The organism is Pseudonocardia kongjuensis (genome assembly GCF_039526905.1).
Lineage (GTDB): Bacteria > Actinomycetota > Actinomycetes > Mycobacteriales > Pseudonocardiaceae > Pseudonocardia > Pseudonocardia kongjuensis.
In genome coordinates, this window is record NZ_BAAAJK010000001.1 from 56,769 (window position 1) to 113,925 (window position 57,157).

The 57,157-nt window shown below is 74.5% G+C and carries 55 protein-coding genes (2 of these 55 only partly in view); 34 read left to right on the top strand and 21 right to left on the bottom strand.

Annotated elements, in window-relative coordinates; all coding sequences use genetic code 11:
• Positions 1-98 carry the 3' end of an acyl-CoA dehydrogenase family protein gene (locus ABD160_RS00255; RefSeq protein WP_344017437.1) on the top strand. The gene continues 913 nt to the left of window position 1, outside the view, so the window shows 98 of its 1,011 coding nt (coding positions 914-1,011); the start codon falls outside the window, past its left edge; it ends in the stop codon at positions 96-98.
• A 6-nt stretch (positions 99-104) separates the two neighbouring features.
• Here the strand turns inward: ABD160_RS00255 and ABD160_RS00260 are convergent, their stop codons facing one another.
• On the bottom strand, positions 105-572 hold the full coding sequence (locus ABD160_RS00260) for a pyridoxamine 5'-phosphate oxidase family protein (RefSeq protein ID WP_344017438.1): 468 nt from the start codon (positions 570-572) through the stop codon (positions 105-107).
• Positions 573-605: 33 nt separating this feature from the next.
• Here ABD160_RS00260 and ABD160_RS00265 point away from each other — a divergent pair, with 33 nt between their 5' ends.
• From ABD160_RS00265 to ABD160_RS00320, 12 genes are all read left to right on the top strand, one after another.
• The gene (locus tag ABD160_RS00265) at positions 606-1,757 is read left to right on the top strand and encodes a type III PLP-dependent enzyme domain-containing protein (RefSeq protein WP_344017439.1); all 1,152 of its coding nucleotides are present in this window, start codon (positions 606-608) and stop codon (positions 1,755-1,757) included.
• A 64-nt stretch (positions 1,758-1,821) separates the two neighbouring features.
• On the top strand, positions 1,822-3,141 hold the full coding sequence (gene speD, locus ABD160_RS00270) for an adenosylmethionine decarboxylase (RefSeq protein WP_344017440.1): 1,320 nt from the start codon (positions 1,822-1,824) through the stop codon (positions 3,139-3,141).
• A gap of 190 nt (positions 3,142-3,331) precedes the next feature.
• The gene (locus tag ABD160_RS00275) at positions 3,332-4,285 is read left to right on the top strand and encodes an SGNH/GDSL hydrolase family protein (protein ID WP_344017441.1); all 954 of its coding nucleotides are present in this window, start codon (positions 3,332-3,334) and stop codon (positions 4,283-4,285) included.
• Between the two features lie 49 nt (positions 4,286-4,334).
• Positions 4,335-6,779, top strand: coding sequence for an FUSC family protein (locus ABD160_RS00280; protein ID WP_344017442.1), 2,445 nt, complete (start codon positions 4,335-4,337; stop codon positions 6,777-6,779).
• Positions 6,776-7,516, top strand: a complete 741-nt coding sequence (locus ABD160_RS00285) for an enoyl-CoA hydratase (RefSeq protein WP_344017445.1) — start codon at positions 6,776-6,778, stop codon at positions 7,514-7,516. The genes ABD160_RS00280 and ABD160_RS00285 overlap by 4 nt, the downstream gene beginning before the upstream one ends.
• Positions 7,517-7,713: 197 nt before the next feature.
• Positions 7,714-8,220, top strand: a complete 507-nt coding sequence (locus ABD160_RS00290) for a L,D-transpeptidase (protein WP_344017446.1) — start codon at positions 7,714-7,716, stop codon at positions 8,218-8,220.
• A gap of 195 nt (positions 8,221-8,415) precedes the next feature.
• Entirely contained in the window at positions 8,416-8,757 is a 342-nt protein-coding gene (locus ABD160_RS00295; RefSeq protein ID WP_085912347.1) for a BlaI/MecI/CopY family transcriptional regulator, read from the top strand.
• A 77-nt stretch (positions 8,758-8,834) separates the two neighbouring features.
• On the top strand, positions 8,835-9,740 hold the full coding sequence (locus ABD160_RS00300) for a M56 family metallopeptidase (protein ID WP_344017449.1): 906 nt from the start codon (positions 8,835-8,837) through the stop codon (positions 9,738-9,740).
• Between the two features lie 32 nt (positions 9,741-9,772).
• Positions 9,773-11,173, top strand: a complete 1,401-nt coding sequence (locus tag ABD160_RS00305; protein ID WP_344017451.1) for a type I glutamate--ammonia ligase — start codon at positions 9,773-9,775, stop codon at positions 11,171-11,173.
• Positions 11,174-11,181: 8 nt separating this feature from the next.
• The gene (locus tag ABD160_RS00310) at positions 11,182-12,000 is read left to right on the top strand and encodes a DUF6885 family protein (RefSeq protein WP_344017452.1); all 819 of its coding nucleotides are present in this window, start codon (positions 11,182-11,184) and stop codon (positions 11,998-12,000) included.
• Positions 12,001-12,102: 102 nt separating this feature from the next.
• The gene (locus tag ABD160_RS00315) at positions 12,103-13,500 is read left to right on the top strand and encodes an ATP-binding protein (protein ID WP_344017453.1); all 1,398 of its coding nucleotides are present in this window, start codon (positions 12,103-12,105) and stop codon (positions 13,498-13,500) included.
• Positions 13,493-15,451 carry a vWA domain-containing protein gene (locus ABD160_RS00320; RefSeq protein WP_344017454.1) on the top strand — a complete coding sequence of 653 codons (1,959 nt, stop codon included), beginning with the start codon at positions 13,493-13,495 and terminating at the stop codon, positions 15,449-15,451. Before ABD160_RS00315 ends, ABD160_RS00320 begins: the two co-directional genes overlap by 8 nt.
• A 140-nt stretch (positions 15,452-15,591) precedes the next feature.
• Here ABD160_RS00320 and ABD160_RS00325 read toward each other — a convergent pair whose 3' ends face one another.
• Positions 15,592-16,458, bottom strand: a complete 867-nt coding sequence (locus tag ABD160_RS00325; RefSeq protein WP_344017455.1) for an NAD(P)H-binding protein — start codon at positions 16,456-16,458, stop codon at positions 15,592-15,594.
• Between the two features lie 217 nt (positions 16,459-16,675).
• Positions 16,676-17,536 (bottom strand): LysR family transcriptional regulator, encoded by an 861-nt coding sequence (locus tag ABD160_RS00330; protein WP_344017456.1) that lies wholly within the window; start codon positions 17,534-17,536, stop codon positions 16,676-16,678.
• Positions 17,537-17,631: 95 nt separating this feature from the next.
• On the opposite strand from ABD160_RS00330, the gene ABD160_RS00335 reads away from it, so the two are divergent.
• The 3 genes from ABD160_RS00335 to mshC all read left to right on the top strand — a co-directional run bounded on the left by ABD160_RS00335 (position 17,632) and on the right by mshC (position 20,153).
• Positions 17,632-18,624, top strand: a complete 993-nt coding sequence (locus ABD160_RS00335) for a bile acid:sodium symporter family protein (protein WP_344017457.1) — start codon at positions 17,632-17,634, stop codon at positions 18,622-18,624.
• On the top strand, positions 18,621-18,806 hold the full coding sequence (locus tag ABD160_RS00340) for an SH3 domain-containing protein (protein WP_344017458.1): 186 nt from the start codon (positions 18,621-18,623) through the stop codon (positions 18,804-18,806). The genes ABD160_RS00335 and ABD160_RS00340 overlap by 4 nt, the downstream gene beginning before the upstream one ends.
• Positions 18,807-18,911: 105 nt before the next feature.
• Entirely contained in the window at positions 18,912-20,153 is a 1,242-nt protein-coding gene (gene mshC, locus ABD160_RS00345) for a cysteine--1-D-myo-inosityl 2-amino-2-deoxy-alpha-D-glucopyranoside ligase (protein ID WP_344017460.1), read from the top strand.
• Positions 20,154-20,174: 21 nt separating this feature from the next.
• Here the strand turns inward: mshC and ABD160_RS00350 are convergent, their stop codons facing one another.
• From ABD160_RS00350 to ABD160_RS00375, 6 genes are all read right to left on the bottom strand, one after another.
• Entirely contained in the window at positions 20,175-20,876 is a 702-nt protein-coding gene (locus ABD160_RS00350; RefSeq protein ID WP_344017461.1) for a zinc-binding dehydrogenase, read from the bottom strand.
• Positions 20,877-20,952: 76 nt separating this feature from the next.
• The gene (locus tag ABD160_RS00355) at positions 20,953-21,594 is read right to left on the bottom strand and encodes a response regulator (RefSeq protein WP_344017462.1); all 642 of its coding nucleotides are present in this window, start codon (positions 21,592-21,594) and stop codon (positions 20,953-20,955) included.
• A complete protein-coding gene (locus ABD160_RS00360) occupies positions 21,563-23,635 on the bottom strand; it encodes a sensor histidine kinase (protein ID WP_344017463.1) in 2,073 nt (690 codons plus the stop codon). Before ABD160_RS00360 ends, ABD160_RS00355 begins: the two co-directional genes overlap by 32 nt.
• Positions 23,636-23,639: 4 nt before the next feature.
• Entirely contained in the window at positions 23,640-24,338 is a 699-nt protein-coding gene (locus ABD160_RS00365; protein WP_344017464.1) for a hypothetical protein, read from the bottom strand.
• A 121-nt stretch (positions 24,339-24,459) separates the two neighbouring features.
• Positions 24,460-25,581, bottom strand: coding sequence for an MFS transporter (locus ABD160_RS00370; protein WP_344017989.1), 1,122 nt, complete (start codon positions 25,579-25,581; stop codon positions 24,460-24,462).
• Complete coding sequence (locus ABD160_RS00375; RefSeq protein WP_344017465.1) at positions 25,578-26,468, bottom strand: PAC2 family protein; 891 nt, start codon at positions 26,466-26,468, stop codon at positions 25,578-25,580. The genes ABD160_RS00370 and ABD160_RS00375 overlap by 4 nt, the downstream gene beginning before the upstream one ends.
• A gap of 162 nt (positions 26,469-26,630) precedes the next feature.
• Between ABD160_RS00375 and metH the strand changes: the two genes are divergently transcribed.
• The 4 genes from metH to hisG all read left to right on the top strand — a co-directional run bounded on the left by metH (position 26,631) and on the right by hisG (position 32,427).
• Entirely contained in the window at positions 26,631-30,266 is a 3,636-nt protein-coding gene (gene metH, locus ABD160_RS00380) for a methionine synthase (RefSeq protein ID WP_344017466.1), read from the top strand.
• 4 nt (positions 30,267-30,270) lie between these two features.
• Positions 30,271-30,960 (top strand): HAD family hydrolase, encoded by a 690-nt coding sequence (locus ABD160_RS00385; RefSeq protein ID WP_344017467.1) that lies wholly within the window; start codon positions 30,271-30,273, stop codon positions 30,958-30,960.
• Positions 30,961-31,210: 250 nt separating this feature from the next.
• Entirely contained in the window at positions 31,211-31,474 is a 264-nt protein-coding gene (locus ABD160_RS00390) for a phosphoribosyl-ATP diphosphatase (protein ID WP_179956599.1), read from the top strand.
• Positions 31,475-31,533: 59 nt separating this feature from the next.
• Positions 31,534-32,427, top strand: coding sequence for an ATP phosphoribosyltransferase (gene hisG / locus ABD160_RS00395; protein ID WP_344017468.1), 894 nt, complete (start codon positions 31,534-31,536; stop codon positions 32,425-32,427).
• 47 nt (positions 32,428-32,474) lie between these two features.
• Here the strand turns inward: hisG and ABD160_RS00400 are convergent, their stop codons facing one another.
• A complete protein-coding gene (locus ABD160_RS00400; protein WP_344017469.1) occupies positions 32,475-33,314 on the bottom strand; it encodes a thioesterase family protein in 840 nt (279 codons plus the stop codon).
• Positions 33,311-34,291 (bottom strand): RecB family exonuclease, encoded by a 981-nt coding sequence (locus ABD160_RS00405; RefSeq protein WP_344017471.1) that lies wholly within the window; start codon positions 34,289-34,291, stop codon positions 33,311-33,313. The genes ABD160_RS00400 and ABD160_RS00405 overlap by 4 nt, the downstream gene beginning before the upstream one ends.
• 94 nt (positions 34,292-34,385) lie before the next feature.
• On the opposite strand from ABD160_RS00405, the gene ABD160_RS00410 reads away from it, so the two are divergent.
• Both ABD160_RS00410 and arc read left to right on the top strand, forming a co-directional pair.
• Positions 34,386-35,288: a tRNA (adenine-N1)-methyltransferase gene (locus ABD160_RS00410; RefSeq protein ID WP_344017472.1), complete on the top strand. Its 903-nt coding sequence runs from the start codon at positions 34,386-34,388 to the stop codon at positions 35,286-35,288.
• Positions 35,289-35,526: 238 nt separating this feature from the next.
• Complete coding sequence (arc, locus tag ABD160_RS00415; RefSeq protein ID WP_344017473.1) at positions 35,527-37,347, top strand: proteasome ATPase; 1,821 nt, start codon at positions 35,527-35,529, stop codon at positions 37,345-37,347.
• Between the two features lie 56 nt (positions 37,348-37,403).
• Here the strand turns inward: arc and ABD160_RS00420 are convergent, their stop codons facing one another.
• The 3 genes from ABD160_RS00420 to ABD160_RS00430 are packed head-to-tail and all read right to left on the bottom strand — an operon-like array spanning position 37,404 to position 40,328.
• Entirely contained in the window at positions 37,404-37,706 is a 303-nt protein-coding gene (locus tag ABD160_RS00420; RefSeq protein WP_344017474.1) for an AtuA-related protein, read from the bottom strand.
• Positions 37,693-38,991 (bottom strand): acyclic terpene utilization AtuA family protein, encoded by a 1,299-nt coding sequence (locus ABD160_RS00425; RefSeq protein WP_344017475.1) that lies wholly within the window; start codon positions 38,989-38,991, stop codon positions 37,693-37,695. The genes ABD160_RS00420 and ABD160_RS00425 overlap by 14 nt, the downstream gene beginning before the upstream one ends.
• A gap of 20 nt (positions 38,992-39,011) precedes the next feature.
• Entirely contained in the window at positions 39,012-40,328 is a 1,317-nt protein-coding gene (locus ABD160_RS00430; protein ID WP_344017476.1) for a CitMHS family transporter, read from the bottom strand.
• Between the two features lie 107 nt (positions 40,329-40,435).
• Between ABD160_RS00430 and ABD160_RS00435 the strand changes: the two genes are divergently transcribed.
• On the top strand, positions 40,436-41,404 hold the full coding sequence (locus ABD160_RS00435) for a LysR family transcriptional regulator (protein ID WP_344017477.1): 969 nt from the start codon (positions 40,436-40,438) through the stop codon (positions 41,402-41,404).
• 29 nt (positions 41,405-41,433) lie between these two features.
• On the opposite strand, the gene ABD160_RS00440 is transcribed toward ABD160_RS00435, so the two are convergent.
• Both ABD160_RS00440 and ABD160_RS00445 read right to left on the bottom strand, forming a co-directional pair.
• Entirely contained in the window at positions 41,434-43,245 is a 1,812-nt protein-coding gene (locus ABD160_RS00440) for an SLC13 family permease (RefSeq protein WP_344017478.1), read from the bottom strand.
• Between the two features lie 398 nt (positions 43,246-43,643).
• Complete coding sequence (locus ABD160_RS00445) at positions 43,644-44,192, bottom strand: YceI family protein (RefSeq protein ID WP_344017480.1); 549 nt, start codon at positions 44,190-44,192, stop codon at positions 43,644-43,646.
• A gap of 108 nt (positions 44,193-44,300) precedes the next feature.
• On the opposite strand from ABD160_RS00445, the gene ABD160_RS00450 reads away from it, so the two are divergent.
• On the top strand, positions 44,301-44,819 hold the full coding sequence (locus tag ABD160_RS00450; protein ID WP_344017481.1) for a MarR family winged helix-turn-helix transcriptional regulator: 519 nt from the start codon (positions 44,301-44,303) through the stop codon (positions 44,817-44,819).
• 9 nt (positions 44,820-44,828) lie between these two features.
• On the top strand, positions 44,829-46,232 hold the full coding sequence (gene lpdA, locus ABD160_RS00455) for a dihydrolipoyl dehydrogenase (protein ID WP_344017482.1): 1,404 nt from the start codon (positions 44,829-44,831) through the stop codon (positions 46,230-46,232).
• An 81-nt stretch (positions 46,233-46,313) separates the two neighbouring features.
• Here lpdA and ABD160_RS00460 read toward each other — a convergent pair whose 3' ends face one another.
• Both ABD160_RS00460 and ABD160_RS00465 read right to left on the bottom strand, forming a co-directional pair.
• Complete coding sequence (locus tag ABD160_RS00460; protein ID WP_344017483.1) at positions 46,314-46,511, bottom strand: hypothetical protein; 198 nt, start codon at positions 46,509-46,511, stop codon at positions 46,314-46,316.
• 173 nt (positions 46,512-46,684) lie between these two features.
• A complete protein-coding gene (locus ABD160_RS00465; RefSeq protein WP_344017484.1) occupies positions 46,685-47,242 on the bottom strand; it encodes an NUDIX hydrolase in 558 nt (185 codons plus the stop codon).
• A gap of 122 nt (positions 47,243-47,364) precedes the next feature.
• Here ABD160_RS00465 and dop point away from each other — a divergent pair, with 122 nt between their 5' ends.
• From dop to ABD160_RS00490, 5 genes are all read left to right on the top strand, one after another.
• Positions 47,365-48,873 carry a depupylase/deamidase Dop gene (gene dop / locus ABD160_RS00470; RefSeq protein WP_344017992.1) on the top strand — a complete coding sequence of 503 codons (1,509 nt, stop codon included), beginning with the start codon at positions 47,365-47,367 and terminating at the stop codon, positions 48,871-48,873.
• Positions 48,874-49,058: 185 nt separating this feature from the next.
• The gene (locus tag ABD160_RS00475; RefSeq protein WP_085912278.1) at positions 49,059-49,256 is read left to right on the top strand and encodes a ubiquitin-like protein Pup; all 198 of its coding nucleotides are present in this window, start codon (positions 49,059-49,061) and stop codon (positions 49,254-49,256) included.
• A gap of 165 nt (positions 49,257-49,421) precedes the next feature.
• Positions 49,422-50,312: a proteasome subunit beta gene (gene prcB, locus ABD160_RS00480; RefSeq protein WP_344017486.1), complete on the top strand. Its 891-nt coding sequence runs from the start codon at positions 49,422-49,424 to the stop codon at positions 50,310-50,312.
• 58 nt (positions 50,313-50,370) lie between these two features.
• Entirely contained in the window at positions 50,371-51,186 is an 816-nt protein-coding gene (gene prcA, locus ABD160_RS00485; RefSeq protein ID WP_344017487.1) for a proteasome subunit alpha, read from the top strand.
• A 50-nt stretch (positions 51,187-51,236) separates the two neighbouring features.
• Positions 51,237-51,686 (top strand): SRPBCC family protein, encoded by a 450-nt coding sequence (locus tag ABD160_RS00490; RefSeq protein ID WP_425563559.1) that lies wholly within the window; start codon positions 51,237-51,239, stop codon positions 51,684-51,686.
• 10 nt (positions 51,687-51,696) lie between these two features.
• Here ABD160_RS00490 and ABD160_RS00495 read toward each other — a convergent pair whose 3' ends face one another.
• A complete protein-coding gene (locus tag ABD160_RS00495) occupies positions 51,697-52,368 on the bottom strand; it encodes an SgcJ/EcaC family oxidoreductase (RefSeq protein ID WP_344017488.1) in 672 nt (223 codons plus the stop codon).
• Positions 52,369-52,451: 83 nt separating this feature from the next.
• Between ABD160_RS00495 and ABD160_RS00500 the strand changes: the two genes are divergently transcribed.
• Positions 52,452-52,901: a MarR family winged helix-turn-helix transcriptional regulator gene (locus ABD160_RS00500; protein WP_344017489.1), complete on the top strand. Its 450-nt coding sequence runs from the start codon at positions 52,452-52,454 to the stop codon at positions 52,899-52,901.
• Between the two features lie 29 nt (positions 52,902-52,930).
• Positions 52,931-53,956: an LLM class flavin-dependent oxidoreductase gene (locus ABD160_RS00505; protein WP_344017490.1), complete on the top strand. Its 1,026-nt coding sequence runs from the start codon at positions 52,931-52,933 to the stop codon at positions 53,954-53,956.
• Here ABD160_RS00505 and ABD160_RS00510 read toward each other — a convergent pair.
• Complete coding sequence (locus tag ABD160_RS00510) at positions 53,925-54,911, bottom strand: LysR family transcriptional regulator (RefSeq protein WP_344017491.1); 987 nt, start codon at positions 54,909-54,911, stop codon at positions 53,925-53,927. The genes ABD160_RS00505 and ABD160_RS00510 overlap by 32 nt on opposite strands.
• A 73-nt stretch (positions 54,912-54,984) precedes the next feature.
• Here ABD160_RS00510 and ABD160_RS00515 point away from each other — a divergent pair, with 73 nt between their 5' ends.
• The gene (locus ABD160_RS00515; RefSeq protein WP_344017492.1) at positions 54,985-56,007 is read left to right on the top strand and encodes a DMT family transporter; all 1,023 of its coding nucleotides are present in this window, start codon (positions 54,985-54,987) and stop codon (positions 56,005-56,007) included.
• Between the two features lie 9 nt (positions 56,008-56,016).
• Here the strand turns inward: ABD160_RS00515 and fdhD are convergent, their stop codons facing one another.
• Entirely contained in the window at positions 56,017-56,844 is an 828-nt protein-coding gene (gene fdhD / locus ABD160_RS00520) for a formate dehydrogenase accessory sulfurtransferase FdhD (RefSeq protein WP_344017493.1), read from the bottom strand.
• 89 nt (positions 56,845-56,933) lie between these two features.
• Between fdhD and mobA the strand changes: the two genes are divergently transcribed.
• Positions 56,934-57,157, top strand: the 5' end (the start) of a protein-coding gene (gene mobA, locus ABD160_RS00525) for a molybdenum cofactor guanylyltransferase (RefSeq protein WP_344017494.1). It continues 577 nt past the right edge of the window; only the first 224 of its 801 coding nucleotides appear in the window; its start codon is at positions 56,934-56,936; the stop codon falls past the right edge of the window.

Genomic DNA, 57,157 nt, shown 5'->3' on the forward strand with positions numbered 1-57,157 from the left:
AGGACGGCAACGAGTCCCGGTGGAACGACCGGGTCGGCGAGCTGGCCCTGCAGGCGGGCGCCGACGGCCTGTGGCCGCTGGTGACCGGGCGGCCCTGACCCGGGTCAGGCCGTCCCGAGCTTGCGGAAGTCCCAGCTGGTGATCTTCTCCGGGCGGAGCCGGAGCCAGGCGTGCCGGCCGTCGACCACGACGTGGCCGCCGGTGTAGCGGTCGGCGAACGCCTGCTCCACCCGCTCCAGCTCCGGATGCGGCTCGCCGGTGCGCGGCACCTCGCCGACCACCTCGACCGAGCCGCGCAGCTCCACGCCGCGCAGCTCGCCGTAGTCGTGCCCGGCGTCGACGACGGCCGCGATCCGCGGATCGGCCATCAGGTCGGTCCAGCGCTGGGACCTCGACAGCGACGTCAGCCACAGCGCATCGCCGTCCCACAGGTACCAGAGCGGGGTGGCGTGCGGCCCGTTCGTGCCGTTCGTCGCCACCCGGCAGGTCCGCTGCTCCTGCAGGAACGCGGTGACCTCCTCCGGGGACATCGCGATCTTCCGGGCGCGGCGCTGCTGCTTCGGTGCGGTCACGGGTCCCAACCTACGGTGGGGCAGCATCACGGCGTGCTCTCACCCGGACTGCAGACGGTGCTCGCCGGGCACCATCCGACGCCGTACCTCGCGCTGGATCCCGCCGTCGCGCGGGACCGCCTCCGCACGCTGCGCGCCGCGTTCGGCGACGCCGCGATCCTCTACGCGGTCAAGGCGTGCCCGGAGCCCGCCGTGCTGCGCGCGCTGGTCGCCGAGGGAGCCGGCTTCGACGTCGCCTCCCAGCAGGAGATCGAGCTGTGCCTGGCCGCCGGCGCCGATCCGGCGGTCCTGCAGCACGGCAACCCGGTCCGCGGCCCCGGCGCGGCGGCCCGCGCCGCCGCCGCCGGGATCCGCCGGTTCGTCACCGACAGCGCCGAGGACGTCGACGCGCTCGCCGCCGAGGTGCCCGGCGCCCGGGTGCAGGTCCGGCTGATCGTCGACGACAGCGGATCGGCGACGCCGTTCCACGGCAAGTTCGGGGCGCTCCCCGGCGAGGCCGTCGCGCTGCTGCACCGGATCCGCGAGCGGGGGCTGGTGGCCGCCGGGGTCACCTTCCACGCCGGGTCCCAGCAGACCCGGCCGCAGACCTACGCGCACGCGATCGGGACGGCGCTGACCGTCGCCGGGCGGGCCGGGCTGCGCCGTCCCGAGCTGGACCTGGGCGGCGGCTGGCCGGTCGCCTACCGGTCCGCGGTCCCCGGCCCGGAGGTGTTCGCCGCGGCGGTCCGCGCCGCGGTGGCCGCCGCGGTCGCCGCGGGCCGGGTCGACGACGTCACCCTGCTGCTGGAGCCCGGCCGGGCGCTGGCGGCACCGGCCGGGGTGCTGCGGACGACCGTGCTGCGGGTGTCCCGGCGGCCGGGCGTCGACCACCGCCGCTGGGTCTATCTCGACGTCGGCCGCTACCAGGGGCTCGCCGAGACCGAGGGGGAGGCGCTCGCCTACCCGGTCCGGGCGCCGGACCGCTCCGGGCCGCCGGGACCGGCCGTGCTGGCCGGGCCGACCTGCGACGGCGACGACGTGATCTACCGGCGGACCCCGGTCGCGCTGCCGATGGACCTGGCCGCGGGCGACGTGCTGGACCTGCTCGGCACCGGGGCGTACACCTCCAGCTACGCCTCCGTCGGGTTCAACGGGTTCGGCCCGCTCCGGGTGGTCGTGGCCGGCCGGGAGCCCGGCACGCCATGAGGCACGCCACCACCCGGCGCGCGGAGGGGGCATCGGCCGGGCATGGCGGTTAGCGTGTCCGGACGTGTCACTCTCCACCTCGCTGACCCCGCCCGCGCCGTCCGTCCCGGCCGGGGAGCTCCATCCGAGCGCCGTCCTCGACGGCTCCGGCGATCCCGCGCTGCCGAGCACGGCCTCCCCGGTGGGCAGGCACGTGCTGGCCGAGCTGGGCGGGATCGACCCGTCCGTGCTCGACGACGTCGATCGGCTCCGCACCGACCTGGCCGCCGCGCTGACCGAGTCCGGCGCCCAGGTCCGGCAGATCGTCACCGAGCGGTTCGAGCCGCAGGGCGCGACCGTGGTCGCGGTGCTGGCCGAGTCGCACGCCTCCATCCACACCTGGCCGGAGCACGGCGGCATGCACGTCGACGTGTTCACCTGCGGGGAGAGCGCCGATCCGGTCGCGGCCGTGCAGCGGCTGGCCGAGCGGGTCGGCGCCCGGGACACCGCGCTGCAGGTCGTCGACCGGGGCGGGGCGCCGCGCACCGTCACCGAGCCGATCGCCGAGGGCCTGACCCGGCGCTGGGAGCTCGGCCGGGTGCACCACGTCGCGCACACCGGGTTCCAGAAGGTCGTGGTCGCCCAGACGGCGCAGGGCGTCACCCTGTTCTGCGACGACGAGCGGCAGTCCACCGAGCACACCCAGCTCACCTACCACGAGGCGCTGTTCTGGCCGGGTGCGCTGCTCGCCCGGAAGCTGGAGCGGGTGCTGGTCGTCGGCTCCTCGGAGGGGGTCGCGTCCGAGCTCGCGGTCGCCGCAGGCGCGACCCGGGTCGATCACGTCGACATCGACACCGAGGCGGTCCGGATCTGCGCCGAGCACCTGCCCTACGGCTACACCCCGGAGAGCCTGGCCGCGGCCGAGCGCGGGGACGGCCCGGTGCACCTGACCTACGGTGACGGCCGCCGGTTCGTCCTCGACTCCACCGAGCAGTGGGACCTGATCCTGGTCGACCTGCCCGACGAGCGGCCCGACGAGCCGGACGCGCAGATCAACCGGCTCTACGAGGAGTCGTTCGTGCAGGCCTGCGCGGACCGGCTCACCGAGGGCGGCGTGCTGGTGTTCCAGGCGGGCAGCCCGGCGGTGTGGCGGGACGCGACCCTGCGGTCGGCCTGGCAGCGCTTCCACGCGGTGTTCGGGGCGACCGGCGGCCGCGGCGTCTACATCGGCTGCGAGGAGCACGAGTGGGCGTTCCTGGCCGGGGTCCGGGAGCCGATGGCCGATCCGGGCGGGACCGCCGCGGCCCGGCTGGCGCAGCTGCCGGCCCGTCCCGAGCTGTGGGACGAGGTGTCGCTGCGGCACCGGCTGGTCGCACCGCTCGCGTTGCGCCGGGCCACCGGCTGAAACCCCGGTGACGGTGCGTGACGGTGCCGGGTCGCACCGCCCGTCACGCACCGCCGATCGGGTCGTAACCGCCGGTGGCCGGGGTCGTTGGTCGGGTCAGGACCGGTGATCGTCGCCGGTCGCCGCCCGACCGGAGGTCCCAGAGCCCGTGCGCCGTCCCCGTCCCGCCCGGTGGCTCGCCGTCGCGAGCATGACCCTGCTGACCACGGCGGGCATGAGCGCCCTCGCGCCGGCCCAGGCCGACGCGCCGACGACGTTCGCCGAGACGACGCTGTCCGCGCGCAACCTCGACAGCGCGCCGATCGGCCGCTACGTCGCGCTGGGCGACTCCTACGCGGCGGGGCCGCTGGTGCCGGTGCAGTCCGGGCAGCCGGCCGGCTGCCTGCGCTCCAGCCGGAACTACCCGGCGGTGCTGGCCCGTTCGGCGGGCTTCACGAACTTCACCGACGTCTCCTGCAGCGGTGCGACGACCGAGGACATGACCGGCCCGCAGGCCGTCCGGCCCGGCCCGAACCCGCCGCAGCTCGACGCGCTGGACGGCACCGAGTCGCTGGTCACGCTGACCATCGGCGGCAACGACATCGGCTTCGCCTCGATCATCACCGAGTGCACGACCCGGTCGTCGGCGAACCTGCTCGGCGCCGCCTGCAAGGACTTCTTCACCGCGGGCGGCGAGGACGAGCTGGCGGAGCGGATCGACGACGCCGCGGGCAAGGTGGAGGACGTCCTCGCCGAGATCCGGGAGCGGTCGCCCGCGGCGCGGGTCGCGCTGGTCGGGTACCCGTCGATCCTGCCGGACACCGGTCCCGGCTGCTATCCGGTCGCGCCGTTCAGCGCGGGCGACACCGCGTACCTGCGGGACACCCAGAAGGCGCTGAACGCGATGCTGGCCGAGCAGGCCGCGGACGCCGGCGTCGACTACGTCGACACCTACACGCCGACCATCGGGCACGACATCTGCCAGCTGCCGGGTGTGAAGTGGGTGGAGGGCCTGGTCCCGACCTCGCCGGCCGCGCCGGTGCACCCGAACTCGCAGGGCATGCGGGCGATGGCCGCGGCGACCGGCGCCGTGATCGGCGTTCCGGTGGCCGAGCCGGTGGCCGAGCCGGTGCCTGCGGAGGCCGCGGCGACCACGAACGGGTGATCGTTTCACCCCGGCGCCGTGCCGTCGGGGTGCGTGCCAGACTCGCCGCGTGAGGACGTGGTGGGGTGAGCTGAGGTCGTGGGCGGCCGCCGTCGATCCGGGGCGGACCCGGTTGCACATGGCGGCGGTCGCGACCGCCGCGATGATCGTCGCCGCGCTGGCCGCGGAGGTGCTGCGGGCGTTCACCGGCCGCCCGGTGACGACCCTGCTGTTCGCCGTCGTGCTGGCGATGGTCAGCAACCTGGCGGTGAACGAGCCGACCCTGGCCCGGCGCCGGGTCACCACCGCCCTGATGGCCCTGCCGGCCGCCGGATCGGCGACGCTGGCGGTGCTGCTCAGCCCGTTGCCGGTGGTCGGCGACGTGGTGTTCGTGCTGGTGATGGTCGTCGCCGTGGCGGTGCGCCGGTACGGGCCGCGCGGCACCGCGCTCGGCATGGCCGCGTTCATGCCGTACTTCTTCGTGCTGTTCCTGCAGGCGGTCCCGGCCGACCTGCCGTTCCTGCTCTCCGGTGTGGTGATCGGGATCGGCAGCACGTTCCTGCTGCGCTGCGTGCTGTTCACCCGGCGGGTGGAGAACGTGATCGACGCGCTGGTGCGCGCCTTCGAGGCCCGGCTGCACGCCCTGCTGCTCGCCGCGGCGGAGGTGCTCCGGGCGGCGCCCGCCGAGGCCGACCTGCGGCCGCTGCTGCGTGCCCAGGCCCGGCTCAACGAGACCGCGCTGCTGGTCGCGGACCGGCTCGACGAGGCCGACGACGACCCGATGGCGCACCCGCCGGGACGGCTGCCCGGCGGCGCCCGCCCCGGTGGCCCGGAGGGCGCCGAGACCGAGCTGGCCGCGCTGCGCCAGTGGATCGTGGACTCGGAGCTGGCCGCCGAGCGGGTCGCGATGTCGGTGCGGCGCTCCGTCGAGCACCACGACCCGATCCCGGAGGACGACCGGGAGGCGCTGGTCACCGGCGTCCGCGGGCTGGCCGCGGCGACCGCCGTCGGGACGCCGCGGCCGATGGTGGCGAGCCTGTACCGCGCCGCGCGGGACGCGGTCGCCGCGATCGCGCAGCGCCCGGCCGGGACCGGTGGGGCCGCCCGCGAGCAGCGGATCGCCTTCGCGGTGGGCCGGCTGGCGGACGCGATGCAGACCACCGTCGAGCAGACGCAGCGCCGGATCGCCGAGCGCCGGGGGGACGGGGACCGGGCCGGCGCGGCGGCACCGGACGACCAGGAGGTTCCGGACGTTCAGGATGTTCCGGACGGGGCGGATGCGCGGGATGACGTGGCCGGGCCGGACGGTGCGGCCCGGGGCGGCGGGCCCGGGCTCTACACCCGGCAGGCACTGCAGGTCGGCGTGGCGACCAGCCTGGCGATCGTCGTCGGCGAGGCGATCTCGCCGGACCGCTGGTACTGGGCGGTGATCGCGGCGTTCATCGTGTTCGTCGGCGCGGTCAGCCGCGGCGACGTGCTCAGCCGGGGCTGGGCCCGCGCGGTCGGGACCACCGGCGGCGTGGTCGCCGGGATGCTGCTCGCGCTGCTGGTCGGCGGGAACGTGGTCGTCAGCCTGGTCCTGCTGTTCGTCTGCGTGTTCCTCGCGCTGTACCTGGTGCGGGTGTCCCAGGTGATGATGGCGTTCTGGATCACCGCGGTGCTCGCCCTGCTCTACGGCCTGATCGGCCAGTTCAGCGTGCAGACGATGGTGCTGCGGGTCGAGGAGACCGTCGTCGGCGGCGCGCTCGGGATGCTCGCCGCCTACCTGGTGCTGCCGACCCGGTCCCGGACGGCGTTCGCCGAGGCCCTGGACGCCGCGCTGACCGCGGTGGCGGAGTCGCTGCGGGTCTCGGTGGACCGGGCGCTGGGCCGGCCCGGCGCCGGGGACCCGCTGGAGAAGGCCCGCGCGGTGGACACCGCGGTGGCCGACGTCCGCGAGCGGGCCCGGCCGCTGGAGCACCCGATCTCCCGCCGGCCGCTGCGCCGCGGGGTGCACCACACGGTGCGGGTGATCGGCGCGCTGGACCACTACACCCGGCTGCTCGCCGCGCAGGCCGCCACCGCACACGTGCCGGGCTGGGCGGCCACCCTGGAGCCGGCGACCGCGCGGGTGCTGGACAACCTGGACGGGCTGCGCCGGATCCTGAACGACGGCTGGGGCCCGCCGGACCGCCGCGAGCTCGGCCCGGGCGCCGGGCCCGACGACTACGGCGTGCACTCGGCGGAGGACCTGATCGACGCCGCCGAGGCCGACGCGGCGTCGAGCGCTGCTTCCGGCCCCGGTGCCGCCGCGGTACCCGCGCCCGCCGGCGGCTCGGCGCTGCCCGGGCTCGCCGGCCCCGCGGACACCGCGGGCTGGGACACCGACGGCGCCTCGCCGGGGGACCGGCGCCGCCGGCTCGCCGCGGCCCGGCTGCTCCGCCGGATCGACCAGCTCGCCGTCGGGCTGGCCCGGGAGCTGTGCGGCGGTGAGTGGTCCGAGCCCGCCCCGGCCCGGGTTAGGCTCCGGCCGTGATCACCGTGAACACCGCCGACGGCGTCGGACTGATCGAGCTGCACCGTCCCGACCGCCGCAACGCCCTCGACATCGCGACCTGCCGGCAGCTGGTGGAGGCGACCGAGCGGGTCCGGGCGGACGGCGCCCGCGCGGTCGTCGTCGCGGGGGAGGGGCCCGCATTCTGCTCCGGCGCCGACTTCGGCGAGGTCTACGGCGAGGAGTTCCTGGAGGCGCTCTACGGCGCGCTGCACGCCGTCGCCGATCTCCCGGTGCCGGTGGTCGCCGCCGTGACCGGTCCGGCGATCGGTGCCGGCCTGCAGCTCGCGCTCGCCTGCGACCTGCGGGTGGCGGCGCCCGGCGCGGTGTTCGCGCTGCCCACGGCGCGGCTCGGGCTGGCCGTCGATCCGTGGACGATCGAGCGGCTGGTGCAGATCGCCGGCGGCGGCACCGCGCGCAGCCTGCTGCTGGCCTGCGCGACCGTGGACGCGGCAACGGCGCACGCCCGCGGGCTCGCCGACACCCTCGGCGACCGGGACGCCGCGCTCGCGCTGGCCGCCGACATCGCGACGATGGCCCCGCTGACGCTGGCGTACAACAAGCGCACCGCGAACGCCTTCGGCCGGGGCGGCCAGACCTCCGGCGACGTCGTCGCCGATCTGCAGGCCGAGTTCGACGCCTGCTGGTCGGCCGCCGACATCGCCGAGGGCCGGGCGGCGCGGCTGGAGAAGCGCGCCCCGGTGTTCCAGGGACGCTGATCCGGCCGCCCGGTGCCGGATGACTGCCGCTCGGCCGAATGTTGCCGAGTGAACGACCGTCCGTCGCCCTCCCGGTACCGCCGAACGGACCAGGCGGACCCGGCCCAGCCACTCCAAGATCAGCTTCGACTACTCTCCGGGGTCAGTTGACTGCGCTGGGCGGCGGGTCCGGCGGTCCCGACAGGAGGATCCGAGGAATGCAGCGAGGCACCCGGCGTATCCGGTGGACCGGAGCGCCCGCCGCCGTGCTCGCGCTGCTCGCGCTGGTCGGCGCGGTGACCACCGGCGTCGCCGTCGCCGAGCCGGACCCGCAGGCGGAGGCCAGGGCGCAGACCGCGACCGGCCCGCTGGTCGCCGGGACCCCGTGCACGTCGTCCGCACGGGCCTGCGTGCAGCTCTCCACCCGGCAGACCTGGCTGATCGAGAACGGCCGGATCGCCTTCGGGCCGGTCCCGATGCGCCCGGGCGACGCCCGGGACCCCACCCCCCGCGGCACCTTCGGCGTGCAGTGGAAGGCCGAGAAGTGGACCAGCCGCGAGCACCTCACGCAGATGCCGTACTCGGTGTTCTTCGCCGAGGGCGGGGTGGCGTTCCACCAGGGCGCGATGGACACGCCGTCGGCGGGCTGCGTCAAGCTCGACGAGGCGAACGCCCGGCACTACTTCGACACCCTGCAGGTCGGAGACCAGGTGCAGGTGCACTGACGGCTGCTCACCGGGACGCGGGTGCGGGCGCGCCTACTTCGCGCTCGTCCGCCTGCTGCATCCGACCGTCGTGCGGGCGATGCTGGGCCGGGCCGCCTACCGCCTCGCGCTGGGTGAGCGCCATGTGACCGGGATGTGACGATCATCGCGGAGCCGTTCTACGCACGGTAGAACGGCTCGCGTACGATGGTCGTCGTGACGAGTCTGGGGGAGCTGGAGCGGGCGGTCATGAACGTCCTGTGGGCGGCGGACAGGGACATGACGGCACGTGAGGTGCAGGATCAGCTCGCGGATCGCGACCTGGCGACGACCACGGTGCTGACCGTGCTGGGGCGGCTGGAGCGCAAGCAGCTCGTGCACCGCATCCGGGACGGCCGGGCGCACCACTACCGCCCCGTCGCCAGCCGCGAGGACCACGTGGCCGAGCTGATGAGCGACGCGCTGGACGACGCCTCCGACCGCGGGGCGGCCCTCGCCCGCTTCCTCGGTTCGATGTCCGAGGAGGAGCGGTCCCGGCTCAGGGACCTGCTGGACTGACCCGGTCAGGGGCTGTGACCTCGTGAAACGGGGGGTCGTTCAGCGAGATCGCGCCCCCTCGGCCACGATGTGACGCGATGGAGCTGACCGCGCTGGGACTCGGCCTGCTCGGCCTGGCACTCGCCGAGCCGGCCAGCCGCATGCTCGCGTGCGCCCGCTGGCCCGCCCGCGACCCGGTCGGGGCGCTGCTGCTGTGGCAGGCGGTCGGCCTCGGCGGCGGCATCTCGCTGTTCGGCGCCGGACTGGCCTACGGCCTCGCCCCGCTCGGCGACAGCCTGCCCGCCGCGGTCTCGGTGCTGGCCGGCGATCTCGCCGCCGGCGACTTCCCGGCGGCGCTCGATCCGCTGCACGTCGGTGCCCTGCTGATCGCGCTCGGCGTGCTCGCCCGGCTGCTGTCGGTCCTGGTGATCACCACCGTGCGCACCCTGCGGGCCCGCCGCAGGCACCGCGACCTGCTCGACGTGCTCGCCACGCCGTGGCCGTTCGCGTCCGGTACCCGGGTGCTCGACCATCCCGTCCCGGTGGCGTACTGCCTGCCGGGCCGCAGCTCCCGGCTGGTCGTGTCGGCGGGCGTGCTGGACGCCCTGGACACCGCCGGGGTGGTCGCCGTCCTCGCCCACGAGCGGGCCCACCTGCGGGAACGGCACGACCTGGTGGTCCTCCCGTTCGTCGCCTGGGGTGCCACGGCGCCGTTCGTCCGGGGGATGGTCGCCGCGCAGCTGGCCGTCGCCCGGCTGATCGAGATGCGGGCCGACGACGTCGCCCGCCGGCTGTGCGACCCGACCGAGCTGGCCACCGCGCTGAAGGCGGTCGGCGGATCGGCCCCGGCCGCCGCGCTGTCGTCGTTCACCGACGCGCTGGAGGCGCGGATCGAGCGGATCACCGCGCCACCCGCGCCGCTGCCCGCCGCCGTGCACTGGCTGGTCCGCGTGGTCGCCGTCGCGCTCGTGGCGCTGCCCCTCTGGGCCCTGCTCGTCCCCTGACGGCGGTGCGTTCCGGCCGTACGCTGACCGCCATGAGCACCGGGGACACTTCGGACACCGCGGGGCCGGACACGGCCGGGTTCGAGGCCCGCGCCCGCGCGCTGGCCGATCTGGGCGTGGTCGGCGTGACCATCGGCTGGCCGGACAACAACGGCGTGCTGCGCTCCCGGACGGTGCCGGTCGAGGCACTGCCCGACGCGGCCACCCGCGGGATCGGGGTCACCACCCTGTTCGCGGTGTTCGACACCCGCGACGGCATCGTGTTCGGCCCGCCCGGCCTGGAGACCCCCGCCGGTGACGTGCGGCTGGTCCCGGCCGCGGGCCCCGAGGGCGTCGTCCCGCTGGCCGGGCGGCCCGGCCTGGCCTGGAGCCCCGGCCGCGTCGTCACCGCCGACGGCGGTCCCTGGCCGTACGACCAGCGCGGCGTCCTGGAACGGCAGGTCGCCGCGGCCGGCGAGGCCGGCCTGTCGGTACTCGCCGGGTACGAGATCGAGTTCGCCCTCTACCGCGACGACGACCACGAGCCGCCGGTCCCGGCCGTCACCGGTCCGGCCTACGGGCCGGACGTGCTGATCGGGCTGGACGGTTTCGTCACCCGGCTGCTCGCCGACCTGCGCGACAACGGCGTCCCGGTCGGCCAGCTGCACGCCGAGTACGGTCCCGCCCAGCTGGAGCTGAGCATCGCCGCCGCCGATCCGCTGACCGCAGCCGACCGGCAGCTGCTGGCCCGCCAGACCATCCACGCCGCCGCGCTCGCGCACGGCTACCGGGCGAGCTTCGCGCCGCTGCCCTCCACCGGATCCGCCGGCAACGGCTGGCACCTGCACACCTCGGTCGCCCGCGACGGCGTCAACCTGCTCTCCGGCGGCGACGGGCCTGCCGGATCGACCGCGGACGGCGCGGCCTGGCTGGCCGGGCTGCTGCGCGACATCGACGCGGTGGCCGCGGTGACCGCGCCGGGCGTCCCGTCGGTGCTGCGGCGCAGGCCCGGGCACTTCGCGGCCGCCTACGGGTTCTGGGGCATCGAGAACCGGGAGGCGGCGCTGCGCATGGTGCCGGCCACCGGCCTGCTCGGGGCCGGGCACGCGAACGTCGAGCTGAAGGCGTCCGACGCCGCCGCCAACCCCTACCTGGCGCTGGCCGTGGTGATCGGCGCCGGACTGGCGGGGATCGCGGACCGCCCGGAGCTGCCGGACCCGATCCAGGAGGATCCGGGCACCTGGACCGCCGAGCAGCGCGCCGCGCGCGGCGTGACCGCGCTGCCCACCACCCCGGCCGCGCAGGCCGAGGCGCTGCGCGCGAACCCGCGGATCTCCGCGGTGCTGGGCGAGCACGTGGGCGCCGCGTTCCGGGCGGTGCGGGCCTCGGACGCCGCGTTCGCCGACGGCAGGTCCGTCGAGGACGTGCTGGCCGCCTTCCGGTACCGGTACTGACGGCGACGATGGCGTTCGTCCCCTTCACCGGCGTCGACGCGCTGCTCGCCGAGCACGCCGCCGCCCTGCCCCAGCCCGACCAGCTGTGCGGGCCGTTCGCGGCCCGGCTCGCCGTCGTCGCGCTCACCGGCCGGTCCCGCACCGCGGCGCCGGTCCCGGCCGTCACGGAGTTCGCGCGCGTCGCCGGATCGGCGATCTGGCCGCACGAGGTGCCCGGCGCGCGGCCGCCGGGGGCGCCGCCGCGCACGGACCTGTGGTCCGGGCTCGACCGGGCCGCCGACGAGCGGTCCGCGGGCACCTCGGCGGCCGGCGTCGGCAAGGCCGTCGAGGAGCTGTCCGGCGGCGTGCTCGCCGCGGTCCCGGCGGCCGGCACCTGGACGCCGGACCGGCTGCGCGTGCTGCTCGACGGGCTCACCGGGGTGCCGGTGCTGCCGGTGGCGAACCTCGACACCGCGCGGCTCGCCTCGTCGCACGTCCCCCCGGAGGTCCTGGACGCCTACCTCGCGACCGGTGAGGACGACGCGCTGCCGGGCGCGGACTGGTCGGCCGGGCACTTCGTGGTGCTCTACGGCCAGGAGGACGGCCCCGGCGGGACGCTGCTGGCCGTCGCCGACAGCTACCCGCAGCTGGGCGAGAGCGGCCGGCACCGGCAGCCGCTGCCCCGGGTCGCGGCGGCGCTGGCCCGGGAACGGCGGCACACCGGGGGACTGGTGCTGGTCACCGCGGCCGGGCACCGGGAGACCGCGGGCGTCGCGGTCCGGGCGGCCGGCCTGGAGGTGGAGTGGTGGGACAACGGCACCCCGCGGGGCCCCCGGACACCGCGCTGAGGCCGGCACCTCGGTGACCCCGGTCACCTGCCGATCGCGGTGGCGCCCCCGGAGCCGGTCGACGGCGCGCTGCGGGTCGCAACCGGGCGTAGCGTGGAATCCGTGCCCGTCACACCACCTGACCTTCCCCGCACCGTCGGCGCGCTGCGCGCGTCCGGCCACGAACTGCGGGCCGTGAAGCACGAGATCCGAGACAACCTCCTGGCGGCCCTGCGCGCGGGCCGCGATCCCTGGCCCGGCATCGTCGGGTTCGGCGACACCGTCGTCCCGCAGCTGGAGCGGGCCCTGATCGCCGGTCACGACCTCGTCCTGCTGGGCGAGCGCGGCCAGGGCAAGACCCGCCTGCTGCGCGCGATCGGCAACCTGCTCGACGAGTGGACACCGGTGATCGACGGCTCCGAGATCGGCGAGCATCCCTACGAGCCGATCACCCCGGCGTCGATCCGGCGCGCCGCCGAGCTCGGCGACGAGCTGCCGGTCGGCTGGGTGCACCGCAGCCACCGCTACACCGAGAAGCTGGCCACCCCGGACACCGCGGTCGCCGACCTGATCGGCGACGTCGATCCGGTCAAGGTCGCCGAGGGCCGCTCGCTCGGGGACCCGGAGACCATCCACTTCGGGCTCGTCCCGCGGGCCCACCGCGGCATCGTGGCCATCAACGAGCTGCCCGACCTGGCCGAACGCATCCAGGTCGCGCTGCTCAACGTGATGGAGGAGCGCGACATCCAGGTCCGCGGCTACACGCTGCGGCTGCCGCTGGACGTGCTGCTCGTCGCGAGCGCCAATCCGGAGGACTACACCAACCGCGGGCGGATCATCACCCCGCTCAAGGACCGGTTCGGCGCCGAGGTCCGCACCCACTACCCGCTCGAGCTGGCCCCGGAGATCGACCTGGTCCTGCAGGAGGCGGTGCTCGCCGCCGAGGTGCCGCGGCACCTCGTCGAGGTCGTCGCCCGGTTCACCCGGCTGCTGCGCGACTCGTCGGCGATCGACCAGGGCTCCGGGGTGTCCGCCCGGTTCGCGGTGGCCGCCGCGGAGACCGTCGCCGCCGCGGCGCTGCGCCGGGCCGCGCTGGTCGGCGAGGAGCGGGCCTACGCCCGCCCGGTCGACCTGGAGTCGGTGCCCGCGGTGCTGCGCGGCAAGCTGGAGTTCGCGGCCGGCGAGGAGGGCCGCGAGGACGACGTGCTGGAGCACCTGCTGCGCCGGGCGACCGCCGACACCGCCCGGTTCGCGCTGCGCGGCGTCGACCTCGACGAGCTGGCGGTGGAGGTCTCGACCCGGCCGGTGCGCACCGGCGAGCGGGTCCCGGCCCGCGACGTCGTCGCCGCGCTCCCGCAGGTCGGGGCGCTCACCGAGATCGCGGCCCGGCTCGGCGCCGCAGGCACCGAGGACCCGGGCCCGATGGCGTCCGCGGCCGAGCTGGCGCTGGAGCACCTGTTCCTGACCCGCAAGCTGGCGAAGGACACCACCGACGACGGGGACACGGTGTCCTATGGCTGATCCGCGGCGGTCCCGGCGGCGCTGGGCGTACGGGCCGTACACCGGCGGCCCGGACCCGCTCGCCCCGCCGTACGACATCCGGTCCGCGATGGACCGGATCGGCCGCGACGTGATGGAGGGCTCGTCCCCGCGGCAGGCGCTGCAGGAGCTGCTGCGGCGCGGCCTGGACGGCAACCGCGGCCTGGACGAGCTGTCCCGCCGGGTCTGGGAGCGGCGCCGCGAGCTGCAGCGCGACAACCGGGTCGACGGCACCCTGGCGGAGGTGCGCGAGCTGCTGGACCGCGCGCTGGGCGCCGAGCAGGAGTCGCTGCGCAACGAGGACTCCGACGACGCCCGGTTCCGCGAGATGCAGCTCGACGCGCTGCCGTCGGACACCGGCGGTGCGGTCCGGGAGCTCTCCGGGTACGACTGGCGCTCCGCCGACGCCCGCGAGGCGTACCAGGAGATCCGCGACCTGCTCGGCCGGGAGCTGCTCGACCAGCGGTTCGAGGGCATGAAGCAGGCCATGCAGAGTGCGACGCCGGAGGACGTCGAGCGGATCAACGCGATGCTCGACGACCTCAACGGGCTGCTGGAGCAGCATGCCCGCGGCGAGGACACCACCGAGCGGTTCGCCGAGTTCATGCGCGAGCACGGGCAGCACTTCCCGGAGAACCCGCGCAACACCGAGGAGCTGATCGACGCGCTCGCCGCCCGGTCGGCGGCCGCCCAGCGGATGCTGAACTCGATGTCCGCCGAGCAGCGCGCCGAGCTCGCCGAGCTCGCCCAGCAGGCGTTCGGCGATCCGCGGCTCGCGCAGTCGCTGTCCCGGCTCGACGCCCAGCTGCAGGGCCTGCGCCCCGGCGAGGACTGGACCGGGCGCGGCGAGTTCCGCGGCGACAACCCGATGGGGATGGGCGAGGCCACCCGGGCGCTGGAGGAGCTGGGGAAGCTCGACGCGCTGGCCGAGCAGCTGGCGCAGAGCTACCCGGGCGCACGGATGGAGGACATCGATCTCGACGCGCTCACCGAGATGCTCGGCCCGGAGGCGGCCGCCGACGCCCGCACGCTCGCCGAGCTGGAACGCGAGCTGCAGCGCCAGGACCTGTTCCGCCGGGCCGCCGACGGCTCGCTGATGCTCTCGCCGAAGGCGCTGCGCACACTCGGCCAGTCCGTGCTGCGCGACGTCGCGGACCGGATCTCCGGCCGGCAGGGTGCCCGGGAGACCCGCCGGGCCGGCGCCGCGGGGGAGGCCACCGGCGCGACCCGGCCGTGGGCGTTCGGCGACACCGAGGCGTGGTCGGTGCCGCGCACCCTGCTCAACGCCCAGCTGCGCCGCGCCGGCGGCGACGACCGGCGGCTCGACGTGTCCGACGTCGAGATCGTCGAGACCGAGCAGCGCACCCGGGCCGCGGTCACCCTGCTGGTCGACACGTCGTGGTCGATGGTCGCCGAGGGCCGGTGGGTGCCGATGAAGCGCACCGCGCTGGCCCTGCACCAGCTGATCTCCACCCGGTTCCGGGGCGACGACCTGACGCTGATCACGTTCGGCAGGCACGCACGGACCGTCGACCTGGCCGAGCTGGTCGGGATGGAGGGCGTGTACCGGCAGGGCACCAACCTGCACCACGCGCTGCTGCTCGCCCGGGAGCGGCTGGCCCGGCAACCGGATGCCACGCCGGTGGTGCTCGTCGTCACCGACGGCGAGCCGACCGCGCACCTGGAGTCCGACGGCGAGGCGTTCTTCGACTACCCGCCGAGCCCGTACACGCTGCGGGCGACCGTCGACGGTCTGGACCGCCTGATCGGGATGGACGCCCGGTTCACCTTCTTCGTGCTCGGCGACGATCCCGGTCTCGCCGCCTTCACCGACCGGCTGGCCCGGCGTGCCGGTGGCCGGGTCGTGCATCCGGACCTGGACGGCCTCGGCGCGGAGGTGGTCTCGGACTACCTGCGGCGACGCACCGGCTGACCGGGCGCGGTCGGTGGGGCACCGGCCGGCGGGGCGCCGTTCCGCGGTGCCCGGCCGGGGGCGGGGGTGCTCGGCCGGGCGTCCCGCGGTGCCGGGTCGGGGGCGGGGTGCCCGGCTCGGCGTCGTCGGGTGGCGCCCGGTCAGGGCCGGAGGTGCTCGGCGGCCCAGGACCGCAGGGTGGTCGGGGTGGTGGTCGTCGCGTCCCTGGGTTGCTCGGCGACGAAACCCCCGGTGAGGCCGGCGGCCATCCCGGCGATCGCCTCGACCTCGGGCGCACCCAGCCCGGCGGCGAGCAGCGCGGCGCGGAAGTCGGCGTCCGGGATGTGCACGGCGGCCACCGGGTGCCCGCGCAGCTCCGCCAGCAGCTCCGCGACCTGCGCGAACGACAGATCCTGCGGCCCGTGGACGGCCTGGACCAGCCGGCCGCTCCAGGACGGGCCGAGCAGCCGGGCCGCCGCGACGTCGCCGATGTCGCGCGGATCGACCCACGGCAGCGGGTGCTCCACCGGCCACGGGGTCGGCAGCGTGCCCGCCGCCAGGTCGTCGGCCGACAGCAGCAGGTTGGTGGTGAAGTAGCCGCACCGCAGGTGCAGGACCGGGGTGCCGGTCCGGTCGAGCGCGGTCTCGGTGGCGGCGAGGCCGTCGATGTCACCGGCCCCGGTCCGCAGCTCGGCGCCGACACTGCTCTGGAACACGGTGCCGCCGATGCCGTGGACGGAGGCGGCCTCGGCGACCACCGCGGCGCAGGTGCGGTGCTGCACCATCGGGTCCGATCCGGGCGGCGCCGGCGGGTTCACCCAGTACAGCCGGTCGGCGCCCGCGGTCGCGCGCAGGACGGCGTCCCGGTCGGTCTGGTCGGCCCGCACCGGTTCGACGTGTCCTGCGAGGTCCGGCGGGAGCCGTCCCGGATCCCGGAGCAGGGCCACCGGGCGGACGCCGGCCTGCACCAGCAGCCGGAGCACCCGGGACCCGACGTTGCCGGTCGGGGTGGTCACCACGATGCGCATCCGGGCACTCTGCCGGTCCCTGCGCGGACTCACCACATCCACGGCAGACCAGGCCGCGGTGCTGTCGTGTCGGCGCGGCACTGTCACTCCCGCCCGACGTTCGCACGGGTTCGTCGCGTTCGCACGGGATTCGATCCCGTGCGAACGCAGTGATCCCGTGCGGATCTGGGCCCACGCGCTTGCCGTGGTCCTGCGGGGAGCTGGGGGAGGCCCGGGATCAGGATTCGGTGCGCAGGTCGCTCGCCCCGGTACGAATGCTGCGGGCCAGCTCCCCGGCCTGGTCGGTCCGCCGCCGCCCGTGGGCCAGCACCACCTCCACCGGCCCGAGCGGAGGCAGCCCGGCGCGGCCCGGGATCTCGACCAGCCCGTCCGGGACGAGCGTCGCGGCGTGTGCGATCACCCCCAGCCCGGCGAGCGCGGCGGCGCGCAGCCCGGAGAGGCTGCCGCTGGTGCAGGCCATCCGCCAGGGCCGCCCGACGGCCTCCAGCGCGCCGATCGCGGCGGAGCGGGACAGACTCGGCGGCGGGTAGGCGAGCAGCGGCACCGGATCGCCGGGGCCGAGCCGGAGGCCGGGCGCGCCGACCCAGACGAACCGGTCCCGGCGGATGACGGAGCGGCCGTCGTCGGGCCCGGGGAGGCGTTTGGCGACCATCAGGTCGAGCTCGCCGGCCTCCAGGCGTCGTTCCAGGTCGTCGGCCAGCCCGACGGTCAGCTCCAGGTCGACCTGCGGGTGCCGGTGCCGGAAGTCGGCGAGGATGGCCGGCAGCCGGGTCATCACCAGGTCCTCGGACACCCCGAACCGGACCCGGCCGTGCACCCGGGACGCCTGGAAGTGCGCCAGCGCCCGCTCGCCGGCGTCGAGGATGGTGGCGGCGAACTCCTCCATCGCCTCGCCGTCGGCGGTCAGCGCCACCGAGTGCGTGTCCCGGTCGAGCAGCGGCCTGCCGACGACGTCCTCCAGCCGCCGGACGTGCTGGCTGACGGTGGACTGGCCGAGCCCGAGCTGCGCGGCGGCCCTGGTGAAGCTGCGGGCCCGCGCGACGGCGGTGAAGGAGCGGAGCAGCACCGGGTCCAGCACGCCCGCGAGGCTAGCGCAGTCATCGCGTCGTGTGATGACAGTCAATGGGTCCAGCGGGTTTCCGAATGACGGGCGGCGATCCAGAATCGATCACCATGCGCGTGCGTCCCGACCCCTATCTGGTCCTGCTGTTGCTCACCGTCGGGATCGCGGCGCTCGCGCCGGCCCGCGGTGCGATGGTGCAGGTCGTCGACGTCGCGGTGACGGTCGCCATCGCCCTGCTGTTCTTCCTCTACGGCGCCCGGCTGTCGGCGGCCCAGGCGCTCGGCGGGCTCCGGAACTGGCAGCTGCACGGCACCGTGCTCGCGATCACGTTCGTGCTGTTCCCGCTGCTCGGGCTCTCGGTGCTGCTGCTGCCCGAGTGGCTGCTCCCGGCGCCGCTGGCGATCGGCGTCGTCTTCCTGTGCTGCCTGCCCTCGACCGTCCAGTCGTCCATCGCGTTCACCGGGATCGCCCGCGGGAACGTGCCCGGCGCGATCGTCGCGGCCTCGGTGTCGAACGTGCTCGGCGTGTTCCTCACCCCGCTGCTCGCGGCGCTGCTGCTGGCGACCAGCGGCGGCTTCGATCCGTCGTCGTTCGGGGACATCGCGCTGCGCCTGCTGGTGCCGTTCCTGGCCGGGCAGGCCGCCCGGCCGTTGATCGGCGGCTTCGTCACCCGGCACAAGAAGCGCCTGACCCTGCTCGACCGGGGCGCGATCCTGCTGGTCGTCTACGCCGCGTTCAGCGAGGGCATGGTCGCCGGGATCTGGGAGCAGATCACCCCGCTGTCGCTCGGCGTCCTGTTCGGCATCTGCGTGCTGCTGCTGGGTCTGGTGCTGGGCGCGACCGCGCTCGGCGCCCGGCTGCTCGGGTTCGACGCCGCCGACCGGATCACGATCGTCTTCTGCGGCTCGAAGAAGTCCCTGGCCAGCGGCCTGCCGATCGCCGGGGTGCTGTTCGGCGGCCCGGCCGCGGCGCTGATCGTCGTGCCGCTGATGGTGTTCCACCAGCTCCAGCTCATCGTCTGCGCGATGATCGCGAACCGGCTCGGGCGCCGTCGTGCGCACCTCGACGACGACGCACCCGCCGGGGCACCATCGCGGGCGTGAGCCGACCGACGCCGTCCTGCCGGATCTGCGGCACCCTCCGGCCCGGGGAACCCGGTGCCGCGGCGGTGGCGGGCTGGGTGCCCGACCGCGACGGCCGCGGCCGCGAGGGCTGGCTCTGCCCGCCCTGCGCCCGCCGGCACGTCCGCGACATCGAGTCCAGGCTCGACGCCGAGTGGTGGTGAGCCCGCCCGGGCGGCCGGTGAGATGATCACCCGTCCGGAATCCGTGGGCGGCACCGCGCGTTCGGCAGCGTGAGTGCACCCGAGCAGCTAGGTAGGTTTGACCGTATGGACACCTGGGCCCCGACCGACGTCCCGGCACTGGAGGGCAGCGGTCCGCCGCTGCGGCTGCACGACACCGCGACCGGGCGGGTCCGGCCGACCGCACCCGGCGCGGTCGCCACGATGTACGTCTGCGGGATCACCCCCTACGACGCCACCCACCTCGGGCACGCCGCCACCTACCTGGCGTTCGACCTGGTGCACCGGCTGTGGCGCGATCTCGGGCACGACGTGCACTACGTCCAGAACGTCACCGACATCGACGAGCCGCTGCTCGAGCGGGCCGAGCGCGACCAGGACGACTGGGTCGTCCTCGGGCTGCGCGAGACGGCGCTGTTCCGCGAGGACATGGAGGCGCTGCGGGTGCTCCCGCCGCGTCAGTTCGTCGGCGCGGTCGAGGCCATCCCGGAGATCGCCGAGCTGGTCGCGAAGCTGCTCGCGTCCGGCGCCGCCTACCGGATCGACGACCCGGAGTACCCGGACGTCTACCACGACGTGTCCGCCACCGGCCGGTTCGGCTACGAGTCGAACTACGACCAGGAGACCATGCTGCGCTTCTCCCGCGAGCGCGGCGGCGACCCGGACCGGCCCGGCAAGCGGAACCCGCTCGATCCGCTGCTCTGGCGGATGGAGCGCCCTGGCGAGCCGTCCTGGCCGTCCACCGATCTCGGCCGCGGCCGCCCCGGCTGGCACGTGGAGTGCGCGGCGATCGGGCTGAACCGGCTCGGCCCGCAGATCGACCTCAACGGCGGCGGCTCGGACCTGATCTTCCCGCACCACGAGTGCGGCGCCCTGCACACCGAGTCGATCACCGGCCAGCATCCGTTCGCCCGGCACTACACGCACACCGGCATGATCGGGCTGGACGGCGAGAAGATGTCGAAGTCCAAGGGGAACCTGGTCTTCGTGTCCAAGCTGCGCAACTCCGGGGTCGACCCGAACGTCATCCGGGTCGCGCTGCTGGCCGGCCACTACCGCACCGACCGCTCCTGGACCGACGAGGTGCACGCGCTCGGGGAGCGGCGGGTCGCCCGCTGGCGGGAGGCCGTCCGGCTCGACGCCGGGCCGGACGCCGCCGAGCTGGTGACGAAGCTGCGCACCCACCTCGCCGACGACCTGGACACCCCCGGCGCGCTCGCCGCGGTCGACGCCTGGGCCGAGGAGGCGCTCACCCGCCGCGGTGCGGACCGGGCCGCCCCCGGGACCGTCCGGACCGCGCTGGACGCGCTGCTGGGCGTCCGCCTCTGAGCTCCCCGGGCCGTCCCGCGGTCACGAGGTCGTCGCGACGGTGATCCGGCGGGCCCGCGGCTCGCACGGCCCGAAGTCCGGTGCCGGGCCGAACGCGGTGCCGAAGGAGGTGTAGCGGCCGCCGTCGGCGACCAGCCAGGCGGCGGCCCGGCCGACCGTGCCGCCCGCCCCGTCGAACACCGCCGCCGGCCCGGCCGGGAGCAGCGCGTGCACCCCGGCGACCCATCCCCGGCGGCCGTGGTCGACGGCGTGCACCGCCCCGAGACCGAGCGCCGACCGTGCCGCCCGTGCCCCGCGGACGACGCCGACGACCCGCGCGCCGGCGTCGGTCAGCAGCCGCACGAGCAGCGCGCCCGGCCCGGTCGCGGCGGGCAGCACCAGGACGTCCTGCCCGGCCCGGACCGGGGTCAGCGCCAGCGCCCGCAGCGCGGTCCCGGCGTCGTCGGCGAGGCCGGCGGCGGGCTCCGGGCCGGGCCGCCCGGGCAGGACGACGACGTCGTCGGCCGGGACGACCAGCCGCCGGTCCGCCACGCCGTCCTCGGCCCGGGTCAGCACCGGCCGCCCGCGCAGGCACGCCGGCACGCCGGGGCCGAGCACGGTGACCGTCCCGGCCACCGTGCGGCCCGGCCCGTGCCGCCCGGACCCGGTGCCCGCCGCAGCGTCCACCGGCCCGGGCACCGCCACGCACACCGTCACCTCGCCCCGGCCCGGTTCCCCGTCCATCGCCCGCTCCTCCCGCGTCCCGGGACCGAGCGTTCTCCCTGAACCCCGCTTCAGGTCCAGGGCGTGGTGGCGCGGTTCACGGCCCGAGCCCGGCCGCCCGGGCCCGGTCGGCGGCGTCGGCCCGGTCGGCCACGCCCAGCTTCGCGAGCACCGACGACACCAGGTTGCGGACGGTCTTCTCGCTCAGCCCCAGCCGGCCCGCGATCCGCGGGTTGGTCAGACCGGCGGCCAGCCCGGTCAGCACCTCCCGCTCCCGGGCGCTGAGCTGCGGGAACGGCAGCGGCGCCGGGGCCGCCGGGGCCAGCAGCGCGGGCAGCCGCCCGGCCACCGACGGGCCGAGGATCGCCTCGCCGCCGGCGACGGTGCGCACCGCCCGCAGGATCTCCGCCCGGGCCGCGCCCTTGAGCAGGTAGCCGCGGGCGCCGGCGCGCAGCGCGGCCAGCACCGAGTCGTCGTCGCCGGACATGCTGAGCACCAGCACCCGGGCGTGCGGGCTGGCGGTGACGATCCGCTCGGTCGCGGTGATCCCGCCCATCCCGGGCATGGTCAGGTCGAGCAGCACGACGTCCGGATGGTGCGCGACGACCGCGGCGAGCGCCTCCTCGCCGGTCCCGGCCTCGCCGCAGACCTCGACGTCGGCGGCGGTGCCGAGCAGTGTCCGCAGCCCGGCCCGGAACGGGGCGTGGTCATCGACGATCAGCGTCCGGATCCGGTCCATCCGCACCTCCCGCTCCGTTCCCGGCCGGGAGCACGGCGTGCACCCGGGTCCCGCCGCCGTCGGCCGGGCCGACCGTAGCGCGGCCGCCCAGCTCCGCGGCCCGCTCGGCCATCGACCGCAGCCCGACGCCGGTCCCGGGCCCGTCCGGCGGGCCGATCCCGTCGTCGGTGACCGTGACGTGCAGGTCGTCGCCGCACATCCGCAGCGCCACCCCGATCCGGGTGGCCCGGGCGTGCCGGTCGGCGTTGGCGACGGCCTCGGTGACGATCCGCAGCGCCGCCACCTCGGCGGCGGCCGGCAGCTGCGGCAGCGGCGCCGGCAGGTCGAGATCGGCGGCCGGCACGCCGCGCGGCCTGCCCTGCAGCTGGGCCCGCACCGTCCCGGCGAGCCCGAGCGTGTCCAGCGCGGGCGGCCGCAGACCGTCGACGAGCCGCCGGACGTCGTCGAGCGCGGTCCTGGCCTGCACCGCGATCTCGGCGAGCTCGTCCGGCCCGCCACCGGTCTCCCGGGCCGCGTCGGCCCGCATGACCAGCCCGGCCAGCGTCGGGCCGAGGCCGTCGTGCAGGTCGCGCCGCATCCGCCTGCGCTCCTCCTCGCGGGCCCGCACCAGGTGCTCCCGGGATCGCTGCAGGTCCTCGGCGAGCAGCCGGGCCCGGTCGGTCGCCCGCACGGCGCGGACGGTGCTCGCGATCGGCCCGGACAGGTCGCGCAGCAACCGGCGGTCGCGCGCCGACAGGCTCCGCTCGCCGGGCCGCGGCCCCAGCACCAGCCGCCCGACGTGCTCGGCACCCGCGGTCAGCTCGACGATCTCCTCGCCGGCGGGCGCCGGATCCGGCCCGGCGGCGGCGCGGATCGGGCGCCCGGCGTCCCCGTCGACCTCGATCCGCACCGACGACAGCTGGAGCGCGTCCCGGACGGTGCCGGCGATCCAGGGCAGCGACGACGGATCGGCGACCGCCTCCAGCCGGTGGCCGAGGCCGGCGAGCACCGCGTAGGGGTCGCCGCGCTCGCCGTAGAGGAACCGGTCGACCCGGCGCTGCAACCGGCTGCGCAGCGGTGCGAACAGCACCGCCGCCACCGCGACGCCGAGCAGCGCCGCCGGCAGGTCCCCGCGGCTGCCGAGCAGCGGTTCCAGCATCCGCCCGCCGAGCGCGACGGCGCCCAGGTAGATGCCGACGACGCTGCCGGACAGCACGACCAGCACCACGGTCCGGCCGATCACCAGCTCGATGTCGAGCAGCCGGTGCCGGGCCACCGCGATCCCGATGGACACCGGCACCAGCAGCGCCGCGGTGGAGCCGAGCAGCTCCCAGAACGGCACCGCCGACGGCCACGGCCCCGGTTCGTCGTCGGTGAGTCCGGCGACGAGCCGGGCGAGCACGACCAGCGCCGCCATCCCGAGCGCCCAGACCGGCCAGGCGAGCCTGCGCCGTTCGGTGCTGCCCGGTGCGGCCCGGCCGAACCGGACGACGAGCAGCACCACCCCGGCCACCATCACCAGCCCGCAGGCCAGGGTGAACAGCGTCGTCACCGGTTCGGCGAGTCCGGCCAGCGCCGGGACGCCGAGCGGGTTGGGCCGGGTCCCGACGCCGAGCTGGCTGTCCGGGCCGGGACGCACCGCGGCGAGCAGCGCGGCCGGCACGGCCAGTGCGGCCAGCCCGAGCACGGCGGGCCGGCCCCGGCGGGGCACCGTCCCGTCCGGGAACACCAGCGGCACCAGCACCAGCATCAGGTTCGCCGGCACCCACAGCCAGGTCTGCGGCCAGCCGAGCGCGGCCGCCGCGACCGAGCCCTCCGGCAGCCGCAGGGCCAGCCGCCCGGCGGCCTCGGGCAGCGCGAAGCAGGCCGCCGAGCCGAGCAGGAGCAGGCCGACCCGGTGCCCGGGGCGGTGCTCGAGCACCAGCCCGCCGGTCACCGCGCAGGCCGCGACGAACGGCAGCACCCAGAGCTGGGTCAGCGGTTCGCCGGCGTCCAGGGCGAGCGCCGCGGCGACGGCGCACACCAGCAGGACGGCGCCCGCGGCACCGGAACGGGAGGTCACCGGCTCAGTCTGCCGCCGCGCGGGCCGCGCTGCGGGCGAGCAGCGGCCCGGACACGATCAGCCACAGCGCACCGGGCAGCAGCGCGATGTACTGCACCGGCGCCAGCTGGGTGGCGAGCAGCAGCACGGCGGCGACCGCGCCGGTGACCGCGAGCCCGCGGCCCACCGAACGGCGGGCGAACCCGGCGCGGGCGACGGCGGCGGCGCTGAGGCCGAGACCGCCCCACAGCCACGGCACCGCCCCGTAGTGGACCACCATCGAGCCGACGGTGTCCGGATCGGCGATCGCGCCGTCGCCGACCGACCACCACAGCTCGGTGTCCAGCCCGGCGCCGAGGAACACCGCGACGGCGGTCAGCGCCACCCCGCCCGCGGCCACCGCGGGCACCAGGCCGCCGGGCGGCTCGCGCAGCGCGAGATGCCGGTACAGGCCGGCGGCGAACACCATCAGCAGCGTGACGACCAGGGCGGACAGCGCCTGGTGCGCCCAGACGATGCTGCTGTGCTCGGCCACCGACGCGGCCATCCGGCTGCTGTCGCCGGCGTCCCAGGCGTCCTGGGTGTAGATGCCCGCGGTGCCGAGCAGGCCGGCCGCGCCGGCGAGCCCGGCTGCGGCGCCGCACCAGGCCCAGCCGGTGCCGGGCGGGCCGGCGACGAGCCGGGTGGGTGCGGTGCGGGGGAGTGGTGGTGGGACGGCGTGCACGGTGGGTCCTCTCCGGACGGGATGTCGGTCGGGAACCACCGTGTCGCCGCCGGTGTCCCGGCCGGCAGGGCCGGTCCGTCCCGGCCGGCCGGGACGCACCCGGGACCGGCCGCCGCCCGGTTCAGGCCCGGCGCCGGTCCACGGCCAGCACCGCGGGCACCGCCGACGCCAGCAGCCCGGCCGGCACCAGGAAGGCGGCCAGCGGATCGGCGTGGTGCAGCGGGGTGATGACCATCGGCGACGCCGCCGTCCCGGCGAACCGGCCCGCCTGCACGACCGACACCGCCCCGCCGCCGTTCGCCCCGCCCGGGCCGAGCGCGAGCGTGTTCACCCCGACCAGGACGAACTGGCCGCACACCCCGGCCAGCGCCCAGCAGGCCACGACCGCGGCGAGCACCGGGGCGGTGCCGATCCCGGCGACCGTCAGCGCCCCGCCGACGGCACCGAGCGCGACGCAGCGGCGCGCGCCGATCCGGTCGATCGCGCCGCCGACCGCCCGCGCGGACAGGATCCCGGCGACACCGAGCGCGGTCAGCACCAGCCCGCGGGCGCCCGAGCCGAGCCCGAAGACCTCCTCCAGGCGCAGCGCGAGCAGGAAGTTCAGCCCGGCCAGCAGCCCCCAGCCCAGCCCGGCGGCCAGCCCGAGCCGCAGGATCGGGCCGGTCCACACCGAGCGCAGCCGCGGCCGCCCGGCCGGTGCCGGCCCCGCAGCGGCCCCGCCGGGCAGCCCGACCAGCCCGAGCGGCAGCGCGACCGCGGCGGCGCCGCCGAACGCCAGCCGCCAGTCGACCTCCGCGGCCAGGCCGCCGACCAGCGGGGCGAACGTCTGGCCTGCGGCCTGCAGCGAGCTGAACCAGCCCAGCGCCCGGCCGAGCCGGTCGGGCTCCACCGTCCCGGCCAGCGCGGCCAGCAGCAGCGGTGTGGTGAAGGCGTTCGCGACGCCCTGCAACGCCCGGGCGGCCAGGAACACCGTCCAGGTCGCCGCGAGCATGCAGGCCAGCGAGGCGAGGACGTACAGCGCGTACCCGGCGACCACGGTCCGGGACCGGCCCCACCGCTCGCCGAGCGTGCCGGAGACGAGCAGCGCGGCGGCGAACGGCAGCAGGTAGGCGGTGATGGATGACGACGCGGCCGCCGTCGGGACACCGAACTCGGCACCCAGCTCCGGCAGGATCGCCGCGGTCAGGCCACCGCCGAACGGGCCCAGGAAGGCGCCCGCGAACAGCGCGACCCGGCGGATCAGGAGTTCGGGCCGCGGCGGCGCAGGTAGCGTTCGAAGTCGGCGGCGATCGCGTCGCCGGAGGTCTCCCGCATCTCGGTCCGCGCCTCCTCCTCGTCCGACTCGTTGGCCTGCTCCTCGAGCTGACGGACGTACTCGCGGACCTCGTCGTCGGCGTCGGCCATCTCGGAGACCGTCCGCTCCCACTCCTCGGCCTTCTCCGGGAGCGAGCCGAGCGGCACCTCGACGTCGAGCGCCTCCTCGATCCGGTGCAGCAGCGCCACCGCCGCCTTCGGCACCTGGGCCTGGGAGACGTAGTGCGGCACCTCGGCCCAGTACGAGACGGCCGGGATCCCGGCCTGCACGCAGGCCTGCTGGAACACCGCGACGATGCCGGTCGGGCCCTCGTAGTTCGACGGCTCGGTGCCCATCTCGGCGAGCGACTCCGCGTCCCAGGACGTCCCGTTCACCGGGGTGGGACGGGTGTGCGGGACCTCGGTGAGCAGCGCGCCCAGTGTGATGACCTTCGTCACTCCCAGCCGTTCGGCCTGACCGATCAGCTCGGCACAGAACGAGCGCCAGCGCAGGTTGGGCTCGATCCCGTTGACCAGCACGACGTGCCGTCCGGTGCCGGGCAGCGTCGCCCAGGACAGCCGGGTGGTCTGCCACTCGATCCGCCGGGTCACCCCGCCGGCCAGCTTCACGTGCGGCCGCGTGACCTGGAAGTCGTAGTACTCCTCGGGATCGATCGAGGTCAGCGGCTCGGCATCCCAGCTGAGCTCCAGGTGCTCCAGAGCGGTGCTCGCGGCCTCCCCGGCGTCGTTCCAGCCCTCGAACGCGGCGATGAGGACCGGCTCGACCAGGTCGGGGGTCTCTCCGCCACCCGTGGTGCTCGGCTCTCGGTCGGTCATCGGACCAGCCTACGACCCCGGACGCTCAGAACCCGGGTGAGACCCGGCCGGCGGGTAGCCTGACTGATCGTGTCATCTACGACGGGAGCGGATCACTCGGTGAGCAACTCTTCGGGCGGCGAGAACACGGCAGCTCAACCGGACCCTGAACGGGTCCAACGGGTGGAGCGGAAGACCCAACAGCTCAGGGAACTGCTGGGCCGGCGGATCGGGGTCATCGACGGCGCGTGGGGCACCGTCATCCAGGGGCTGGGGCTGTCCCCCGAGGACTACACGGCGGACTTCCTGGACGGCCACCCCAAGGACACCAACGGCGACCCGGACCTGCTGAACCTGACCCGTCCGGACGTCATCCTCGACGTGCACCGCCGGTACTTCGAGTCCGGCGCGGACCTGACCACCACCAACACCTTCACCGCGACCACGATCGGCCAGGCCGACTACGCGCTGGAGGACTACGCCGGCCGGATGAACACCGAGGCCGCGCGGCTGGCCCGGCAGGCCGCCGACGAGGCCGAGGAGGCCACCGGCGAGCCGAAGTGGGTGGCCGGGTCGATCGGGCCGCTCAACGTCACCCTGTCGCTGTCGCCGAAGGTGGAGGACCCGGCCTACCGCGCCGTCACCTACCAGCAGGTCTACGACTCCTACGCCGCGCAGATCGCCGCGCTGGACGCGGGCGGCGTGGACATCCTGCTGATCGAGACCATCTTCGACACGCTGAACTCCAAGGCGGCGCTGCAGGCCGCCCGCGACACCGCGCCGCACCTGCCGGTGTGGATCTCGGTGACGATCGTCGACCGCTCCGGCCGGACGCTGTCCGGGCAGACCGTGGACGCGTTCTGGACCTCGGTGCGGCACGCCGAGCCGCTGGTCGTCGGCCTGAACTGCGCGCTGGGTGCGGACGAGATGCGCCCGCACGCGGCGGCGCTGTCCGAGATCGCCGACACCTTCATCGCGACCTACCCGAACGCCGGGCTGCCGAACGCGTTCGGCGGCTACGACGAGACGCCGGACCAGACCGCGGCGCTGTTGCGCGAGTTCGGCGAGGCCGGCCTGGTCAACATCGTCGGCGGCTGCTGCGGCACCGGGCACGACCACATCCGGGCGATCGCCGACGCGGTCAAGGACCTGCCCCCGCGGGTCCCGGTCGAGGCGCCGACGAGCACCCGGTTCTCCGGGCTGGAGCGCTTCGAGATCGGCCCGGACACCGGCTTCGTGATGATCGGTGAGCGGACCAACGTCACCGGCTCCAAGCGGTTCCGCAGGCTGATCGAGTCCAAGGACTACAACGGCGCGCTGGACGTGGCGCTGGACATGGTCCGCGGCGGCGCGAACATGCTGGACGTCAACATGGACGCCGACCTCCTCGAGTCCGACGAGGAGATGACGACCTTCCTGAACCTGCTGGCCACCGAGCCGGAGATCGCCCGGCTGCCGATCATGATCGACAGCTCCCGGTGGGGGGTGATCGAGGCCGGTCTGCGGTGCGTGCAGGGCAAGGGCGTGGTCAACTCGATCAGCCTCAAGGAGGGCGAGGAGCCGTTCCTGGAGCAGGCCAGGATCGTCCGCTCGTTCGGCGCGGGCGTCGTGGTGATGGCGTTCGACGAGACCGGGCAGGCCGACACCGCCGACCGCAAGGTCGAGATCTGCGGGCGTGCCTACGACCTGCTGGTCGAGCAGGCCGGGTTCCCGCCCGAGGACATCATCTTCGACCCGAACATCCTCGCCGTCGCCACCGGCATGGAGGAGCACAACGACTACGCGCGCAACTTCATCGAGGCGCTGCCGCGGATCAAGGAGCGCTGCCCGGGGGCGCACATCTCCGGCGGCGTGTCGAACCTGTCGTTCGCCTTCCGCGGCAACAGCGTCGTCCGCGAGGCGATGGACTCCGCGTTCCTGTTCCACGCCATCAAGGCCGGCCTGGACATGGGCATCGTCAACGCCGGCCAGCTCGCCGTCTACCAGGACATCCCGGCCGACCTGCTGGAGATGGTCGAGGACGTCCTGTTCAACCGCAGGCCGGACGCCACCGACCGGCTGGTCGAGTCGGCCGACCGGTTCAAGGGCGAGGGCACCCAGCGCAAGGTCGACCTGACCTGGCGGGAGAACGACGTCCGCGACCGCATCTCGCACGCGCTGGTGCACGGCATCGTCGACTACGTCGAGGAGGACACCGAGGAGGCCCGCGCGCAGGCCGCCCGGCCGCTCGACGTCATCGAGGGCCCGCTGATGGACGGCATGAAGATCGTCGGCGACCTGTTCGGCGACGGCAAGATGTTCCTGCCGCAGGTCGTCAAGAGCGCGCGGGTGATGAAGCGCGCGGTCGCCTACCTGGAGCCCTTCATGGAGAAGGAGAAGGAGGAGGCCAGGGCCCGCGGCGAGGTCCAGTCCGACCGCGGCAACGGCAAGGTCGTCATGGCCACGGTCAAGGGCGACGTGCACGACATCGGCAAGAACATCGTCGGCGTGGTGCTGGGCTGCAACAGCTACGAGGTGATCGACCTCGGCGTGATGGTGCCCGCCCAGACGATCCTGGACACCGCGGTGGCCGAGGGCGCCGACGTCGTCGGGCTGTCCGGGCTGATCACCCCGTCGCTGGACGAGATGGTCGGCGTGGCCGCGGAGATGGAGCGTCGCGGGCTGAAGCTGCCGCTGCTGATCGGCGGCGCGACCACCTCCAAGCAGCACACCGCGGTGAAGATCGCGCCCGCCTACGACGGCGACGTGCTGCACGTGCTCGACGCGTCCCGGGTCGTCGGCGTGGTCTCCGACCTGCTCGACGACGACCGCTCCGAGGTGCTGTCGAGGACCAACGCCGAGGACCAGGAGCGGCTGCGCGAGCAGCACGCCGGGCGCGAGCAGAAGCCGCTGCTCGGCATCGAGGAGGCCCGCGCCAACCCGGAGAAGGTCGCCTTCGACGAGCTGCCGGTGCCGGCGTTCACCGGCACCCGGGAGTGCGCCCCGTCGATCGCCGAGCTGCGCGAGCTGATCGACTGGCAGTTCCTGTTCCTGGCCTGGGAGATGAAGGGCAAGTTCCCGCAGATCCTGGACGAGCCGGTCGCCCGGGAGCTCTACGACGACGCCAACGCGATGCTCGACGACATCATCGCCGAGGACCGGTTCACCGCGAAGGGCGTCTACGGCTTCTGGCCGGCGCACGCCGAGGGCGACGACGTCGTCATCCACCCGGACTCCGGTGCGGTGCGCATCCCGATGCTGCGCCAGCAGACGAAGAAGCCGCTCGGCCGGGCGAACCGCTGCCTGTCCGACTTCGTCGCGCCCGAGGGCGACCACCTGGGTGCGTTCGCGGTGTCCATCCAGGGCGCCGAGGTGATGGCGAAGGAGTTCGAGGACGCCCTCGACGACTACAAGTCGATCATGGTGAAGGCGCTCGCCGACCGGCTCGCCGAGGCGTTCGCCGAGTACGCGCACCGGCAGGCGCGGCGCGAGTGGTTCGAGCCCGACGCCGACCAGCCGGTCGAGGAGCTGCTCGCGGAGAAGTTCCGCGGCATCCGCCCCGCCTTCGGGTACCCGGCCTGCCCGGACCACACCCAGAAGCGGCCGCTGTTCGACCTGCTGGGCGCCGAGGAGCTGGGGATCGGGCTGACCGAGTCCTACGCGATGACGCCGGCGGCCGCGGTCAGCGGGATGATCTTCCAGAACCCGGGCTCCCGCTACTTCACCGTCGGGCGGGTCGGCAAGGACCAGATCACCGACTACGCGCAGCGGCTCGGCATGGACGTCGTCGAGGTCGAGAAGTGGCTCCGGCCGAACCTGGGGTACAACCCGGATGCCTGACCCGATGCCTGAGCTCAGGGGTGTCCTGCTCGACATGGACGGCACGCTGATCGACTCCGAGAAGGTGTGGGAGGTCGCGCTCAACGACCTCATGAAGCACCTCGGGGCCGATCCGCTGCCGGTCGAGGCCCGGCGGGAGTCGGTCGGCGGGTCGCTGGACTCGTCGCTGCGGATCTGCTTCCGGGAGGCCGGGCGGGACCCGGACACGGTGCCGCCCGACGAGTACCGGGAGACCGGGGAGTGGCTCTACGACCGGGCTGGTGAGCTGTTCGCGCACGGCGTGCCGTGGCGGCCGGGTGCCCGCGAGCTGCTGGTCGCGCTGCGCGCCGAGGGCATCCCGGCCGCGCTGGTCACCAACACCATCCGGGTGCTGGTGACCCGCGCGCTGGACACCCTCGGCCGGGAGCACTTCACCGCGATCGTCCCGGGCGACGAGGTGGCCGCGCCCAAGCCGGGGCCGGAGCCCTACCTGCGCGGCGCCGAGCTGCTCGGCCTCGATCCGGCGGACTGCGTCGCGGTGGAGGACTCGCCGACCGGCGCGCTCTCCGCCGAGCGGGCCGGCTGCGCGGTGCTGGTGGTGCCGTGCGAGCTGGACGTGCCGCCCGGCGAGCGGCGGGTGCAGCGCAGCACCCTCGCCGGGGTGACTCCCGCCGAGCTCGGCGCGATCCTGCGCGAGGTCCGCGCCCGGACCTGACCGGACGGGCCTCCGGTGGCCACGGCGCCGCCGGGGGTCCCGCCCGGGACGGCCGGGGTGGTGCGCCGAACCCCGCCCGGGCGGCTCGCGAGCGGTTCGGTTCCGTCGACGAACGGCCCGTCCTGCGCCGGTTGGTCACACCGGGTGAACCACCCGGCGCCGTGCGTTGCCCGCATGGCTCCGGAACCCGGGTACCCGCCGGTACCGCCGGACGCACCCTTCACACTGGTGCGGAAAGGGGTCGATGCACGTGAAGACATTCGACGAGCTGTTCGCCGAGCTGCAGACCAGAGCCCGGGAGCGGCCGTCCGGCTCGGGCACCGTCGCGGCGCTGGACGCCGGGGTGCACGCCCAGGGCAAGAAGGTGCTCGAAGAGGCGGGCGAGGTGTGGATCGCCGCCGAGTACCAGGGCGACGACGAGCTCGCCGAGGAGATCTCACAGCTCCTGTACCGGCTGCAAGTGATCATGATCCAGCGCGGGCTCACCCTCGAGGACGTCTACAAGCATCTGTAGCGCCGCGAGGGCCCGGCACCACCAGCACTTCCCGCACCGACGATTCTCAGGAGAGCGTCATGCTCCGCGTGGCACTGCCGAACAAGGGCACCCTGGCCGAGCCCGCCGCCACGATGATGCGCGAGGCCGGCTACCGCCAGCGCACCGACTCGCGTGACCTCAGCGTGGTCGACGAGGAGAACGAGATCGAGTTCTTCTACCTGCGGCCCAAGGACATCGCGACCTACGTCGGCAAGGGCGACCTGCACCTGGGCGTCACCGGGTTCGACCTGATGGAGGAGTCCGGCAGCCAGACCCAGGAGCTGCTCGCCCTGGGCTTCGGCCGCTCCCGCTTCCACTTCGCCGGCCCGGCCGACAGCGACTGGAAGCTGGAGGACCTGGACGGGCGCAAGATCGCCACGTCGTACCCGCGGCTGGTCCGCTCGTTCCTGTCCGGCAAGCGGATCGGCGCCGAGATCGTGAAGCTCGACGGCGCCGTCGAGATCTCCATCCAGCTCGGCCTGGCCGATGCGATCGCCGACGTCGTCTCGTCCGGCCGGACGCTGCGCCAGCACGGGCTGCAGGTCATCGGGGAGCCGATCGCGACGTCGCAGGCCACCCTGATCGAGCGCGAGAAGCGCCCGGACCGGGTCGAGAACAGCGAGACCACCGCCATCAAGCGGGTGTTCGCCGACCGGCTGCAGGGCGTCGTGCTCGCCCGCGAGTACCTGATGATGGACTTCGACTGCCCCGAGTCGCTGCTGCCCGACGTGGAGAAGGTCGCACCCGGGCTGCAGGCGCCGACCGTGTCCCCGCTGCGCAAGGCCGGCTGGGTCGCGGTCCGCACCATGGTCCCGGCGAAGGACACCAACCGGGTGATGGACACGCTCGCCCGGATCGGCGCCACCGCGATCCTGACCTCGGAGATCCGCAGCTGCCGCGCCATGTCGGTGAACGGGCACGGCCACGGCTGAACCGCCGGCCGGCCGGGCAGCGCCGGGCCGCCCGGCCGCCGGGCGGCTCAGCGCGCCCGGACGGTGAGCGCCTGCGCGATCCGGCCCACCTGGCCGTGCCCGTCGAACAGGGTCGCCGAGCAGGTGCCCAGCCCGTCCGGCCCGACGACGGTCGCCGCGTCGACGCCGATCCACTCACCGGCCGGGGCGCGGTGCAGGTGCACGGTCAGCTCGGTGTTGACGAACAGCCACTCGCGCACGTCCAGCGGGGCCGCGAACCCGTTCGCGCAGTCCGCGGCGACCATCAGCCGCTCCAGCGGGTCCGGCTGCTCGCCGTCGACCAGCGGCACCCGCATCCGGACCCAGCCGCGGCCCGGGCCGGGATCGCCGAGCCGGCTGCCGTCCAGCCACGACCACTCGACGGCGTCCAGGAAGCCGGGCAGCCAGCCGTCCGGCCGGTCCAGCCCGATCGAGCCGGTGTCCGGACCGGGCATCGGCTCGACGGCGCCCTGCTCGACGGCGGCGGTGTCGCCCGCCGCGAGCCGCCACGCCCTGGCGCGCAGGACGTCCCGGTCGCCGGCCCGCATCGTCGCCGACAGCAGCTCGATGGTGCGCCCGGGCCGCTCCACCTGAGCGGTCACCGTGACCGGCCCGGCGGGCACCGTGCCGAGCACCTCGACGGTGACCCGGGCGATCCGGCGGGGTGCGTCGTCGCGGGCCGGCAGCCGGCGCATGGCCCGGGTGAGCAGCGCCGACGGCGGGCCCATGTGCTGGGCGTCGGCGAACCAGGGGCCGGTGGTCGACCGCGTGGCATCGAACCCGGCGCCGGCTCCGGTCGGGTCGGTCGGGTCGGTCGGGCCGGTCGGGTCGTCGGTCCGGCGGTAGAAGGCGTCCACGACGCTGATCATGCCCCGCCGGTCGGCGCCGCCGCGTCGCCGGGCCAGCCCGGGTAGGGCGGCGGGACCCCGCCCCAGGCCGGGCAGCGTTCCCGGTGGTCGCAGGTCCGGCAGGCCGGTCCCCGGTTCGGCCGGAAGTCCCCGCCGGGTGCGGCCCGCCCGATGGCCGTCCACAGGGCGTCGAGCAGCCGGCCGAACCGGTGCAGCTCGGCCTCGTCGGGCCGGTAGGTCAGCACGGTGCGGTCGGCCAGGTACAGCATCCGCAGCTCGTCCGGCATCCGGCCGCGGGCCAGCAGCACCGCGAGCGCGTAGAACTTCAGCTGGAACAGCACGGCGCCCTCGAAGCCGTCGCCGGGCGTCGAGCCGGTCTTGTAGTCGACCACCCGCAGCGAACCGTCCGGTCCCTCGTCGAGCCGGTCGAGGATGCCGCGCAGCGGGACCGGCCCGCCGGGGCCGGTCAGCTCGGTCTCGATCCGGTTCTCGACCGCGGTGACCGGGACCGCCGCCGGATCCTCCATGGTGAAGTAGGCGTCCAGCAGCGCGGCCGCCGAGTCCAGCCAGAGCGCCTGCTCCTGCGGCCCCTCGAACAGGGTGGCCGTCTCCGGCCAGGCCGCGGCCAGCGCGTCCCAGCAGGGGCCGAGCAGCTCCCGCGCGACGCCCGGGGTGCGCTGCGCGGCGGGCCGGGCGAACAGCGCCTCCAGCACCGCGTGCACCAGCGTGCCGCGCACCTGCGCCCGGGACGGCGGCTCGGGCAGCCGGTCCACCGCGCGGAACCGGTACAGCAGCGGGCAGCGGCGGAAGTCCGCCGCGCGGGACGGCGAGAGCGCCGGCGGGCGACGGGCGGTGACCGTCGGGCCGGGGCCGGGGCCGGGACCGGAGGTGGAGGAGGCGGTGCTGCCTAGGCCCGAGGCGGTGCTGCCTTGGCCCGAGGCGGTGCTGCCCGGGCCCGCGCCGTCCGGCGGCGGGGGAGCGGGCGGCGGGACGGTCACCGGCGCAGGCTAACCCGGCCCACCGACGGTTCCGGCGGCCCGGGCCGACCCCCGGCTCCGGGGCGGCGGCCCGGCGTGGATAGCGTCGTCGCCCGTGCCCGACCCCGTTCCGACCGCCACCGCCCCCAGCACCCCCTCCGCCGGGCCCGAGTCCCAGGCCGAGTCCCAGCCCCGCCGCCGGGGCGGCCCGTTCGTCGCGGGCGACCGGGTCCAGCTCACCGACCCCAAGGGCAGGCACTACACGCTGGTGCTGGAGGAGGGCGGCGCGTACCACACGCACCGCGGCCAGATCGCGCACGACGACCTGATCGGCGCCCCCGAGGGCAGCCTGGTCCACTCCGCGGCGAACACCCCGTACCTGGCGCTGCGGCCGCGACTGGCCGACTACGTGCTGTCGATGCCGCGCGGCGCCCAGGTGATCTACCCGAAGGACTCCGCGCAGATCCTGATGTGGGGTGACGTGTTCCCCGGCGCGCGGGTGCTGGAGGCCGGCGCCGGGTCCGGCGCGCTCACCTGCTCGCTGCTGCAGGCGGTCGGCCCGACCGGGCGGGTGATCTCCTACGAGGTGCGCGACGACCACGCGCCGCACGCCGTGCAGAACGTCGAGACGTTCTTCGGGCACCGCCCGCCGCACTGGGACCTCACGGTGGGTGACATCCGTGAGCACCGGGGCGAGGTGGACCGCGTCGTGCTGGACATGCTCTCGCCGTGGGAGGTGCTCGACACGGTCCGCGACAGCCTCGTCCCCGGCGGCATCCTGGTCGGCTACGTGGCGACCACCACGCAGCTGTCCGTGCTGACGGAACGCTTGCGCGACATGCAGTGCTGGACCGAGCCGGAGGCGTGGGAGGCGATGGTCCGGCCGTGGCACGTGGTCGGTCTGGCGGTCCGCCCGGAGCACCGGATGATCGCCCACACCGCGTTCCTGGTGACCTCGCGCCGGCTCGCGGACGGTGTCACACCGCCCCGTCAGCAGCGCCGTCCGACGGGTCGCTGACACCTCCTTCCGGGGCAGCCGGTTAGCCCGTCAGGGGGTACCGCTCCGATGCGGCACGCCCGGCGTGGAACAAGAACTTCACAAAGTCCCATCCGTGTGGACGTGGCGGTGACGGGCGGGAAGCCGCAGAGTGACGTCATGGTGCCGACCGGCTGAGGCCCGGATCACCGGTTCGACGCACCGCCGCGGTACCCCCGCCCGGGTACCGTGGTTGAACGGAACACGGAGGGAGGCTGCCGTGAACCACCCCTACGACGACGGTCCCGGCAGGCATGATTTCCACGCTGGCCGCGACCTCGGCCCGGCCGAGGCCGCCGAGCAGATCCGTCATCTCGAGAACGAGATCGCGACGCTGCGCCAGCGGCTGAGCGAGACCCCCCGGCACGCCCGAGTGCTGGAACAGCGCCTTGCCGAGACCACGAGCAGGCTCTCCGCACTGAACGCACGCAACGAGAAGCTCACCGAGACCCTCAAGGAGGCCCGGGGGCAACTCGTGGCGCTCCGCGAGGAGGTCGACCGGCTGGCCCAGCCACCGTCCGGCTACGGCGTCTTCCTGGCCCGCTACGACGACGACACGGTGGACGTGTTCACCTCCGGTCGCCGGATGCGGGTCCCGGTCTCGCCTGCGGTCGAGGCGAGCGAGCTGCGCAGCGGCCAGTCGCTGCGGCTGAACGAGGCGCTCACGGTGGTCGAGGCGATGGGCTTCGAGCAGGTCGGTGACCTGTACTCGTTGCGCGAGATCGTCTCGAAGCCCGGTGCCGACGGTTCGGCGGGCCGCGGCCTGGTGATCGGCCACTCCGACGAGGAGCGGGTGGTGTGGCTCGCCGCGCCGCTGTTCGACCTCGGCCAGGAGGAGGGCACCAGCCCGCTCAAGGCCGGGGACCACCTCATGGTCGACTCGCGGGCGGGCTACGCCTACGAGCGGGTCGCCAAGGCCGAGGTCGAGGACCTCGTGCTGGAGGAGGTCCCGGACATCTCCTACTCCGACATCGGTGGCCTGTCCCGGCAGATCGAGCAGATCCAGGACGCGGTCGAGCTGCCGTTCCTGCACACCGAGCTGTTCACCGAGTACGAGCTGCGCCCGCCGAAGGGCGTGCTGCTCTACGGCCCGCCCGGCTGCGGGAAGACGCTGATCGCGAAGGCGGTCGCCAACTCGCTGGCGAAGAAGATCGCCAAGCAGCGCGGCGACAACCCGGACGAGGGGCGTGCGTTCTTCCTCAACATCAAGGGCCCGGAGCTGCTCAACAAGTTCGTCGGCGAGACCGAGCGGCACATCCGGCTGATCTTCCAGCGGGCCCGGGAGAAGGCCAGTGCCGGCACCCCGGTGATCGTGTTCTTCGACGAGATGGACTCGATCTTCCGGACCCGCGGCTCGGGTGTGTCCTCCGACGTCGAGACGACCATCGTCCCCCAGCTCCTCGCCGAGATCGACGGCGTCGAGGGCCTGGAGAACGTGATCGTGATCGGCGCGTCGAACCGGGAGGACATGATCGACCCGGCGATCCTGCGGCCGGGCCGGCTCGACGTGAAGATCAAGATCGAGCGTCCGGACGCCGAGGGCGCGAAGGACATCTTCTCCAAGTACCTCACCGAGACGCTGCCCATCCACGCCGACGACGTCGCCGAGTTCGGCGGCAGCCGCAAGGCCTGCGTGGACGGGATGATCCAGCGGATCACCGAGCGGATGTACGACGAGTCCGAGGAGAACCGGTTCCTGGAGGTCACCTACGCCAACGGTGACAAGGAGACCCTCTACTTCAAGGACTTCAACTCCGGCGCGATGATCCAGAACATCGTCGACCGGGCGAAGAAGTCCGCGATCAAGTCGGTGCTCGAGTCCGGCCAGCCGGGCCTGCGGGTCCAGCACCTGCTGGACGCGATCGTCGACGAGTTCGCCGAGAACGAGGACCTCCCGAACACCACCAACCCGGACGACTGGGCCCGGATCTCGGGCAAGAAGGGCGAGCGGATCGTCTACATCCGCACCCTGGTCACCGGCAAGAACGAGGCCACCGGCCGCGCGATCGACACCGCGTCGAACACCGGCCAGTACCTGTAGCACCCCGCTCCATCCGACGGGCCCCGCCGCACTCCGCGGCGGGGCCCGTCGGCGCGTCAGGGCAGCTCGAGGGCCAGCAGCCGGGAGCCGAGCGACTTGCCGTGGGTGTCGAGCTCGGTCGAGACGGTCACCCCGCCGCCGCGGATCCCGGTGCAGACGAACTGCAGGCAGGCGACGAGCGGGAGCTCGTGCCGGGTCACCGCGCCGCCGACCCAGGGATCGAGGAAGGCGCGCACCCGCTCCGCGGTGAGCTCCGCGACCAGCAGCGGATAGTCGGCGTCGTCGCGGGGGACGACGGTCAGCGTCGCGACGGTGCCCTTGTCCCCGGCCCGGCACCGGGCGATCTCATGCAGCCGCACGTCGGCCCTCCAGCAGCGTCACCCGCGGCTCGACCACCGAGCGCGGGACCAGCGTCGACAGCACGCCGACGACCTCGTCGACCCGGGAGCGGAAGCCACCGCCACCGGCCGGTCCGTTCGTGTAGAGCGACTCGACCTCGTGCGCGAGCGTGTCCAGCACGTCCCGGTCCGCGCCCAGCGCCGCGAGCCGCAGCCGGCAGTCGTCGCCGCCGCCGCGGACCTCGATCCGCGGGGCGGCGCCGAGCCCGCGGACCCGTTCGCCGACGATGTCGGCGGCCGCCCCGGCCCGGGCCGCGGCGTTCGGCCCGACGTAGGAGATCTCGGCCTCCACCCGGTGCCCGGCCCGGTAACCGACGCTGACCTTCAGCTCGTCCGGCCGCTCCCGGCCGGCGGCGCCGTCGACCCGGACCCGGTCCGGGCCCTCGTCGGTGACCCGGACCCCGCGCAGGTCCAGCACGACGTCCGGGGTCCGGTAGGCGGTCGGGTCGGTGACCTCGTAGAGCAACTGCTGGCGGACGGTGTGCCGGTCCAGCCGGCCACCGGAGCCCGCCGGCTTGCCGAACACCGCGCTGCCGTCGGCCCGCACCTGGGCCCACGGGAAGCCGAGGTGGGCGGGCCGCTCGACGTCCGAGTGACCGGGATCGGCGAAGTAGCCGCCGGTCAGCTGGCCGGCGCACTCCAGCAGGTGCCCGACCAGGGTCCCCGCGGCGGCCGCCGGGACGTCGCCGGGCCGCCAGCCGAGACGGTGCGCGAGCGGGGCCAGGAACAGCGACGGATCGGCCACCCGCCCGGTCACGACGACCGCGGCCGCGGTGTCCAGCGCGGGCAGCAGCGCGTCCGCCCCGAGGTAGGCGTTCGCCGACACGAGCTCGCCGTGTGCGGCGAGCGGCCTGCCGTCCTCCAGGGCCGGGGAGTCCGGGTCGATCCGGTCCAGGACGTCGTCGCCGGTGACGACCGCGACCGGGGCGGTGGAGCCGAGGCGGTCGAGCAGCGAGCGCACCACCCGCCCGGCGGCCGGCGGGTTCGCGGCACCCATGTTGGTCAGCACCCGCACCCCCCTGGACAGGGTCTCGGGCAGCAACGGCGCCAGCCGCCGCTCCAGGCGCGGGTCGTAGCCGGCGGCGGGATCGGCCAGCCTGCGCTGCTGGCCGAGCGCGATGGTGCGCTCGGCCAGGCACTCCAGCACCAGGTCCTGCAGCTCGCCGGTGCGGGCCAGCTCGACGGCCGGGTCGATCCGGTCACCGGCGAACCCGGCGCCGCAGCCGATCCGGGTGGTGGTGGCCATGCGGGGTCCTCTCGGTCGCGTCACAGGGAGATCGCGCCGGTCGCGAGCGCGACCGCGGTCATGACGAGCGTGGTCCCGAACGCCCAGCCGAAGATGAACCGCTGGTGCCGGCCGAGCTCCACCCCGGCCATGCCGACCAGGATGAACGTCGACGCGGTCAGCGGGCTGAGCGGGAAGCCCGTGGTCATCTGGCCGAGGATCGCCGCCCGGGCGATCTCCGCCGGATCCCCGCCGAGCGCCGCGGAGGTCTCCGCGAGCACCGGCAGGACGCCGAAGTAGTAGGCGTCCGGGGTGAAGACCAGGCTCAGCGGCATCGAGCTGACCGCGACCGCGACCGGCAGCATCCCGCCCGCGCTGTCGGGCAGCAGCCCGACCAGCGCCTGCGCCATCGCCGAGATCATCCCGGAGCCGCCCAGCACGCCGGTGAACACGCCCGCGGCGAAGATCATCGAGGTGACCAGCACGACATTGTGGCCGTGCTTCTCGAACAGCGCCCGCTGCCCGTCCCAGGTCGGCCGGTTGACCAGCACCGCGAGCACGAACGCGCACAGGAAGACCACCGGCAGGTCGGCCAGCTGGAACAGCAGGACGACGATCAGCGCGGACGTCAGCACGACGTTGGTCGCGAACCGGATCCGCTCGATCCGGCTCCGGGGTGCGGCGGGGGCGGTGGCGGCGCCCGGTGCGTCGGCGATCTCCGGGGTGGGCAGGTCGAGCACCGCGCCGCCGAGCCTGCGCCGTTCGGACCGCCCGATCAGGAACGCCGCGAACAGCACCCAGCAGATCCCGGCCGCCATCGCCGGGAGGACCGGGATGAACACGACGTCGGCGCCCAGGCCGAGCGCGGCCATCGCCCGGGCGGTGGGGCCGCCCCACGGGATCATGTTCATCACGCCCGCACCCAGGCAGACGATGCCGGCGAGCACGATCCGCCGCATCCCGAGCCGCTTGTAGATCGGCAGCAGCGCGCTGATCATGATCAGGAAGGTGGAGGCCCCGTCGCCGTCGAGCGCGACCAGCAGGGTCAGCACCGCGGTGCCCACACAGATCTTGAGCGGGTCGCCGCCGGCCCAGCGGACCACCCGCCGGACGGCCGGGTCGAACAGGCCGGCGTCGACCATCAGGGAGAAGTACAGGACCGCGAACGTGATCATGATCGCGACCGGGGCGACGGTCTCCAGCCCGTCGGCGACGAACTCGCCGATCCGGCCGGCCGAGCCGGTGGCCACGGCGGCGAGCACCGGGATGACGGTCAGGGCGAGCAGCACCGACACCCGTCCGGACAGGACCGCGGCGAGGAACACGGCGATGGTGAGGAACCCGGTCGCGGCGAGCATCGTCGACCTCCGCATCGATGAGGAGTGGTGGGGGAGTCGCATCACCTTCACGACCAGGACCTATTCCGGTCAAAGACCGATTCCGGATACATTCATGACGTGAGCGCATGGATCTGACGTTGCAGCAGCTCCGGGCCGTCGTGGCGGTGCACGACGCCGCGGGGTTCACCGCCGCGGCCGCCCGGCTGCACGTGGCGCAGCCGTCACTGAGCCGGACCGTGGCCGACGTCGAGCGCCGGCTGGGCACGGTGCTGTTCGAGCGGACCACCCGCCGGCTGGAGCCCACCCCGGCCGGGCGGGCGGTGGTCGACGCGGCCCGCCGGGCGCTGCACGCCGTGCAGACCGAGCTGCGGCACGTCGAGGGCTTCCTGGACGGCCGGGCCGGGACGGTCCGCATCGCCACCCTGCCGTCGCTGGCCGCGATCCTGCTGCCCGGGGTGCTCTCGGCGTTCCGCCGGGACCGGCCCGAGGTGCGCCCCGAGCTGTCCGACGCGCTGGCCGACGACGTGCTGGACCAGGTCCGCAGCGGCCGGGCCGATCTGGCCGTCACGGTCGCCCCGGACGGCGCCGGCCCGAGCGGCCTGGCCGTCGCCCCGGTCGCGTCGGACCGGTTCTGCGCACTGCTGCCGCCGGAGCACCCGCTCGCCTCCCGCACCGGGTTGCGCTGGGCGGACCTGAGCGGCGAGCCGTTCGTCGACTTCGATCCGACGACCAGCATCCGCCAGCACGTCGACCGGGCCGTCGCCGATGCCGGGGCGCTGCCGGACCGCCGGCTCGTGGCCCGCAACATCGCCGCGGTGGCCGGGCTGGTCGCGGCCGGTCTGGGGGTGACCGCGGTGCCCGGGCTGGTCGTCCCGCTGACCGGGTTCGCCGGGCTGGTCGCGGTGCCGCTGGAGGAACCGGTGGTGCAGCGGCGGATCGTGCTCGTGGTGCCGCGGGACCGCGGCCCGTCCCCGGCGGCGGAGGCGTTCGCCCGGGTGCTGCTGGGGGCCGGCCGGGAGCGCCCGGCGCTGCCCGCGCACGCGGCCTGGGAGGTGTCCGATCCGTTCAGACCGGCTCAGCCCGGCCTGAGCTGACCTGAGCTGAGCTGAGTTGATCTGCGCGGCTAGAACTCCAGACCGAGCGCCCACCCGCCGAGCAGGTAGACGGTCGAGGAGATGACCACGATCCCGACCACGTTGACGGCCAGCCCGCCGCGGGCCATCTGCCCGATCGTCACCACGCCGGAGCTGAACACGATCGCGTTCGGCGGGGTGCCGACCGGCAGCATGAAGGTGCAGGTGGTGGCGAGCGCGGCGGGCACCAGCAGGGTCAGCGGATCGGCGCCGATGCCGAGCGCCGCGGCGCCGAGCACCGGGATGATGGTGGCCGCGGTGGCGGTGTTGCTGGTCAGCTCGGTCAGCGCCAGCACCAGGATCACGACGGCGATCATCAGCGCCACCGTCGGCAGCGCGCCGAGCGCCTCGACGCTGCTGCCGATGTAGTTGTCCAGCCCGCTCGACGAGATCCCGCCGGCCAGGCTGAGCCCGCCGCCGAACAGCAGCAGCACGCCCCACGGGAGCCCCTTCTGGGCGTCGTCCCAGTTCAGCAGCATCCGGTGCGGGGGAGTGCGGTCCGGTGCGTCCTGCTCGTCCGGCGGGGTGGTCGACGCCGGGAGCAGGAACAGCGCGATCCCGGCGGCGACGGCGATCGTGGAGTCGCTGATCCCGCCGAGCCAGGGCAGCGCGGCGTCGACCGCGTCGATCTCGGTGACCAGGCCGGGGACGATCCACATCGTGGCGGCGCCGGCGAACACCGCCAGCACCCGCTTCTCCGCGGTGCTGACCGGGCCCATCCCGCGCAGCTGCTCGGCGATCATCTCCCGGCCGCCGGGGACCTCGGTGAGCGTGGTGCGGAACAGCACCCGGGTGATCAGCAGCCAGGTCAGCAGGATGAACACCGCCGACAGCGGCACCCCGAGCATCATCCAGTCCAGGAAGGTGATCGTGATGCCGAGCTCGTCGGACAGGTAGGCGGCGAGCATCGCGTTGGGCACCGTCGCGACCAGCGACCCCAGACCACCGATCGACGACGACCACGCGACGGCGAGCATCAGCCCGATCCCGAACGTGCGGACGCCGGGATCGCGGATGGTGTCCGACAGCGGCGTGCCCGCGGCCGGCCGCTCGCCGCTGCACCGCTCGGCCACCAGCGCCAGCACCGACAGCGCGATCGGCAGCATCATCAGCGCGACGGCGGTGTTCGACACCCACAGCGCGAGGAAGCCGCAGGCGATCATCATCCCGAGCACGATCCGGTTCGGTGTGGTGCCGACCGTGCGCAGGGTGAGCAGGGCGATCCGCCGGTGCAGGTGCCACTTCTGCATCGCGATGGCGATCAGGAAGCCGCCGAGGAACAGGAACACGATCGGATCGGCGTAGCGCTCCGTCGCCTCGCGGACCGTGCCGACGCCGAGCAGCGGGAAGGCGACGATCGGGATCAGCGCGGTCGCCGGGAGCGGGATCGCCTCGGTGATCCACCAGGTGGCCATGAGCACACCGACGGCGGCGACGTTGCGGGCGTCCGGTTCGAGCGTGTCGGACAGCCCGAGCAGCAGCCAGGCCAGCGCGGCCAGGCCCACGCCGAGCCCGCGGTAGGCCCAGGCGGTCCGGGCGCTGCGGCCGGTGCTGCCCGGGTCCGGGCCGCTCCCACCGCCGCTGCCGCTCCCACCGCCGCTGCCGCTCCCACCCCCACCGCCGCTGCCGCTGCTGCCGGCGCCGTCGGGGCTGCCGGTGCTGTCGGGGCCGCCGGGGCTCTCGGGGCTGCCGGGGCCACTGCCCTCGGTGCGAACGCGGCCGTCGCTCCCGCCGTCGCCGCTGCTGCTCTCGCCGCTGCTGCTGCTGCTGCTGCTGTCGCTGTGGCTGCCGGCCGTGGCCATGGACGTCCTTCTCGGTCGACTCCGGGGTGTCGCCGCGGCTCGCGCGGCCGGACCCGGGGACGGTCGCGGCCTCGACGGCGGCGTGCGGCGCCGGAACCTACCCGATAAGCGACGTTTATTCAGAGTCGCACTGATTGTCCGGTTCAACGGTGTGGCCGGCGGTCAGCCCGCCGGGGGCAGCGGCTCCGCCCCGCATCCCGGCCCGTCCACCGGCAGTCCGCCGAGGGCTACCGGAACGTCGCCGGGACCGGCCTCGACGGCCCTCAGGTACCGCTCGAGCGATCCGGCGGTGGGGTGGGGGAGGAGGAACTCCCGGTATCCCACGGCCGCCGAGCCTACGACGCACCGGAGCCCCGGTCCGCGTGGCGCGGACCGGGGCTCCCGGGGTGCGGTGGGACTCAGGCGGCCCGCAGGACGGCCTGGATCTCCAGCTCGACGGTGACCTTCTCGCTCACGACGACGCCGCCGCCGTCCATCGGCATCGCGATGTCGACGCCGAAGTCCGACCGGTTGATCGTGGTGGTGGCGGTGAAGCCGGCGCGGGTGCCGCCGTAGGCGTCCGGCCCGAAGCCGTTCACCTCGAGCGCCAGCTCGACCGGCTTGGTGACGCCCTTGATGGTGAGGTCGCCGTTGACGACGAGATCGTCGCCCTTGGCCACCACGCCGGTGGACGTGAAGGTCCAGGTCGGGTACTTCTCCACCTCGAAGAAGTCGGCCGACTTGATGTGGCCGTCCCGCTGCTCGTTGCCGGTGCTCAGGGAGGTCGCGTCGATGGTCGCGGTGACCGTGGAGTCCTCGATCGACTCGCCGGTGACGATCTCGCCGGTCAGCTGCTCGAAGCGGCCGCGGACCTTGCTGACCATCATGTGCCGGACGACGAACGACACGTCGCTGTGCACCGGGTCGATGTCCCACGTGCCTGCGACGTAGTTGGGGATGCTGGTCATGGGGAACGCCTCCGATGTGGTGGTGCTGCGAAACTTAGTTGAACTCTCACTTGTTGAGAGCGATACTAGGACCAACAAGATGAGCGCTCAACAATTCCGGAGGGTGACGTGGAGCACACGCGCTGGCTCGACGACGACGAGCAGCGGACCTGGCGGTCGTTCCTGGCCGCACAGCGTCTGGTGCTGGACCGCGTCGAACGTCGCCTGCAGTCGAACGCGGGGATGCCGCAGGCGTACTACGAGATCCTGGTGCGGCTCTCCGAGGCGCCCGGACGGACCCTGCGGATGAGCGTGCTCGCCGAGTCGGCGTGGTCCTCGCGCAGCCGGCTGTCGCACGCGGTGGCCCGGATGGAGGAGGCCGGCTGGGTGGTCCGCCGGTCCTGTCCCACCGACCGCCGCGGCCAGCTCGCCGAGCTGACCGACGAGGGGTTCGAGGTGCTCCGCAACGCGGCGCCCGATCACGTGGAGAGCGTGCGGGAGGCCGTCTTCGACGGGCTCACCGCGGCGCAGCAGGCCGGGCTCCGGGAGGCCTGCGAGACCCTCGTCGAGTACCTGTCCGGAACCGGGCAGTGGCCGGTGACCCGTGACGCAGGACCGGACGGCCCCGGCTCGGCCCGGGCGTCCTAGGCTGGGCGCATGCCTCATTTCGACGTCGTCGTGCTCGGAGCCGGACCCGGTGGATACGTGGCGGCCATTCGTGCCGCCCAGCTCGGCCGCAGTGTGGCGGTGATCGAGGAGAAGTACTGGGGCGGCGTCTGCCTGAACGTCGGCTGCATCCCGTCCAAGGCGCTGCTGCGCAACGCCGAGATCGCGCACATCGTCACCAAGGAGCAGAAGACCTTCGGGCTCTCCGGCGACGTGACGCTGGACTTCGGCGCCGCCTTCGACCGCAGCCGCACCGTCGCGGACGGCCGGGTCAAGGGCGTGCACTTCCTGATGAAGAAGAACAAGATCACCGAGATCGACGGCTTCGGCCGGTTCACCGGGCCGGGCGAGATCGAGGTCGACCTCACCAAGGGCGGCTCGGAGACCGTCACCTACGACGACGTGATCATCGCCTCCGGTTCCACGGTCAAGCTGCTGCCGGGCACCGAGCTGTCCGAGCGCGTGGTGACCTACGAGGAGCAGATCCTCACCCGCGAGCTCCCGGAGAGCGTCGTCATCGCCGGCGCCGGCGCGATCGGTGTCGAGTTCGCCTACGTGCTCGCCAACTACGGCGTCGACGTCACCATCGTCGAGTACCTGGACCGGCTGCTCCCGCTGGAGGACGCCGACGTGTCCAAGGAGCTGCTCAAGCGCTACAAGAAGCTGGGCGTGACCGTCCGCACGTCGACCAAGGTGGAGTCGATCGCCGACGACGGCAAGGGCGTCACGGTCACCGTCTCCGACGCCAAGGGCACCCACGAGCTGCGCGCCGACAAGGTCGTGCAGGCCATCGGCTTCGCCCCCCGGGTGGACGGCTTCGGCCTCGACAAGCTGGGCGTGGAGCTGACCGAGCGCGGCGCGATCGCGATCGACGACCGGATGCGGACCAACGTCGAGCACGTCTACGCGATCGGCGACGTCACCGCGAAGCTGATGCTCGCGCACGTCGCCGAGGCCCAGGGCGTCGTCGCGGCGGAGACCCTGGCCGGGGCCGAGACCCAGGAGCTCGACTACAAGATGATGCCGCGGGCGACCTTCTGCTCGCCGCAGGTCGCCAGCTTCGGCTACACCCAGGCCGAGGCCGAGCAGCTGGCCGACGAGAAGGGCTGGAAGGTCAAGGTCGCCCAGTTCCCGTACACCGCGAACGGCAAGGCGCAGGGCATGGCCGAGCCGAACGGCTTCGTCAAGCTGATCTCCGACGACACCCACGGCGAGCTGCTCGGCGGGCACATCATCGGTGCCGAGGCCACCGAGCTGCTGCCCGAGCTGACGCTGGCCCAGAAGTGGGACCTGACCGTCCACGAGATGGCCCGCAACGTGCACGCCCACCCGACCCTGTCGGAGGGCCTGCAGGAGGCGATCCACGGCCTGGCCGGCCACATGATCAACCTCTGACACCGCCGTCACACGGCCGTCGGGCCCGTACCCCGCCCGGGGTGCGGGCCCGACGTGTGCGGTGCGGGGGTGCGGCCGTCGTCAGTCGGTGGGCCGGCCGGGCTCACGCCCGGCGGAGTGCTCGCGGCGCGTCGACGGGCGCTGCGCGTCGCGCTTCTTCTCCTGGCGCTCCGCGGCGAGGGCGGCCTCCACCGCGGCCTGTACGGCGGCGGTGTTCACGTCGGGATCGATCAGCCGGGCGGCGGCGAGCGAGCGGGCCGAGACCGAGATGCTGACCATGCGGGACTCCAGAGTGGTGCGTGGGGGACTGGCGGCGGGTGCCGGTGCGGACCGGGAGGCCCCACGCTGGGCCCTCCCCGTCGTGTCGTCGCGCGACCCGCCGGGTGTTAACCGATCCAGTGACCGGTGTGGGTGATCTGCGTTACCCGTCGGTAAACGGGCAGGCGGGGACATTATCCGACGGCGTCGCCGAGCCATCGGCGGGTGACCACACGGCCGTCGGGCACCCAGGGGTAGGCCGGTGAGTCGAGCCGGGAGCGCAGCTCGTCGAGCGTCCACCAGCCGCCCTCGGCGACCTCGGCGGGCTGGTGCACCACCGGACCGTCGCAGAACGCCTGGTAGGCGTGGATGTGCGCGCGCAGCCCGTGCGGGCCGGTCCCGGGGCCGGTGTCCACCCCGAGCGCCGCGGCGTCGAAGGCCAGCACGAACAGCGGCTGCAGGGCGACCCCGGTGACGCCGAGCTCCTCGGCCAGCTCCCGGGCCGCACCGGTCCCGGGATCCTCACCGGCGCCGAGCACGCCGCCCGCCCAGCTGTCCCAGCGCCCCGGCATGATCATCTTCGTGTCGGTGCGGCGGTGCACGTAGATCCGCGCGCCGTCGGTGCTGCGCAGCGCGACGGCGGTGCTGGCGTGCCACAGCGACCGGGCGTAGACCTCGCCCCGCTCGGCGACGCCGGTCGGCCTGCCGTCGGCGTCGAACACCGTCAGACGCTCGTGTGCGGGGTCGGTCACGCCCGCGATGATCGGACAGTGGCGGATGCCGCCGCGCGGCGGGGTCGCGCCGGGCCCGGTGACGGTTAGGCTCGGGTAATGCAGTCTCGCGCAGGGAGCCGGTCGTGACGGCGCGGCGGATCATGGGCACCGAGGTCGAGTACGGCATCGCGGTGCCCGGCGACCCGACCGCCAACCCGGTGGTGACCTCCACCCAGGTGGTGCTCGCCTACGCCGCGGCCGCGGACGTGCCGCGCAACCGGCGGGCCCGCTGGGACTACGAGGTCGAGTCGCCGCTGCGCGACGCCCGCGGCTTCGACCTGTCGTCGCCGTCGCTGGCGCCGCAGCTCGACACCGACCTCGACGACCTCGGCGCGGCCAACGTCATCCTGACCAACGGCGCCCGCTTCTACGTCGACCACGCGCATCCCGAGTTCTCCACCCCCGAGGTGCTGACCCCGCGCGACATCGTGATCTGGGACAAGGCCGGCGAGCGGATCATGCTGGAGGCCGCGAACCGGGCGGCGACCGTGCCGGGCGCGCCCCGGATGCAGCTCTACAAGAACAACGTCGACGGCAAGGGCGCGAGCTACGGCTCGCACGAGAACTACCTGATGGCCCGCAGCACGACGTTCCCGTCGATCGTCACCGGGCTCACCCCGTTCTTCGTGTCCCGCCAGGTGGTCTGCGGCTCCGGCCGGGTCGGGCTGGGCCAGCAGGGCGACGATCCGGGCTACCAGCTGGCGCAGCGCGCTGACTACATCGAGGTCGAGGTCGGCCTGGAGACCACCCTCAAGCGCGGCATCATCAACACCCGCGACGAGCCGCACGCCGACGCCGACAAGTACCGCAGGCTGCACGTCATCATCGGCGACGCGAACCTCTCCGAGGTCGCCACCCTGCTCAAGGTCGGCACCACGGCACTGGTGCTGGACATGATCGAGCACGGCCGGTCGTTCGAGGACCTGCGGCTGGCCGAGCCGGTGAAGTCGGTCTCCCGGATCAGCCACGACCCCAGCCTGCGGCAGACCGTGCCGCTGGCCGACGGCCGGCAGCTGACCGGGCTGAACCTGCAGGAGGAGTACCTGACCCGGGCGGTCGCCCATCTGGAGCAGACCGTCGGGAACGACCGGGCCGGCTGGGACCCGGACACCCGCGAGGTCGTCGAGGAGTGGGAGTCGGTGCTCACCGACCTGGCCCGGGACCCGATGCTCACCGCGGACCGCCTGGACTGGACGGCGAAGCTCAAGCTGCTCGAGGCCTACCGCGAGCGGGACGGCCTGACCTGGGCGTCCGGCCGGCTCGGCATGGTGGACCTGCAGTACTCCGACGTCCGGCTGGCCAAGGGCCTGTACAACCGGCTGGTGACCCGGGGGTCGATGCGCAGGCTGGTCTCCGAGGAGCAGGTGATGGCGGCGATGACCGAGCCGCCGGAGGACACCCGCGCGTACTTCCGGGGTACCTGCATGAGCCGCTACCCGGTCGAGGTGGCCGCCGCGTCCTGGGACTCGGTGATCTTCGACCTGGGCCGCGAGTCGCTGGTGCGGATCCCGACGCTGGAGCCGCTGCGGGGCACCCGCAAGCACGTGGGGGAGCTGTTCGAGGCGGTGTCCAGCGCCGAGGAGCTGGTGGACAAGCTCACCGCCCACTGAATCGGCACTGAATCGGCACTGAATCGGCACCGGCGACCCGGCACCGCGCAACAGGCGATTTTGTCGGTGCCGATCGGTAGGGTGAGTACGTACCGGATGTGCTCCGGTGCGCTCCGGTGGTGGCCACCGGTCGCACCGGTCGGGTCCGGTGGGTCTCGAGTGACTCAGCGCGAGGAGGAGACGTCATGTCGCAGGAGCAGACGAAGCGCCAGGGCGGTGGCGACGGCGACGACGAGTCCGCCGAGGGTGCCTCCGGATCCGGGCAGGAGCGCCGCGAGAAGCTCGGCGAGGACGTGGACACCATCCTCGACGAGATCGACGACGTCCTGGAGGAGAACGCGGAGGACTTCGTCCGGTCCTACGTCCAGAAGGGCGGCGAGTGACCCGATCGCGCCGCGCCGGCTGACCGGCGTCGCGCGGGCGCCACGCCCGTTCCCGTACTACCGTCCCGGCCGGGTCCGCACCAGCGGGCCCGGCCGTGCCGGAGGCCCCGCCGCCCGGCGGCGCGTCCGGCGCACGCAGCTCGAACGAGAGGCACGTACCCGAAGATGGAGTTCCGGCCGTCGGTCACACCCGGGATCGTGCCCGGGCACCACACAGGTCAGCTCGGCACCTTCCTCACCGGATCCGAGTCGTTCACGGATTTCGTCGGGGCCACAGCACCGCACCTGCTGCCGGGCGCCGGGATCGCGGCCTCGCCGGCGCACGGCGGGAACGCCGCCGACACGCTCGGCGTGCCGCACGGCACCACGATCATCGCCCTCACCTACTCCGGCGGAGTCGTCATCGCCGGTGACCGGCGGGCCACCAGCGGCAACATGATCGCCCAGCGGGACATCGAGAAGGTCTTCGTCACCGACGAGCACTCGGCCGTCGGCATCGCCGGCTCGGCCGGGATCGCCGTGGAGATGGTCCGGCTGTTCAGCGTCGACCTGGAGAACTACGAGAAGCTCGAGGGCGTGCCGCTCTCGCTGGACGGCAAGGCGAACCGGCTCGCCGGGATGGTCCGGCAGAACCTGGGCGCGGCGATGCAGGGCTTCGTCGTGGTCCCGCTGTTCGCCGGGTACGACACCGACATCGCCGATCCGGCCCGGGCGGGCCGCATCGTGACCTTCGACCCCACCGGCGGCCGGTACGACGAGAACCTCGGCTTCCACGCGGTCGGCTCCGGCTCGGTCTTCGCGAAGTCGTCGCTGAAGAAGCTGCACGACCCGGCCGCGGACCTCGCCGGCGCGGTGCGCACGGCGATCGAGGCGCTCTACGACGCGGCCGACGACGACACCGCCACCGGCGGGCCGGACACCGTCCGCCGGATCTACCCGGTCGTCGTCGGGATCGACGCCGACGGAGCGGTTCGCCGCGGCGAGGACGAGATCGCCGCCGTCGTCGAGCAGGTGATCGCCGGGCGCCGGGAGCGTCCCGGCGGACCCTCCCGCTGACCGACGTCCGCCGCAGCCCGCCGCCGCCCGCACCGTACGAGCCACTGGAGCGCTCCCCATGACGATGCCGTTCTACTCCTCCGTCGACCAGCTGCTGCGCGACCGCTCGGAGCTCGCCCGCAAGGGCATCGCCCGCGGTCGCAGCGTGGTCGTGCTCACCTATGCCGGCGGCGTGCTGTTCGTCGCCGAGAACCGCGGCACCTCGCTGCGGAAGGTCTCCGAGATCTACGACCGGATCGGCTTCGCCGCGGTCGGCCGGTACAACGAGTTCGAGAACCTGCGCACCGGCGGCATCCGGATGGCCGACTACCGCGGCTTCACCTACGACCGGCGGGACGTGACCGGCCGGATGCTGGCGAACGCCTACGCCCAGGCCGTCGGCACCGCGTTCGTCGAGCAGCAGAAGCCGTTCGAGGTCGAGCTGTGCGTCGCCGAGGTCGGCGAGCGCCCGGAGGGCGACCAGCTGTACCGGATCACCTACGACGGCTCGATCACCGACGAGCCGCGGTTCGTGGTGATGGGCGGCCAGACCGAGCCGATCTCGACCAAGCTCAGCGAGACCTACGAGGCCGGCCTGGAGCTGGAGGCGGCGATCGCCGTCGCGCTCGGCGGTCTGCAGGTGCCGGGCGCCGATCCGGCGTCGGGCGGCAACGGCAGCAACGCCCAGCCCCGGGTGCTCGGGGCGGACGCGCTCGAGGTCGCCGTCCTCGACCGGACCCGGGCCCGCCGCACCTTCCGCCGGATCGACCGGGACGCGCTGGCCGGGCTGCTGCCCGCGGCCAACCGCGGGACCGCGGAGGCGGAGCCGGGTGTCGCCGGCGGTGACGACGCCGCGGCCGCCGAGGGCGCCCTGGACGACGGCGGCGACTCCTGACCCGGTTCTCCGCCACCACCGAGTCCGAGGCGGTCGTCACCGCGGACCGGATGGCGGTGTGGCGGGTGCTGACCGATCCGCGGCTGCTGCCGAAGCTCACCCCGCTGCTGAGCCGGATCGACGCCACCGAGGACGACGAGGGCACCTGGTGGCGCTGGCACATGGTGCAGCTCGCCGTCCTCGGCGTCGGCATCAAGCCGGTGTTCACCGAGCGGATGACCTTCACCGAGGGCAAGCGGATCGAGTTCACACACGTCCCGCCGCCGGGTGTCACCGAGTGGGCGGGCGCGGAGGGCCACTACGCGCTCACCGACGCCGAGCCGGACGCCGACGGGACGCCCGCCACGCACCTGGAGATCGCGCTCACCCTGGACGTCGACCTGCCGCTGTCCCGGCTGGCGGCTCCGGTCGTGACCCGGACGATGCGCGCGACCATGGACATGACCGGCGACCGGTTCTCGGCGAACCTGCTGCGGCACCTGCATGCGCGGGAGCGCTGACCGCGCGGGCTCAGCGCTCGGCCGCCGGCCGCGAGCCGGGATCGGCCAGGAACTGGATGCGCTCGGTCACCGGATTGTGCCGGGTGTTCTGGAACGCGGCGATCCGCCACCGCTCCCCGTCCCGCACGACGGTGTAGGTCTGCACCTTGCCGGGCACCCGCGGCGGCGTGTCCTCGTAGGTGTCGCCCCGGGAGGACACGACCGCCACGTCGGGATGGACGAACCGCACCGACAGGTAGGAGTTCGTGAGCCGGGTCCCGGCGAGCACCCCGTCGAACAACGCCCGGTGCCCCTCCACGATGTCCGCCCGGCCGGCGTAGTGCGTGCCCACCCAGCTGGTGTAGGTGGCGTCGGCGGTGAAGGCCGCGCCGTAGGCGTCGGCATCGGCGGCGTCCCATGCCTCGGTGAGCGCCCCGAGCGCCGCGCACACCAGCGCGTGGTCGGCGCTGCCGGCGACGGCGGATCCGGTCACCGGGGCGGCCGCGCAGTCCGGCGTCCCGATGACGGCGGGCGTGGACGTCGCGGAGACCCAGAGGTACCCGCCCGCGCCCAGGGCGGCGACGGCCGCGACGGCGATCGCGGCGCGGCGCAGCCGTCGCCGTCCGGCCCCCGGGGGCCTGCCCCCGGACGGCGACCCGGCACCGGGGTGGCCGGTCCTGCGGTCCGCGTCTGTGTCGGTCATGATGCCTCCCAGGCGTGTGCGAGTATGCAATCATTGTGTACACGCAGAGATTGCGTAGACACAAGTAATTTTCGGGAGGCTCGATGAGCGAGGGGGACGACCAGGCGGCCTATCGTCGCTATCTCGCCGCCGTCGTCCGGTTCCACCTGCAGGCGGCCGAGCGGTCCGGCCTCGGGCCGACCGACTACCAGGCGGCGAGCCTGCTGGAGCTGGACGGCCCGACCACCACCGGCGCCCTCGGCGGGCGCCTCGGCCTGACCGCGGGCTCCGCGACCCGGGTGGTGGACCGCCTGGTGGCGGCGGGACTGGCCCGGCGGATCGCCGACCCGGGCGACCGACGGCGGGTGCTGGTCGAGCACACCGGGGTGCTGCCGGACGGGCTGGCCGGGCTGCTGGACCGGGTCCGGGCGCCGCTCGGCGAGCTGATGGCCGGGCTCACCGGGCCGGAGCGGGCCGGCGTCGCCCGGTACCTGGCGGTGGCCGAACGCGCGTACCGCGAGGCGCTCGACGAACCCGGTCCACCCCTGGAATGATTGAACGAGCAACTACGTTGGGGCGGTACATGAGCGACTACGTGTTCGGGCTGGACACCTTCGGCGACGTCCCGACGGACGACGGGGGCGCGCTGCTCTCGCATCCCCGGGCCATCCGGCAGGTGGTCGACGAGGTGGTGCTGGCCGACGGGGCCGGCGTCGACGTCGTCGCCCTGGGGGAGCACCACCGCCCCGAGTACTCGATCTCCACCCCGGAGACGGTGCTCGCCGGGATCGCCACCCGCACCTCCCGGATCCGGCTCTCCTCCGGTGTGACGGTGCTGAGCTCCGACGACCCGGTGCGGGTCTACCAGCGGTTCGCCACCCTGGACGCGCTCTCCGACGGCCGGGCCGAGGTGATCGTCGGTCGCGGCTCGTTCACCGAGTCGTTCCCGCTGTTCGGCTACGACATGGGCGACTACGAGGTGCTGTTCGACGAGAAGCTGGACCTGTTCGTCAAGCTCCTCGACGAGAAGCCGGTCAGCTGGCAGGGCAGCACCCGGGCCGCGCTGGACGGCGTCGAGGTGTTCCCGAAGGCGGGCCGCCGGATCCCGGTCTGGGTCGGCGTCGGCGGCTCCCCGGAGTCGGTCGTCCGCACCGCCCACCACGACCTCGGTCTGATGCTCGCCATCATCGGCGGCCCGCCCCAGCGGTTCGCCGCCTACGTCGACCTCTACCACCGGGCCGTCGAGCAGTTCGGGAACCAGCCGCACCCGGTCGGGATGCACGCGCCGGGCTTCATCGCCGACACCGACGAGGAGGCCCGGGAGATCTTCTACGCGCCGTACAAGGCGCAGATGGACCTGATCGGCGCCCAGCGCGGCTGGCCGCCGATGGAACGGTCGCGGTTCGACGCCGAGATCGAGCAGGGTGCGCTGCACGTGGGCTCCCCGGAGACGGTCGCCCGCAAGATCGCCGACTCGGTGCGCGCGGTCGGCGCCCGGCGCTTCGACCTGATCTACACCGTCGGGCCGCAGCCGGTGTCGGCGCGGCTCAAGGCGGTCGAGCTCTACGGCACCCGGGTCATCCCGATGGTGCGGGAGCTGCTGGCCTGATCCCCGGTGCCGCGCGGTCCGTCCCGGGCCCGGGTCCCGGGTCCGGGGCGGCGGCGACCGCGCGCCCGGCGGCGGCCCGCAGCGCCGCGCCGAGCGCGCGCAACGGCGGCAGCGCGGCGTCCTGCTCGCGGGTCGCCAGCACCAGCGACCGCCCGATCGCCGGGGTGCAGGACAGGAACCGCACCCCGTCCGGCGGCGGGGTGACCGCCACCCCGGGCACCACGGCGACCGCCAGCCCGGCCCGCACCAGGGCGAGCTGGGTGGCGAAGTCGGCGAACAGGTAGCGGATCTCGGGCTCGACGTCGTTCGCCCGCAGCAGCTGCACCAGCGCCTCGTACGGCTCGGTGCCGGCCGGGCTGGACGCCCACACCTCGCCGGCCAGCTCACCCAGCGGGGCCGGGTCGCGCTCGGCGACCCGGTGCCCCTCCGGGACGGCGAGCAGCACCGGCTCGGTGACCAGCGTCGTCACCCGGACCCCCGGCGGCAGCCGGGCCGGCCGGTGCGTCCAGCTCTCCAGGAGTACGGCGTCGAGATCGCGGGAGCGCAGCGCGGGCAGCAGATCGACCACCTCGCCGTCGTGCACGGTGGGCACCAGCCGGGGATGCTCGGCCGCCAGCGCGCCCAGCACCTCGGGGAACAGTGCCCGCAGCGCGGAGGCGACCGAGCCGATCCGCAGCGGCCCGGCCACCTCGTCCTGCAGGGCGGCCAGGTCGCGCTCGGCGTCGGCGACGGCCCCGGCGATCGCCGCGGCGTGCCCGGCGAGGACGTGCCCGGCCGCGGTCAGCCGGATGCCGCGACCGTCCGGTTCGACCAGCCGGGTGCCCGCCTCGCGTTCCAGCCTGCGCAGCTGCTGGGTGACGGCCGGGCCGGTGATGTGCAGCGCGGCCGCCGCCCCGCCGACCGAACCGTGCTCGGCGACGGCGGCGAAGACCCGCAACCGGTCCCAGGTAATCACATAGCCAATCTAATCAGTGCACCACACAAACAGTCATTAGCGCTTCGGGGTCTGGCTGGGGACGCTGGATCACGTGACCGCTCCCGCCGCTTCCCGCACCTCCCCGCCCACCCCGACCGACCCGCGGGCCGTCGGCGCGCTGCTCGCCGGGGCCGCGGTGCTCGCGTGGACCGGGATCCTGGTCGCGCTGACCGGGGCCGACCCGGCGACCGCGTCGTTCTGGCGGTGCGTGCTCGCGCTGGTGGTGCTGGTGCCGTGGGCGCTGGCCGAGTACCGCAGGCACGGCCCGGTGACGGTCGCCGCGGCCGGCTGGGCGCTGCTGTCCGGGGTGCTGCTGGGGGCCGACTTCCTGCTGTGGACCCGGGCGGTGCTCGACGCCGGGTCCGGGATCGCCAACGTCGTGCTCAACGTGCAGGTGCTGGCCCTGCCGCTGATCGCCTTCCTGGTCGCGGGGGAGCGGATGGCGCGCACCCAGCTGCTCGCCGCGCCGGTGCTGCTCGGCGGGATCCTGCTGGCCGGCGGGGTGCTCGGCGCCGGGGCGGGCGGACCGGCCCCGGTCCGCGGTGCGGTGCTCGGCACGCTCGCCGGGATCGCCTACGCCGGGTTCCTGTACCTGAACCGGCAGGTGTCCCGCCGGAACCCGCGGCACCTGGTCACCCCGGTCGCGCTGGCGACCGTCGGTGCGGCGGTGACCTGCGGGCTCGTGGGCGTCGGGGGCGCCGGGATCGCGTTCGACCTGCCCGCCGCGAGCTGGGCCTGGCTGATCCTGCTGGCGCTGGCCGGGCAGGTGGTGGCCTGGGTGCTGATCGGGCGGGGGACCGCCGGGATGGCGCCGGGCACGGCCGGGGCGCTGCTGCTGGTGCACCCGGTGCTGTCGGTGCTGCTGGGCATGCTGGTGCTCGACGAGCGCCCGACCGCCTGGCAGCTCGCCGGCTGTGCGCTGGTGGTGGTCACGGTCGCCGCGGTGGCCCGACCGGCCCGGCCGGCGCGACCGGTCGGAACGGCCCGGCCGGCGCGACCGGTCGGAACGGCCCGATCGGTCCGATCGGCCCGGCCGCGGGCCACGCGTACCACGATCCCGGCCTCGTCGGGCTGACCGGCCGGCTCACAGCTCGATGCGCTGCTCCCCGGTGTAGACGTTGCCGGTGTCGCCGCGCAGGAACCCGACCAGGGTCACACCGGCCTCGTCGGCCAGCTCGACGGCCAGCGACGACGGCGCGGACACCGCGGCCAGCACGGGCACCCCGGCCATCACGGCCTTCTGGACCAGCTCGAACGACGCCCGCCCGGAGACCATCAGCACGGTCCCCGCGGCGGGCACCCGGCCGTCCATCAGCATCCGGCCGAGCACCTTGTCGACCGCGTTGTGCCGGCCGACGTCCTCCCGGGCCACCAGCAGCTCGCCGGTGGCGTCGAACAGCGCGGCGGCGTGCAGCCCGCCGGTGGAGCCGAACACCTTCTGCCGCTCGCGCAGCCGGTCCGGCAGCTCCAGCAGCACGGCGCGGGGGAGCCGCAGCGGATCGGCGGCGGGCGAGTAGCGGGACTTGAGCTTCACCGCGTCCAGCGAGGCCTTGCCGCACACCCCGCACGACGACGTCGTGTAGAAGTTCCGTTCGAGCGACACGTCGGGCGGTTCGACGCCGGGTGCCAGGCCGACGTCGAGCACGTTGTAGGTGTTGCGGCCCTGCTCGTCGAGCGAGTCGCAGTAGCGTGCCGTCGACAGGTCGTCGCCGGACCCGATCACGCCCTCGGTGAGCAGGAAGCCGTGCGCGAGCTCGACGTCGTGGCCGGGGGTCCGCATGGTGACCGTCAGCGGCGAGCCGTCCACCCGGATCTCCAGCGGCTCCTCGGCCACCAGCGTGTCCGGGCGCCGGCGGGTGGTCCCGTCGGCGTTGAGCCGCAGTACCGGGCGCCGGACCGTCAACCGTCCCATCTCGTCCTCTCCCTCCGGTCGCGACGGGTCGGGCGGGTCGGGTCGCGGCCGGACCCCCAGGGTAGGAGCCCGGCCGTAGGATCGCCCGCGTGCGTGGCTACGGGGGGCGCCGGACGGCTGCCGGGATCGTCCTCGCCGGTGGCCGGTCCTCGCGGATGGGTGTGCCGAAGGCCGATCTCGACTGGCACGGCGCGGCGCTGCTGACCCGGACCGTCGCCGTGCTGTCGCGGGCGGTCGACGGCCCGCTGGTGGTGGTGCGTGCGGCCGGGCAGCCACTGCCGGAGCTGCCCGGCGGCACCGAGGTGCTCGACGA

Coding starts and splice junctions, on each gene's coding strand:
- ABD160_RS00275 (WP_344017441.1), top strand. CDS start 3,332: ATGACCCTGCTGACCACGGCGGGCATGAGCGCCCTCGCGCCGGCCCAG.
- ABD160_RS00290 (WP_344017446.1), top strand. CDS start 7,714: ATGCAGCGAGGCACCCGGCGTATCCGGTGGACCGGAGCGCCCGCCGCC.
- ABD160_RS00300 (WP_344017449.1), top strand. CDS start 8,835: ATGGAGCTGACCGCGCTGGGACTCGGCCTGCTCGGCCTGGCACTCGCC.
- ABD160_RS00305 (WP_344017451.1), top strand. CDS start 9,773: ATGAGCACCGGGGACACTTCGGACACCGCGGGGCCGGACACGGCCGGG.
- ABD160_RS00310 (WP_344017452.1), top strand. CDS start 11,182: ATGGCGTTCGTCCCCTTCACCGGCGTCGACGCGCTGCTCGCCGAGCAC.
- ABD160_RS00320 (WP_344017454.1), top strand. CDS start 13,493: ATGGCTGATCCGCGGCGGTCCCGGCGGCGCTGGGCGTACGGGCCGTAC.
- ABD160_RS00325 (WP_344017455.1), bottom strand. CDS start 16,458: ATGCGCATCGTGGTGACCACCCCGACCGGCAACGTCGGGTCCCGGGTG.
- ABD160_RS00335 (WP_344017457.1), top strand. CDS start 17,632: ATGCGCGTGCGTCCCGACCCCTATCTGGTCCTGCTGTTGCTCACCGTC.
- mshC (WP_344017460.1), top strand. CDS start 18,912: ATGGACACCTGGGCCCCGACCGACGTCCCGGCACTGGAGGGCAGCGGT.
- ABD160_RS00350 (WP_344017461.1), bottom strand. CDS start 20,876: ATGGACGGGGAACCGGGCCGGGGCGAGGTGACGGTGTGCGTGGCGGTG.
- ABD160_RS00355 (WP_344017462.1), bottom strand. CDS start 21,594: ATGGACCGGATCCGGACGCTGATCGTCGATGACCACGCCCCGTTCCGG.
- ABD160_RS00375 (WP_344017465.1), bottom strand. CDS start 26,468: ATGACCGACCGAGAGCCGAGCACCACGGGTGGCGGAGAGACCCCCGAC.
- ABD160_RS00385 (WP_344017467.1), top strand. CDS start 30,271: ATGCCTGAGCTCAGGGGTGTCCTGCTCGACATGGACGGCACGCTGATC.
- hisG (WP_344017468.1), top strand. CDS start 31,534: ATGCTCCGCGTGGCACTGCCGAACAAGGGCACCCTGGCCGAGCCCGCC.
- ABD160_RS00400 (WP_344017469.1), bottom strand. CDS start 33,314: ATGATCAGCGTCGTGGACGCCTTCTACCGCCGGACCGACGACCCGACC.
- ABD160_RS00425 (WP_344017475.1), bottom strand. CDS start 38,991: ATGGCCACCACCACCCGGATCGGCTGCGGCGCCGGGTTCGCCGGTGAC.
- ABD160_RS00430 (WP_344017476.1), bottom strand. CDS start 40,328: ATGCTCGCCGCGACCGGGTTCCTCACCATCGCCGTGTTCCTCGCCGCG.
- ABD160_RS00435 (WP_344017477.1), top strand. CDS start 40,436: ATGGATCTGACGTTGCAGCAGCTCCGGGCCGTCGTGGCGGTGCACGAC.
- ABD160_RS00440 (WP_344017478.1), bottom strand. CDS start 43,245: ATGGCCACGGCCGGCAGCCACAGCGACAGCAGCAGCAGCAGCAGCAGC.
- ABD160_RS00445 (WP_344017480.1), bottom strand. CDS start 44,192: ATGACCAGCATCCCCAACTACGTCGCAGGCACGTGGGACATCGACCCG.
- lpdA (WP_344017482.1), top strand. CDS start 44,829: ATGCCTCATTTCGACGTCGTCGTGCTCGGAGCCGGACCCGGTGGATAC.
- ABD160_RS00460 (WP_344017483.1), bottom strand. CDS start 46,511: ATGGTCAGCATCTCGGTCTCGGCCCGCTCGCTCGCCGCCGCCCGGCTG.
- dop (WP_344017992.1), top strand. CDS start 47,365: ATGGGCACCGAGGTCGAGTACGGCATCGCGGTGCCCGGCGACCCGACC.
- ABD160_RS00475 (WP_085912278.1), top strand. CDS start 49,059: ATGTCGCAGGAGCAGACGAAGCGCCAGGGCGGTGGCGACGGCGACGAC.
- prcB (WP_344017486.1), top strand. CDS start 49,422: ATGGAGTTCCGGCCGTCGGTCACACCCGGGATCGTGCCCGGGCACCAC.
- prcA (WP_344017487.1), top strand. CDS start 50,371: ATGACGATGCCGTTCTACTCCTCCGTCGACCAGCTGCTGCGCGACCGC.
- ABD160_RS00490 (WP_425563559.1), top strand. CDS start 51,237: ATGGCGGTGTGGCGGGTGCTGACCGATCCGCGGCTGCTGCCGAAGCTC.
- ABD160_RS00495 (WP_344017488.1), bottom strand. CDS start 52,368: ATGACCGACACAGACGCGGACCGCAGGACCGGCCACCCCGGTGCCGGG.
- ABD160_RS00500 (WP_344017489.1), top strand. CDS start 52,452: ATGAGCGAGGGGGACGACCAGGCGGCCTATCGTCGCTATCTCGCCGCC.
- ABD160_RS00505 (WP_344017490.1), top strand. CDS start 52,931: ATGAGCGACTACGTGTTCGGGCTGGACACCTTCGGCGACGTCCCGACG.
- fdhD (WP_344017493.1), bottom strand. CDS start 56,844: ATGGGACGGTTGACGGTCCGGCGCCCGGTACTGCGGCTCAACGCCGAC.